56 protein-coding genes (1 of these 56 cut by a window edge) are annotated in these 55,300 nt (G+C 62.8%); 31 read left to right on the forward strand and 25 right to left on the reverse strand.

Annotated elements, in window-relative coordinates; genetic code table 11:
- Positions 1-360: methyl-accepting chemotaxis protein (locus ASE71_RS36920; RefSeq protein WP_244497369.1), on the forward strand; the 360-nt coding region annotated here is incomplete at its 5' end.
- Between the two features lie 129 nt (positions 361-489).
- Here the strand turns inward: ASE71_RS36920 and ASE71_RS15225 are convergent.
- From ASE71_RS15225 to ASE71_RS15255, 7 genes are all read right to left on the reverse strand, one after another.
- Positions 490-1,740, reverse strand: coding sequence for a class I SAM-dependent RNA methyltransferase (locus tag ASE71_RS15225; protein WP_060516331.1), 1,251 nt, complete (start codon positions 1,738-1,740; stop codon positions 490-492).
- Positions 1,737-2,507 carry a TlyA family RNA methyltransferase gene (locus ASE71_RS15230; protein WP_060516329.1) on the reverse strand — a complete coding sequence of 257 codons (771 nt, stop codon included), beginning with the start codon at positions 2,505-2,507 and terminating at the stop codon, positions 1,737-1,739. The genes ASE71_RS15225 and ASE71_RS15230 overlap by 4 nt, the downstream gene beginning before the upstream one ends.
- Before the next feature lie 138 nt (positions 2,508-2,645).
- Entirely contained in the window at positions 2,646-4,559 is a 1,914-nt protein-coding gene (dxs, locus tag ASE71_RS15235) for a 1-deoxy-D-xylulose-5-phosphate synthase (RefSeq protein ID WP_034801149.1), read from the reverse strand.
- 246 nt (positions 4,560-4,805) lie between these two features.
- A complete protein-coding gene (locus ASE71_RS15240; protein WP_060516327.1) occupies positions 4,806-5,729 on the reverse strand; it encodes a pirin family protein in 924 nt (307 codons plus the stop codon).
- Between the two features lie 165 nt (positions 5,730-5,894).
- Entirely contained in the window at positions 5,895-6,146 is a 252-nt protein-coding gene (locus tag ASE71_RS15245) for an exodeoxyribonuclease VII small subunit (protein WP_034801154.1), read from the reverse strand.
- Between the two features lie 2 nt (positions 6,147-6,148).
- Positions 6,149-7,078: a histone deacetylase family protein gene (locus ASE71_RS15250; RefSeq protein ID WP_060516323.1), complete on the reverse strand. Its 930-nt coding sequence runs from the start codon at positions 7,076-7,078 to the stop codon at positions 6,149-6,151.
- A 62-nt stretch (positions 7,079-7,140) separates the two neighbouring features.
- Positions 7,141-8,112, reverse strand: coding sequence for a zinc-dependent alcohol dehydrogenase family protein (locus ASE71_RS15255; RefSeq protein ID WP_060516561.1), 972 nt, complete (start codon positions 8,110-8,112; stop codon positions 7,141-7,143).
- Positions 8,113-8,128: 16 nt separating this feature from the next.
- On the opposite strand from ASE71_RS15255, the gene ASE71_RS15260 reads away from it, so the two are divergent.
- Positions 8,129-8,530, forward strand: a complete 402-nt coding sequence (locus tag ASE71_RS15260; protein ID WP_034801160.1) for an acyl-CoA thioesterase — start codon at positions 8,129-8,131, stop codon at positions 8,528-8,530.
- Positions 8,531-8,718: 188 nt separating this feature from the next.
- On the opposite strand, the gene ASE71_RS15265 is transcribed toward ASE71_RS15260, so the two are convergent.
- The 5 genes from ASE71_RS15265 to ASE71_RS15285 are packed head-to-tail and all read right to left on the reverse strand — an operon-like array spanning position 8,719 to position 13,258.
- Complete coding sequence (locus tag ASE71_RS15265; protein ID WP_060516560.1) at positions 8,719-9,900, reverse strand: thiolase family protein; 1,182 nt, start codon at positions 9,898-9,900, stop codon at positions 8,719-8,721.
- Positions 9,878-11,374, reverse strand: a complete 1,497-nt coding sequence (locus tag ASE71_RS15270) for a class I adenylate-forming enzyme family protein (RefSeq protein WP_060516321.1) — start codon at positions 11,372-11,374, stop codon at positions 9,878-9,880. The genes ASE71_RS15265 and ASE71_RS15270 overlap by 23 nt, the downstream gene beginning before the upstream one ends.
- A 4-nt stretch (positions 11,375-11,378) precedes the next feature.
- Positions 11,379-11,942, reverse strand: a complete 564-nt coding sequence (locus ASE71_RS15275; protein ID WP_060516319.1) for a biotin transporter BioY — start codon at positions 11,940-11,942, stop codon at positions 11,379-11,381.
- A gap of 36 nt (positions 11,943-11,978) precedes the next feature.
- Positions 11,979-12,584: an energy-coupling factor transporter transmembrane component T family protein gene (locus ASE71_RS15280; protein WP_082566263.1), complete on the reverse strand. Its 606-nt coding sequence runs from the start codon at positions 12,582-12,584 to the stop codon at positions 11,979-11,981.
- Complete coding sequence (locus ASE71_RS15285) at positions 12,578-13,258, reverse strand: energy-coupling factor ABC transporter ATP-binding protein (protein WP_034801169.1); 681 nt, start codon at positions 13,256-13,258, stop codon at positions 12,578-12,580. Before ASE71_RS15285 ends, ASE71_RS15280 begins: the two co-directional genes overlap by 7 nt.
- 132 nt (positions 13,259-13,390) lie before the next feature.
- Here ASE71_RS15285 and ASE71_RS15290 point away from each other — a divergent pair, with 132 nt between their 5' ends.
- From ASE71_RS15290 to ASE71_RS15300, 3 genes are all read left to right on the forward strand, one after another.
- Complete coding sequence (locus ASE71_RS15290) at positions 13,391-14,587, forward strand: winged helix-turn-helix domain-containing protein (RefSeq protein ID WP_060516318.1); 1,197 nt, start codon at positions 13,391-13,393, stop codon at positions 14,585-14,587.
- Positions 14,588-14,723: 136 nt separating this feature from the next.
- Positions 14,724-16,139 carry a metalloprotease TldD gene (gene tldD / locus ASE71_RS15295; protein ID WP_060516316.1) on the forward strand — a complete coding sequence of 472 codons (1,416 nt, stop codon included), beginning with the start codon at positions 14,724-14,726 and terminating at the stop codon, positions 16,137-16,139.
- Positions 16,140-16,145: 6 nt separating this feature from the next.
- The gene (locus ASE71_RS15300; RefSeq protein WP_060516314.1) at positions 16,146-16,802 is read left to right on the forward strand and encodes a hypothetical protein; all 657 of its coding nucleotides are present in this window, start codon (positions 16,146-16,148) and stop codon (positions 16,800-16,802) included.
- A gap of 25 nt (positions 16,803-16,827) precedes the next feature.
- Here ASE71_RS15300 and ASE71_RS15305 read toward each other — a convergent pair whose 3' ends face one another.
- Positions 16,828-18,105: a D-alanyl-D-alanine carboxypeptidase family protein gene (locus tag ASE71_RS15305; protein WP_082566262.1), complete on the reverse strand. Its 1,278-nt coding sequence runs from the start codon at positions 18,103-18,105 to the stop codon at positions 16,828-16,830.
- Positions 18,106-18,350: 245 nt separating this feature from the next.
- Here ASE71_RS15305 and ASE71_RS15310 point away from each other — a divergent pair, with 245 nt between their 5' ends.
- Positions 18,351-19,382 (forward strand): polysaccharide deacetylase family protein, encoded by a 1,032-nt coding sequence (locus tag ASE71_RS15310; RefSeq protein ID WP_060516553.1) that lies wholly within the window; start codon positions 18,351-18,353, stop codon positions 19,380-19,382.
- A gap of 414 nt (positions 19,383-19,796) precedes the next feature.
- On the opposite strand, the gene pdxH is transcribed toward ASE71_RS15310, so the two are convergent.
- Positions 19,797-20,486: a pyridoxamine 5'-phosphate oxidase gene (gene pdxH / locus ASE71_RS15315; RefSeq protein WP_082566261.1), complete on the reverse strand. Its 690-nt coding sequence runs from the start codon at positions 20,484-20,486 to the stop codon at positions 19,797-19,799.
- 71 nt (positions 20,487-20,557) lie between these two features.
- On the opposite strand from pdxH, the gene ASE71_RS15320 reads away from it, so the two are divergent.
- The 4 genes from ASE71_RS15320 (at position 20,558) to ASE71_RS15335 (ending at position 23,980) form a co-directional block, all read left to right on the forward strand.
- Complete coding sequence (locus ASE71_RS15320; RefSeq protein ID WP_060516312.1) at positions 20,558-21,010, forward strand: RT0821/Lpp0805 family surface protein; 453 nt, start codon at positions 20,558-20,560, stop codon at positions 21,008-21,010.
- A 219-nt stretch (positions 21,011-21,229) separates the two neighbouring features.
- Positions 21,230-22,321, forward strand: a complete 1,092-nt coding sequence (locus ASE71_RS15325) for a DnaJ C-terminal domain-containing protein (RefSeq protein WP_060516310.1) — start codon at positions 21,230-21,232, stop codon at positions 22,319-22,321.
- 208 nt (positions 22,322-22,529) lie between these two features.
- Positions 22,530-23,348 carry an enoyl-ACP reductase FabI gene (fabI, locus tag ASE71_RS15330; RefSeq protein WP_034801205.1) on the forward strand — a complete coding sequence of 273 codons (819 nt, stop codon included), beginning with the start codon at positions 22,530-22,532 and terminating at the stop codon, positions 23,346-23,348.
- A 47-nt stretch (positions 23,349-23,395) separates the two neighbouring features.
- Positions 23,396-23,980 carry a histidine phosphatase family protein gene (locus tag ASE71_RS15335; protein ID WP_060516309.1) on the forward strand — a complete coding sequence of 195 codons (585 nt, stop codon included), beginning with the start codon at positions 23,396-23,398 and terminating at the stop codon, positions 23,978-23,980.
- A 156-nt stretch (positions 23,981-24,136) separates the two neighbouring features.
- Here the strand turns inward: ASE71_RS15335 and ASE71_RS15340 are convergent, their stop codons facing one another.
- Complete coding sequence (locus ASE71_RS15340; RefSeq protein WP_034801209.1) at positions 24,137-24,397, reverse strand: DUF1344 domain-containing protein; 261 nt, start codon at positions 24,395-24,397, stop codon at positions 24,137-24,139.
- A 296-nt stretch (positions 24,398-24,693) separates the two neighbouring features.
- Here ASE71_RS15340 and ASE71_RS15345 point away from each other — a divergent pair, with 296 nt between their 5' ends.
- The 3 genes from ASE71_RS15345 (at position 24,694) to ribB (ending at position 30,225) form a co-directional block, all read left to right on the forward strand.
- Entirely contained in the window at positions 24,694-27,873 is a 3,180-nt protein-coding gene (locus tag ASE71_RS15345) for an EAL domain-containing protein (RefSeq protein ID WP_060516308.1), read from the forward strand.
- 114 nt (positions 27,874-27,987) lie between these two features.
- The gene (gene aroC, locus ASE71_RS15350; protein ID WP_060516307.1) at positions 27,988-29,085 is read left to right on the forward strand and encodes a chorismate synthase; all 1,098 of its coding nucleotides are present in this window, start codon (positions 27,988-27,990) and stop codon (positions 29,083-29,085) included.
- 39 nt (positions 29,086-29,124) lie between these two features.
- Positions 29,125-30,225: a 3,4-dihydroxy-2-butanone-4-phosphate synthase gene (ribB, locus tag ASE71_RS15355; protein ID WP_060516306.1), complete on the forward strand. Its 1,101-nt coding sequence runs from the start codon at positions 29,125-29,127 to the stop codon at positions 30,223-30,225.
- A gap of 129 nt (positions 30,226-30,354) precedes the next feature.
- Here the strand turns inward: ribB and ASE71_RS15360 are convergent, their stop codons facing one another.
- A complete protein-coding gene (locus ASE71_RS15360) occupies positions 30,355-30,885 on the reverse strand; it encodes an invasion associated locus B family protein (RefSeq protein ID WP_034801218.1) in 531 nt (176 codons plus the stop codon).
- 366 nt (positions 30,886-31,251) lie between these two features.
- Between ASE71_RS15360 and coxB the strand changes: the two genes are divergently transcribed.
- The 13 genes from coxB (at position 31,252) to rnhA (ending at position 41,208) form a co-directional block, all read left to right on the forward strand.
- Complete coding sequence (gene coxB, locus ASE71_RS15365; protein ID WP_034801222.1) at positions 31,252-32,133, forward strand: cytochrome c oxidase subunit II; 882 nt, start codon at positions 31,252-31,254, stop codon at positions 32,131-32,133.
- A gap of 20 nt (positions 32,134-32,153) precedes the next feature.
- A complete protein-coding gene (ctaD, locus tag ASE71_RS15370) occupies positions 32,154-33,842 on the forward strand; it encodes a cytochrome c oxidase subunit I (RefSeq protein ID WP_034801224.1) in 1,689 nt (562 codons plus the stop codon).
- 98 nt (positions 33,843-33,940) lie between these two features.
- Positions 33,941-34,897, forward strand: coding sequence for a heme o synthase (locus ASE71_RS15375; RefSeq protein ID WP_034801469.1), 957 nt, complete (start codon positions 33,941-33,943; stop codon positions 34,895-34,897).
- A complete protein-coding gene (locus ASE71_RS35775; RefSeq protein WP_043619862.1) occupies positions 34,897-35,037 on the forward strand; it encodes a hypothetical protein in 141 nt (46 codons plus the stop codon). The genes ASE71_RS15375 and ASE71_RS35775 overlap by 1 nt, the downstream gene beginning before the upstream one ends.
- An 11-nt stretch (positions 35,038-35,048) precedes the next feature.
- A complete protein-coding gene (locus tag ASE71_RS15385) occupies positions 35,049-35,642 on the forward strand; it encodes a cytochrome c oxidase assembly protein (RefSeq protein WP_060516305.1) in 594 nt (197 codons plus the stop codon).
- A gap of 64 nt (positions 35,643-35,706) precedes the next feature.
- Positions 35,707-36,585 (forward strand): cytochrome c oxidase subunit 3, encoded by an 879-nt coding sequence (locus ASE71_RS15390; protein WP_034801236.1) that lies wholly within the window; start codon positions 35,707-35,709, stop codon positions 36,583-36,585.
- Positions 36,586-36,684: 99 nt separating this feature from the next.
- Positions 36,685-37,173, forward strand: coding sequence for a L,D-transpeptidase family protein (locus ASE71_RS15395; RefSeq protein WP_060516304.1), 489 nt, complete (start codon positions 36,685-36,687; stop codon positions 37,171-37,173).
- Positions 37,170-37,553: a DUF983 domain-containing protein gene (locus tag ASE71_RS15400; RefSeq protein WP_034801241.1), complete on the forward strand. Its 384-nt coding sequence runs from the start codon at positions 37,170-37,172 to the stop codon at positions 37,551-37,553. Before ASE71_RS15395 ends, ASE71_RS15400 begins: the two co-directional genes overlap by 4 nt.
- Positions 37,522-38,289, forward strand: a complete 768-nt coding sequence (locus tag ASE71_RS15405; protein ID WP_060516303.1) for an SURF1 family protein — start codon at positions 37,522-37,524, stop codon at positions 38,287-38,289. Before ASE71_RS15400 ends, ASE71_RS15405 begins: the two co-directional genes overlap by 32 nt.
- Before the next feature lie 54 nt (positions 38,290-38,343).
- Positions 38,344-38,709, forward strand: coding sequence for a DUF1304 domain-containing protein (locus tag ASE71_RS15410; protein ID WP_060516302.1), 366 nt, complete (start codon positions 38,344-38,346; stop codon positions 38,707-38,709).
- A 3-nt stretch (positions 38,710-38,712) separates the two neighbouring features.
- Entirely contained in the window at positions 38,713-39,723 is a 1,011-nt protein-coding gene (gene ispH, locus ASE71_RS15415; RefSeq protein WP_034801247.1) for a 4-hydroxy-3-methylbut-2-enyl diphosphate reductase, read from the forward strand.
- Between the two features lie 40 nt (positions 39,724-39,763).
- The gene (locus ASE71_RS15420; protein WP_060516301.1) at positions 39,764-40,744 is read left to right on the forward strand and encodes a homoserine kinase; all 981 of its coding nucleotides are present in this window, start codon (positions 39,764-39,766) and stop codon (positions 40,742-40,744) included.
- A complete protein-coding gene (gene rnhA / locus ASE71_RS15425) occupies positions 40,741-41,208 on the forward strand; it encodes a ribonuclease HI (RefSeq protein WP_060516300.1) in 468 nt (155 codons plus the stop codon). Before ASE71_RS15420 ends, rnhA begins: the two co-directional genes overlap by 4 nt.
- Positions 41,209-41,259: 51 nt before the next feature.
- On the opposite strand, the gene ASE71_RS15430 is transcribed toward rnhA, so the two are convergent.
- Both ASE71_RS15430 and ASE71_RS15435 read right to left on the reverse strand, forming a co-directional pair.
- Positions 41,260-41,745: a peroxiredoxin gene (locus ASE71_RS15430; protein WP_060516299.1), complete on the reverse strand. Its 486-nt coding sequence runs from the start codon at positions 41,743-41,745 to the stop codon at positions 41,260-41,262.
- 73 nt (positions 41,746-41,818) lie between these two features.
- The gene (locus ASE71_RS15435) at positions 41,819-42,661 is read right to left on the reverse strand and encodes a protein-disulfide reductase DsbD domain-containing protein (RefSeq protein WP_060516298.1); all 843 of its coding nucleotides are present in this window, start codon (positions 42,659-42,661) and stop codon (positions 41,819-41,821) included.
- 169 nt (positions 42,662-42,830) lie between these two features.
- Here ASE71_RS15435 and ASE71_RS15440 point away from each other — a divergent pair, with 169 nt between their 5' ends.
- Entirely contained in the window at positions 42,831-43,436 is a 606-nt protein-coding gene (locus tag ASE71_RS15440; RefSeq protein ID WP_034801471.1) for a YqgE/AlgH family protein, read from the forward strand.
- 115 nt (positions 43,437-43,551) lie between these two features.
- On the opposite strand, the gene ASE71_RS15445 is transcribed toward ASE71_RS15440, so the two are convergent.
- From ASE71_RS15445 to thrC, 4 genes are all read right to left on the reverse strand, one after another.
- Complete coding sequence (locus ASE71_RS15445) at positions 43,552-46,461, reverse strand: EAL domain-containing protein (RefSeq protein WP_082566260.1); 2,910 nt, start codon at positions 46,459-46,461, stop codon at positions 43,552-43,554.
- The gene (locus ASE71_RS15450; RefSeq protein ID WP_034801272.1) at positions 46,461-47,072 is read right to left on the reverse strand and encodes a GNAT family N-acetyltransferase; all 612 of its coding nucleotides are present in this window, start codon (positions 47,070-47,072) and stop codon (positions 46,461-46,463) included. Before ASE71_RS15450 ends, ASE71_RS15445 begins: the two co-directional genes overlap by 1 nt.
- A 305-nt stretch (positions 47,073-47,377) precedes the next feature.
- Entirely contained in the window at positions 47,378-48,679 is a 1,302-nt protein-coding gene (locus ASE71_RS15455) for a M16 family metallopeptidase (protein WP_060516297.1), read from the reverse strand.
- Between the two features lie 16 nt (positions 48,680-48,695).
- On the reverse strand, positions 48,696-50,096 hold the full coding sequence (thrC, locus tag ASE71_RS15460) for a threonine synthase (protein WP_060516296.1): 1,401 nt from the start codon (positions 50,094-50,096) through the stop codon (positions 48,696-48,698).
- A 281-nt stretch (positions 50,097-50,377) separates the two neighbouring features.
- Here thrC and ASE71_RS15465 point away from each other — a divergent pair, with 281 nt between their 5' ends.
- On the forward strand, positions 50,378-50,929 hold the full coding sequence (locus ASE71_RS15465) for a hypothetical protein (RefSeq protein ID WP_034801474.1): 552 nt from the start codon (positions 50,378-50,380) through the stop codon (positions 50,927-50,929).
- A 67-nt stretch (positions 50,930-50,996) separates the two neighbouring features.
- Here the strand turns inward: ASE71_RS15465 and ASE71_RS15470 are convergent, their stop codons facing one another.
- Both ASE71_RS15470 and ASE71_RS15475 read right to left on the reverse strand, forming a co-directional pair.
- Positions 50,997-52,103, reverse strand: coding sequence for an ABC transporter substrate-binding protein (locus ASE71_RS15470; RefSeq protein ID WP_034801278.1), 1,107 nt, complete (start codon positions 52,101-52,103; stop codon positions 50,997-50,999).
- A gap of 228 nt (positions 52,104-52,331) precedes the next feature.
- The gene (locus tag ASE71_RS15475) at positions 52,332-53,027 is read right to left on the reverse strand and encodes an HAD family hydrolase (protein ID WP_060516295.1); all 696 of its coding nucleotides are present in this window, start codon (positions 53,025-53,027) and stop codon (positions 52,332-52,334) included.
- Positions 53,028-53,206: 179 nt separating this feature from the next.
- On the opposite strand from ASE71_RS15475, the gene ASE71_RS15480 reads away from it, so the two are divergent.
- Positions 53,207-53,875 (forward strand): GntR family transcriptional regulator, encoded by a 669-nt coding sequence (locus ASE71_RS15480; RefSeq protein WP_034801282.1) that lies wholly within the window; start codon positions 53,207-53,209, stop codon positions 53,873-53,875.
- 20 nt (positions 53,876-53,895) lie between these two features.
- Here ASE71_RS15480 and ASE71_RS15485 read toward each other — a convergent pair whose 3' ends face one another.
- Positions 53,896-54,576, reverse strand: a complete 681-nt coding sequence (locus ASE71_RS15485) for an ArsR/SmtB family transcription factor (protein ID WP_060516294.1) — start codon at positions 54,574-54,576, stop codon at positions 53,896-53,898.
- Positions 54,577-54,671: 95 nt separating this feature from the next.
- Here ASE71_RS15485 and ASE71_RS15490 point away from each other — a divergent pair, with 95 nt between their 5' ends.
- Both ASE71_RS15490 and ASE71_RS15495 read left to right on the forward strand, forming a co-directional pair.
- Positions 54,672-54,992 (forward strand): NIPSNAP family protein, encoded by a 321-nt coding sequence (locus ASE71_RS15490; RefSeq protein ID WP_060516551.1) that lies wholly within the window; start codon positions 54,672-54,674, stop codon positions 54,990-54,992.
- Between the two features lie 3 nt (positions 54,993-54,995).
- Positions 54,996-55,300, forward strand: the 5' portion of a protein-coding gene (locus ASE71_RS15495; protein WP_034801289.1) for an antibiotic biosynthesis monooxygenase family protein. It continues 46 nt past the right edge of the window; the window shows 305 of its 351 coding nt (coding positions 1-305); it begins with the start codon at positions 54,996-54,998; its stop codon lies off the right edge, out of view.

Consider the following 55,300-nt stretch of genomic DNA (forward strand, 5'->3'; position numbering starts at 1 on the left):
ATCAAGGCGCTGATCACGACCTCGGGAAACCAGGTTCGCAACGGTGTCACGCTGGTCGGCGATACCGGCAAGGCACTGGAGACGATCGTTGCCGAAGTGCAGGAGATCAACAGACACGTAAGCGCGATCGTGACCGCGACGCGCGAGCAGTCCACTGGTCTCCAGGAGATCAACACGGCCGTCAATACCATGGATCAGGGCACGCAACAGAACGCGGCCATGGTCGAGGAACAGACGGCGGCAAGCCATGGCCTGGCGTCGGAGGCAGCCTCGCTCAATGCGCTGCTTGCCCAGTTCAACCTCGGAGAAGGGCAGGGCTCTTACACAGGTGGGGGTGGACACCGCCGCCGCGCGGCGTGACGACGGATCGCCGTCCGCGGCTCATGCTAAGACGATTGCAAAAACAAGAGGATAGCACGCAAGCGTGAATCAGTCTGGCAGACGACTTCAAGTCGAACGATAACGAAGGCCCGGGAAGCCGGGCCTTTCTCATTTCTCCAGCGTGACCACCGCCTCGACATGGGCCGACCAGAGGAACTGGTCGATCGGCGTCACCGAGGTGATGCGGTACCCGGCGGCAACGAGGATCGAGAGGTCGCGCGCAAGCGTCACTGGATTGCAGGAGACGGCGACGACCTTCTTGACGCCGGAGCGGGCGATCTCGTGACACTGCACGTCCGCGCCGGCGCGTGGCGGATCGAAGACAACCGCGTCGAAGACCTTCAGTTCCTGCGCCATGAGCGGGCGGCGGAAGAGATCACGCTTCTCGACGGTGACGGGCTTGAGCCCCTGCGTGTTGCGAGCCGCCAGATCGAGCGCCTTCAGTGCCTTGTCTTCGCCTTCGACCGCATGCACCCGCGCCTTGCGGGCGATGCGCAGCGCAAACGTGCCGCAGCCGGCAAAGAGGTCGGCGACGCGCTTGGACTTGCCGAGATGGTCGAGCACCAGCTTCGCCATTGCCTCTTCGGCCTGCGCCGTCGCCTGGGTGAAGCTGCCGGGCGGTGGCGAAACGGAAACACCGCCGAAATCGATGACAGGCTTCACCGGCTCGACAATAATCTCGCCATTGAGGCTGACGCGGGCGATGCCGCGCTCGCCGAGCACGGCTTCGACCGTGCGGCGGCGCTCGCGGTCGCCGAGCTTCTTGATGCCATCGACCGAGAGGTCGAGGCCGGAGAGCGTTTCGAGCACGGTGATGCGGAACGGCTCGGCATTGACGGCCATGGCCGCGCCGACTTTGGCAATGGTGGCGAGCTTCGAGACGATACCCGGGCTCGCGATCGGACATTCCGAGATCGCGACGATATGGTGGCTTTCCGCCTGGTTGAAGCCGAGAAGCAGATCCTTCTCGGTCTTGCGGGCGGTGAAGACCGCGCGGCGGCGCTGGCCGGGCTCGGCGGTGATGAGCGGCGCCACCTCGGGTGTGAGCCCTTTCGATTTCAGGGCGGCGATCACCAGATCGCGCTTGAAGCCGTGGTAGAGCGTGTCGGAGGCATGTTGCATCGTGCAGCCGCCGCACGTGCCGTTGATGCCGTCCGGCCCGAAGTGCCGACAGTGCGGTTCGACGCGCTCGGGTGAGGCTTCTCTCACCGACATCAGCGTGCCGTGCGATTTGTTGACGGCGAGCGCGACGCTTTCGCCGGGCAGGGTGAAGGGTGCATAGATCGGCCCGTCGGGACCTTCGGCAATGCCGTCGCCCTGAGCGCCCAGCCGCTTGATGGTGACGGCTTCAGTGGTCATGGCTTCTTGCCTGCCAGCAGGTATTCGACATTGCCGTCGCCGCCGGCAATGGGGGAGGGGATAAGGCCGAGGCTTTGCCAGCCCATGTCCTCGACAAGCCAGCGCTCGAGTTCGGCGGCGACATCAGGTGCGCTGTCGGGATCCTTGAGCAGGCCCGCCTTGCTGATGGCGTCGCGGCCCGCCTCGAACTGAGGCTTCACCAGCAGGATGCAGTGCGAACCGGGAATCGCCATGTCGAGTGCCGGCGGCAGCGCGAGCTTGAGCGAGATGAACGAGACGTCCGAGACGACGAAGGTGACTTCGCGGTCGTCGATGTCCTCCTCGGTCATCGCGCGTGCATTGAGGCCCTCAATGCTGGTGACGCGTTCGTCACCTTCGATGCGCGGATGGATCTGGCCATGGCCGACATCGATCGCGACCACATGCTCGGCTCCACGCTTCAACAGCACTTCGGTGAAGCCACCGGTCGAGGCGCCGATATCGAGACAGCTTTCGCCTGCAGGGTCGAGCCCGAAATGATCGAGTGCCGCGACCAGCTTCAGCGCGGCGCGCGAGACATAGTCCTGCGCCGGGTCATCGATGGTGATCGTCACGCTCTCGGCAAACATGGACGCTGCCTTGGTGACCGTGCGGCCGTCGACCTTGACGGTCCCGCGCTGGATTGCGTCACGGGCACGCGCGCGGCTTGCGACCAGCCCCGAGTTCAGCAGCAGCTGATCGAGGCGGACCCGGTTCTTGTGTTCTTCGTTCTGGCGATCTTCTGACATGTGTTTCTCATGGCGACTTGCCGCCGCAATGGCAAGCCCCCTGTGCTCGCAGCCATCGAGCCCTTCCTGCAATTCCGTCCGGAAAAGCAAAAACCCCGGGGACGAGCCGGGGTTTTTGCTTGAAGTCGCACGGAAGCCTCAGCCGGCAGCGCCGATGCCGATATCCTGCTTTTGGCCGAGTGCCTTGAAGACGGTCGAGACGATGCCGGCGCGGTCGAGGCCCGCGGCGGCATACATCGCCTCGGGCTTGGCCTGTTCCATCCAGACGTCGGGCATGACCATCGGGCGAACCTTGAGGCCGCCGTCGAGCAGGCCGTCCTCGGCGAGGAACTGCAGCACGTGGCTGGCAAAGCCGCCGACGGCACCTTCCTCGATGGTGATCAGCACCTCGTGGTTGCGGGCAAGCTCGCGGATGAGGTCATGGTCCAGCGGCTTGGCAAAGCGCGCATCCGCGACCGTGGTCGAAAGGCCGGCGGCGTCGAGGTCTTCGGCGGCCAGCAGACAGTCGGCAAGGCGCGTGCCGAAGGAAAGCAGCGCCACCTTGGAGCCCTCCTTCACGATACGGCCCTTGCCGATCTCGAGGATCTGGCCCCGCTCCGGCATCTCGACGCCAACGCCTTCGCCGCGCGGATAACGGAACGAGATCGGGCCGGCGTCATAGGCAGCAGCCGTGCGCACCATGTGCTTCAGTTCCGCCTCGTCGGCAGCCGCCATCACCACGAAGCCGGGAAGGGTGGCGAGATAGGTCGTGTCGAACGAGCCCGCATGCGTCGGACCGTCGGCGCCGACGAAACCGGCACGGTCGATCGGGAAGCGCACCGGTAGACCCTGGATCGCCACGTCGTGGACCACCTGGTCGTAGCCGCGCTGCAGGAAGGTCGAATAGAGCGCTGCGAACGGCTTGTAGCCTTCGGCGGCAAGGCCGGCGGCAAAGGTTACGGCGTGCTGCTCGGCAATGCCGACATCGAAGCAGCGCGACGGATGGACCTTGGCGAACTTGTCGAGCCCGGTGCCGGACGGCATGGCAGCGGTGACGGCGACGATCTTGTCGTCGAAGCCGGCTTCCTGCGTCAGCGCATCGGCGAAAACAGAGGTATAGGCGGGCGCGTTCGGCTTCGCCTTCGCCTGGGCGCCGGTGATGACGTCGAACTTGTTGACGCCGTGGTACTTATCGGCGGCAGCTTCCGCCGGCGGATAGCCCTTGCCCTTCTGCGTCACCACATGGATCAGCACCGGACCCTTGGCGTTGTCGCGCACGTTGCGCAGCACCGGCAGCAGATGGTCGAAGGAATGCCCGTCGATCGGGCCGATATGGTAGAAGCCCATCTCTTCGAAGAGCGTACCGCCGGTTACGTAGCCGCGGGCATGCTCGACCGCGCGGGTGATCGCGCGATCGACGGTCTTGCCGAGATACGCGGTCAGCTTCTTGCCGACTTCGCGGATGCCCATATAGGTGCGGCCGGAGGCAAGGCGCGCCAGATAGGCGCTCATCGCGCCGGTCGGCGGCGCGATCGACATGTCGTTGTCGTTGAGGATGACGATCAACCGCGCGTCGAGCGCGCCGGCATTGTTCAGCGCCTCATAGGCCATGCCGGCCGAAAGCGCACCGTCGCCGATGACGGCGATGACATTGCGGTTCTTGCCGTCGAGATCGGCTGCGACCGCCATGCCGAGGCCGGCGGAAATCGAGGTCGAGGAGTGCGCGGCGCCGAAGGGGTCGTATTCGCTCTCGGCGCGGCGGGTAAAGCCCGAGAGGCCGCCTTCCTGACGGAGCGTGCGGATACGATCGCGGCGGCCGGTGAGGATCTTGTGCGGATAGCACTGGTGGCCGACGTCGAAGATCAGCCGGTCATGCGGCGTGTTGAACACCTTGTGGATGGCGATCGTCAGCTCGACGACGCCGAGGCCCGCGCCAAGATGCCCGCCGGTGCGCGACACTGCGTCGATCATTTCTGCCCGGACTTCTCCGGCAAGCTGCGGCAGATCCTTGTCGTCGACCTTCTTCAGATCGTCGGGATAGGTCACCTTGTCGAGCAAGGGAGTAGCCGGCATCGGATTGGTTGGCAGTTGTGTCACGCTGCATGCCTCATGCGCGCCCCAAAGGTCGGGCGCGCGATAGTTGGTGGGTACCGTCGAAGCGGCTCTTTAGACGCAATCGTTGCTGAATGCAAAATTAGGCGTTCCTGCGTCGTCAACCAAGAGACTAGCGCATGATTCTGTGAATCGAAATCGATTCAAGCGCCATGAGGCAATGTTGCGCGGTTTTCCGCATCCATCCTGTGCCACTTTAGGTCGCGGTCAGCCCTCGGGCAGCGGAACGAATTCCTCTTCGTCTCCGGGCACGATGTCGAAGCGTCCGCTGCGCCACTCTTCCTTGGCTTTCTCGATGCGCTCCTTCGAAGACGAAACGAAATTCCACCAGATGTGGCGGGACGACCCGAGCGCAGCACCCCCGAAAAGCATCACGTGACAACCCTGCGGTCCGGCCGTGACCGTGATCTCGTCGCCGGCGCGGAAGACGAGCAGTTGGTTGTCTGCAAAATGATCACCGGCAATGATCGCCTCGCCGGAGAGGATATAGAGCGCGCGCTCTTCCCATTGCGCCGCGAAGGGGGCGCTCTTGCCGGGTGCAATGTTGAGATCGACATAGATCGTGTCGGTGAAGACCGAGACCGGCGACTTCGCGCCCTCGAAGTTGCCGATCACCACCCGCGCCTTGATGCCGTCGTCGCTCATATGCGGCAGCATGCGCTCTTCGGTATGGCTGAAGATCGGGTCGATTTCTTCCTTGTGATCGGGCAGCGCCAGCCAGGTCTGCAGGCCCGAGATCGAACGGTCGTGGCCGCGCTGGTTCTCGGGCGAGCGCTCTGAATGCACGATGCCGCGGCCGGCCGTCATCAGGTTCACGTCGCCGGGACGGATGACCATCTCGGTGCCGAGGCTGTCGCGGTGCTTGATCTCGCCATCGAAGAGATAGGTGACGGTCGAAAGACCGATATGCGGGTGCGGACGCACGTCGATCGCCTCGCCGGCGCGCAGCAGCGCCGGACCCATGCGATCGAAGAAGATGAAGGGGCCGACCAGGCGGCGCTTGGCTGTCGGCAAAGCGCGACGAACCTGCAGCCCGCCGATGTCGCTGGTGCGCGGAACGATCAGATGTTCGATGGCGTCGCAGGCGGGCTTGTCGCCGGCGAGCGGGTCGGGGCCTGGAAAGAAAGACATGGCGCGTGCTCCCGTTTTTGCTGTCGCTTCAAGTCCTAACGCCTATGACATCAGGCGGGTAGGGGCGAAGCAAGGACGCAGTGTTTCCGCGCGACGATCAATCCGATCTTGGCAATTCCGGGAAAAGCGTGAAGCGATTTTCCGCCCGGAATTGCGATGAAACGATCAGTCGGCGTCGAGCGGCTCCACGCCCTGCGGTCTGCCGGCGCGGTCGAGGCGGATCTTTTCGATGCGGTCCTCGGCGGCCTTCAACAGCGCCTCGCAATGCTTCTTCAGCGCTTCGCCGCGCTCGTAGATCTCGATCGACTTGTCGAGGGCGACATCGCCGCGCTCCAGCGCCGAAACGATCCGCTCCAGTTCCTCGACGGCCTGCTCGAAGGAGAGGGCGGAAACGTCCGGTTGCGTAGTGGTGTTCATGCTTACCCTCTCATCAGTCTCAAGATGTGCAGGCCGGCCGATTCGGCCAGGCCCTGAAGGTCATAGCCGCCTTCGAGCAGGCTGACCATGCGGTTGCCGGCGCTGCGATCGGCGATCTCGTGCAGACGCCCGGTCGCCCAGTCGAAATCCTCGGCGACGAGATTGATCTGCGCCAGCGGATCGCGGTGATGCGCGTCGAAGCCGGCGGAGATCAGGATGAAGTCCGGCCGGAAATTGGTGAGTGCTGAAAGCACGCGGCTGCGGAACGCCTCGCGGAAATGTTCACTGCCCATGTTCGGCGACAGCGGCGCGTTGACGACATTGCCCTTGATGCCCGTCTCGTCCTTGGCGCCGGTGCCGGGATAGAGCGGCATCTGGTGCGTCGAGCAGAAGAGCACCGAGGGGTCGTCCCAGAAGATGTCCTGCGTGCCGTTGCCGTGGTGCACGTCCCAGTCGACGATCGCGACCCGCTCTGCGCCGTGGACCTTCTGGGCATAGCGGGCGGCGATCGCCACCGTGTTGAAAAGACAGAACCCCATCGCCTTGTTCTTCTCGGCGTGGTGTCCTGGCGGCCGCGCCGCGACGAAGGCGTTGTCGGTCTCGCCGGTAAAGACGGCGTCCACCGCTGCGGTCGCTCCGCCGATCCCGGTTAGCGCCGCGTCGAGGCTCAAGGGGCTGGCATAGGTGTCGGCCTCGAAATGGTTGAGGCCTTCCTCCGGAATGGCGCGCCTGACGGCAGCGAGATGCTCTTCCGGATGTGCGAGCAGGACGAGATCCTCACTCGCCTTCTTCGCCTCGATCCGCTTGAGATCGGAGAAGTTCGGATGTTCGAGCGCAAGGTTCAGCGCCTTCAGCCGGTCCGGCCGCTCAGGATGCCCTTCCGGAACCTCGTGTTCCAGAAAGACCGGATTTTCATAGAGGAACGTGGTCATGCCCGGAACCTAGTGCGCCCACCCTGCAAGGTCCATGGCGAGCCGGTCGAAAGGCGCAATTTTCAACAGCGCGGATCGATGAGCAGCTTGCCGTCGCGGCTCGGATCCGCCTGATGCGCGAGCGCCGCGTCGAGCCTGCTTAGCGGATAGATTTCGGCGATGCGGCTGGAAAAGAGACCCGATCGCAAACCTTCGAAACTCTTGGCAAAGGCCGCTTCGATCACGGGTCGCCCGGCCGAATGCACCCAGGTCCGCAGCCACAGGAAGGTGAAGCGGATGTCCGGCCGCGCCTGTATCGCCGCCTGCGGCACCGGAACGCCGCTGAGCGCCCCATACTGGATGAAGGCGCCGCCCGGTTCGAGCGTGCGCAGAATAAGATCGCCGGCAAACGGACCGCCAACGGCGTCGATGATTGCGTCGAAGCGAAGCTGCGGCACGCGCCCCTCGTCGCCAAACACGATGGGGCCGGGGACCTCAGTTGCCAGCCGGTCGGCGCTGCGCGCGCTGCGGACGATCCCGGTGGCATCCGCACCTTCGCCGGCCAGCAGCTTCATCAGCATGCCGCCGATCGCCGACCCTGCCGCGGTGACGCCGATACGGCGGCCACCGAGCGGGCCGAAATGTTGGCGCAGCGCCTCGACCAGTTGCAGCGCCGTCAGCGGATTGACGTAGCAGGTGGCAGCATCGGTCTCGCCGATATCGTCGGGCAGGGCGAAACACCATTCGGCCGGCCGGATCAGATATTCCTGCCAGAGACCGCTGGCACCGATAGGCACCACGCGATCGCCGGGTTTCAGCGACGTCACGCCAGGGCCGACGCTCGTCACCGTGCCGAAGCCTTCGAAGCCCGGCACGAAGGGCAGCGTGGTGCGGGCGCTATAGGCGCCAGTCACCGGGATGAGATCGGACGGGTTGATGGCGGCAAGCGACAGCGCCACCTCGACTTCGCCCGCCGCAGGCGCCACGCGCCCGGCGTCGACCATCGCAATCACTTGCCGGGGATCACCGAACTGGCTAACGAGGGTGGAGCGCATCGTCAGGGAGCCTCGCATGGACGGCAGGGAGCTGGAGAACGTCACGGAAATCCGTATTCCGTTTCGCGATATAGACATGCACGGCCACATGCACAATGCCGCCTATTATGCCCACGCCGAGGCCGCGCTTTCCAGCCTCTGGCGTCACCGTCCGCATGTGGTGAACGAGCCGAGCTATCTCGTGCGCCGCTCGGCCTGCGTCTATCACCGTGGTCTGCGCTACGACGAACCGGCCCGTCTTACCGTCAACGTGGCGAAGGTCGGCGGCAGCTCGATCAGTTTTGTCGTCAAGGTCGAAGCACGCGGCCAACTTGCTGCCGAAGTCGAGGTCGTCTGGGTCGCGGTCGATCCGCAGCGACACACGCCGCTGCCGCTGCCGACGGCGACGCGCGAATGGCTGGCGGCCTATTCGGTTTAGCCAAAGCAATTCCAGGAAAAGCGCGAAGCCGTCACAATAGACGACGCTCCAGCTTTCATGGTGTTTTTGGCCCGTCCAGGCAAAAGGCGCCACACCCTCTGTCCGGCGGAGCAGAGGGGGTATCTATCTCGTTACCAGACCAGTGTCGCGTACTATGCGAAGCGGTTTTCCGTCCGGAATTGCGCCGCCTAAACCGCGCGAAACAGGGTAACGATGCCCATGCCGCCGCCGACGCCCATCATCGCCAGTCCTTCCGTGCCTTTCGGCGATGCCAGCATCTGCGAGAAAAGCCGGACGGTGAGGATCGCCCCCGAGGCGCCATAGGGATGGCCGAGTGCGATGGCGCCGCCGTCGAGATTGACCCTTTCCGCGGCGATATCGAGTTGGTCGAGGCTGCCGAGCACCTGCGAGGCGAAGGCCTCGTTGAATTCGATGAAATCGACCTTTGCCGGATCGAGCGCGGATTGCCGTGCCTTCAGCTTCTGCATTGCCGGAACCGGGCCAAGCCCGAGCAGATTGGGATCGACGCCCGCGGTCGCCGCATCGACGAATTCGAGTGCGGAGGAAACGCCAAGTCGTTGGGCCTCGGCAAGGCTCGTCACCAGCACCACCGCCGCGCCGTCGTTGATCGGGCAGGCATTGCCGGCCGTTACCGTCCCGCCCTCGACGAAGACCGGCTTCAGCCGTTGCAGCGTCTCCAGCGAAGCATTGGCACGAGGGCACTCATCGCGCGACACAGAGCCTGCCGCCGTTTCGACCGGCACGATTTCGCGGGCGAAGCGGCCGGCAACGGCAGCCTCGACCGCGCGACGGTGGCTTTGAAGCGCAAAGGCGTCCTGACGCTCACGGGAGATCTTGCAGGCGGTCGCGACGTTTTCGGCGGCGACGCCCATATCCGGATCACCGATCTCGTCCGGTGCCATGCGGGCGCGCTTGACCGGCGCGAGTTCGCCGCCGCGCTCCAGCGGCGGTCTCAGGCGGATATGCGCACGGCTGGCGCTCTCGGTGCCGCCGGCCAGATAGAAACGGCCGGCGCCCGCCTGGATCATCCGTGCGGCAAGGGTGATCGCCTCCAGCCCGGAACCGCATTGGCGGTCGACGGTGACACCCGGCGTCGAGACCGGCAGGCCGGCTTCGAGGGCGGCGAGCCGGGCGAGATTGCCGGCGCTGTTGGCGGCGTTTCCGAGAAGAACGTCGTCGATCTCGCTCGCCTTTACACCGGTATCGCGGAGAATACGGGCGATCAGCGGTGCCGCCAGCTGCGACGGTTCGATATCGCGAAGCGTGCCGTTGACGCGGCCGATCGGTGTGCGGAGAGCGGCGATAATGACAGGTATGCGTGCCGGGTCAGTCGATGAGTTCGAGAGCATCGTTTCCATCCGCGATCCATTGTCTGAGCGTGCCCGCCGCCACCTTGCCCGACTGCGTCATCGGCATATTCAGGCAGAGCCAGATGCGGCGCGGATGCTTATAGCGCGGCAGGTGGGCGGCGAGATGACGCTCAAGCGCTTCTCGATCAAACATACCGCCTTCCGGCTCGATGACGGCGGCGAGTTCGCTGCCGAGATCCGGGTGGTCGAGCCCGAGGACGAGAGCGGCGTGCACACCGGGATCTGCGGTCAGCGCGGCTTCCACTTCCTGCGGGTAGATGTTGTTGCCGCCCGAAAGCACCATGCCGCCGGACCGGCCGAGGAGGTGCAGGGTGCCGCACTCATCGAGGAAGCCGAGATCGCCGACCGTCGCCAGCGACCCGAGACGACGGAAGCCGGCACTATCGGTGGTGCCGACATACCCGTCGGATATGAGGGCGCTGTCGACGAAGATCGTGCCCGTCTCACGGGTTGGCATTTCGCCCCCCCTGTCGTCGCGAATGCTGAGCGTAACACCCGGGAAGGCACGGCCGACGGCGGTGGCCGAAGCGGTGTCGCCGTTGGTAGCAACACTGATGAAGCCCAGTTCCGAGGCGCCGTAATATTCGATGATATCGGCTTTCGGAAACGCGAGTGCCGCGCTGTCGCGATCGTTTTCGGTCAGCTTGGCGCCGGCGACGGTGATCTGGGTGACGGATGTTTGCGGCCGGCCGGCGGCTGCAGCGCAGAGCCGCCGCAGCATCGTCGGCACCAGCGCCAGTCGCTTGACCTCTTTCGCCTCGACGATGGACATCGCCCGGGAAGCCTCGAAATGTGCGGCCCCGATGAATTCGGCGCCGGCGACAAGGGTTTCGGCAAGCGCATAAAGTGTCAGCCCGTGCGCGAGCGGACCGGGCGCAAAGGTGCGGGTGGCGCGGTCGATGCCGAAGAAGGCTTCGCCTGTGGCCAAGCTCCTGCGCCACGAACCGCGATCGCGGATGATCGCTTTCGGCGTTCCTGTTGTGCCCGAGGTGAAGACGATCAGGAATGGTTCCGTGTCGTCGCCGATTGCGAGCGGCTTTCGCTCGCTGCCGTCGGTCTCGCGAAAGGTTCGCGTTTTGCCGCTTGCGGGCGCATGGAGCGAAAGGTTGGCGCCATCGGCCCTAACAATGAGATCGGGCGACAAGCGATCGTGCATCGTCTGGCGCGTCGCCTCCGGCAGATGCGGATCGATCAGCGCGACGCAGTTGCCGCCGCTGGTGGCGGCAAAGAAGGAAGCGGCGAAGAGCGGATGATTGCCCGTCTCCAGTGCGATCAGGCGAGAGCGGTCGCCGAGCACGCTGCGGCGTTCGGCAACCAAATCTCCGAAACGTTCGGCAAGTGCGCCGGCGATGCGAGCGAGGTCACCAAAAGTGAAAACCCGGCCCTCGATTTGGAAGGCCGGGGCATGCGGATGGTCTTGCGCGTGGCGATGGATCGCGGCGGCAAACGGCATGGGCTCAGGCGCGGGCCGGCAACAGCGGATAGCCGGCGTAGACCGCGCGTGCGGCAAGCGTCGCGATCGCAGCCTTCAGCAGGTCGCCCGGAATGAAGGCGAGCGAGCCGGCTGCAACGGTCATGAGCGGGGTGCCGGTGACGGCAGAAACCCAGGGCATGCCGATCGCATAGAGCAGGACGATGCCGCCGAGGACGGAGGCGAGGAAGAAGCCGATGAATTGGCGCGTTTCGGCCTGGCCTTCGCGCACGGTGCGCTCGGCGATCAGGCCGGTGACGAAGGTGGCAACGACCCAGCCGATGATGAAGCCGCCCGACGGGCCGGCAAAGACCGCAAGACCGCCGCGGCCGCCCGAAAGCACCGGCAGGCCGATGGCGACCAGCAGCAGGAACAGCAGGAAGGCGAGCGCGCCGCGCCTGGCGCCGAGAATGCAGCCGGCGAGCATGACGCCCATGGATTGCGCAGTGATCGGGACCGGAATGAAGCCGAGCGTGATCGGCGGAATGAAGCCGAGTACGACGACGATCGCGGCGAAGAGGGCGATGAGCACGAGATCTCTGGTATTCATGTAGTTCCGCTTCCCTGTTTTTTAGAATTCGCGAATTTATTGACGGCGAAATCCGCGCGCGTCAATCGCGGCAGCAATCGTGTCGGCATCTTTCAGCGTCAGGATGATCAGCGGCCCTATGATCGTCAACGGCCGGACGGGCAGTCCGCGGGCGCGATGGGCTTCGCGGATTGCCTGATAGCGCGCAAAGATATCCGGGACGAAGCGCAGTACGAGCCCGAGCGCCAGGCTGACATCGGCCGCCTTCAGCCAGCCCAGCCGTTCCAGCGGGCTCAAGAGGATGGTGATCTCGTCCATGAAGGCGCTGATCGTCGTCGTCGCCGTGACGGCGGCTGCAAACAGAACCAGCGCCATCAGCCGCAAGGTTAACGCGGCGACCTCGGCAATGGACAGGTAAAAGAGATTGACGGCCGCCAGAAAGAAGATCGTCAGGAAGACGAAGCCGACGCGCTTCAGCGCCTCCTTGGGCGTAAGGCCGGCGCAGAGATAAAGAGCGGCGGCCACGATGAAGGCGATCGCCTGAACCGCGAGCGAAGCGCTCAAAAAAAGGCCGATGCTCGACGCCACGAGTGCCATCAGCTTGACCCTGACCGGCAGCCGGTGGAGCAAGCTGTTGCCCTCGATGTGCAGGCTCGTCAGCATCCGGCGATCTCGTGATAGCGGCGGATCGCGTCTTGCGGGTTGCCGTCGAAGGCAAGACGGCCCTCATGGAAGAGCAATAGCCGTTCGACATTCTCGACGAGCCCGAGATCATGGGTGATCACCACCGTATCCTCCGGCAGGTCGTCGATCGCAACAGCGACACGGCGGCGGTTCTTCAGGTCAAGCTGGTTCGTCGGCTCGTCGAGGATCAGGATTTTCGGATCGGTAACGACGACGCTCGCCATGGCGACGAGCTGCGTTTCTCCGCCCGAAAGCTCATGCACGCGTCGCCTTGCCAGGTGTTCGATGCCGAAGCGCGAAAGTGCTGCCTGCATGCGGCGGTCGACTTCTTCGCGCGAAAGCCCGCGGTTTTTCAGCCCGAAGGCGATGTCCTCGGCGACGATCGGCATGATCAGCTGGTTGTGCGGGTTCTGGAAGATGAAGCCGGCCTCGGAAAGCACGGCGCGGTCGTCTTTGATCGTATCGAGCCCGTTGACCGTAACGCCGCCGGAGGAAGGCTTCACCAGACCGTTGATCAGTCGGGCGAAGGTTGTCTTGCCGGAACCGTTGAGGCCGATGATGCCGATGCGTTTTTCGTTGAGCGTGAGCGTCAAGGGGTGCAAAGCCACCCGCTCGCCGAAGCGGACCGCGCAATCGGTAAAGCGGATGTCCATTCCGTTCCTCGCTGTCTCCGGCCCGCGCCGTTTTCGGGTTGCTCTATAGGCCAAGTGCGACAACAAGGGCAATGCAGTCCGCGGACCGATGCGGCATTTGAATTATGGGAATAAAAGCCTATTGTTATCGTCATGACGATTCGCCTTTCCAACAGCGACGCCCGTCGCATCTTCCTCGCCAAGCAGGGCCTTTCAGGCGCGCCCAACCGCGCGCTCGGCAAGGAAGGCCTCTTGAAGCTCATCCACGACATCGGCTTCGTGCAGGTAGACAGCATCGCCACGGTGGAGCGCGCCCATCACCAGATCCTGTTTTCCCGCAACCAGACCTATCGTCGAGAGCATCTGACGGCGCTGCTGGAGGACGATCGCGACCTCTTCGAGCATTGGACCCACGATGCCTCGATCATTCCAAGCAGCTTCTTCCGCTATTGGAAGCACCGCTTCAAATGGGAAGGTGAGACGATCGTCGAGCGGTGGAAGGCGTGGCGTGGCGAAGGCTTTGAAAAAGGCTGCGACGACACTTATCAGCGTATTGCCGAAGGCGGCCCGGTGCTCGCCCGAGACTTGAAGGAAGCCGAACACCAGTCTGGCGGCTGGTGGAACTGGCATCCGTCGAAGACGGCGCTGGAAGTGCTGTGGCGCACGGGCAAGCTGGCGATCGCGCGGCGCGAGAATTTCCAGAAGGTCTACGATCTCACGGAAAGAGTGATCCCGCCGCACCACAACGAGGATGACGTCAGCCATCCGGAGTTCATCGACTGGGCTTGCCGCAGTGCGCTGGAGCGTCTCGGCTTTGCCACCCATGGCGAGATTGCCGCCTTCTGGGATCTGGTGTCGCCCGAGGAGGCCAAGACCTGGGTGGCCGAGCATCGCGACGAACTCGTGGAAGTGCAGATCGAAGCGATCGATGGTGGACGCCCGCGTGTCGCCTACGCCTTCGCTGGATTCCCGGACGCACTTGGCGATATCCCTGAGCCGCCGGGCCGGGTGCGGGTGCTGAGCCCCTTCGATCCGCTGCTGCGCGACCGCAATCGTACCGAGCGCCTGTTCGGGTTCTATTATCGCATCGAGATCTTCGTGCCCGAGGCCAAGCGCGAATATGGCTATTACGTCTTCCCGCTGATCGAGGGCGACCGGTTGATCGGCCGCATCGACATGAAGGCGGACCGCAAGCGCGGCAGCCTCGGTGTCCGCAAGCTCTGGCTCGAAAAGGGCGTCCGCGTCTCGGCAGGGCGCCTGGAACGCATCGATGCCGAGCTCGATCGGGTTGCCCGCTTCGCCGGCGTCGAGCGGGTGGAACGGCTCGACGGCTGGAATACGTCGCTGTAGCGACTTGAGCCGCTGCATGCTTGCGTCGATCGGTGCGGATCGAGGAAACATGCGGCCCGTGATATTTTCCTTGGCTTGAACCCGCTGCGTTCCTAAATGGAGGCGATAGAAATTCCTGACGCGGGAGCGTGCCACTATGAACACCGATCTGATGAGCCTCTTCGATGCCGACGAGGCAACGGTCCGCAAGGTTCTCTCGGAAACGCTCGCCGGTGCCGACGACGGCGAACTGTTCCTCGAACATGCGCAGGCCGAGGTGCTCTCCTTCGACAACGGCCGGCTCAAGGGCGGCAGCTTCAATACCGACCAGGGTTTTGGCTTGCGCGCCGTTGCCGGCGAAGCGGTCGGCTACGCCCATTCCGGCGAACTTTCGCTTTCGGCGCTCCGCCGTGCTTCCGATGCCGTGGCGCAGGTGACGCGCGGTTATGCCGGTTCCTATGCAGCAGCCCCGCAGCGTACCAACAAGAAACTCTACGGCGACGAAAACCCGATCGGCGAGCCGAGCTTCGAGGCGAAGGTCGCGCTGCTCCAGGAAATCGACGCCTATCTGCGCGCCAGGGATCCGAAGGTCCGTCAGGTGACGGCGACCATCGCCGCTAGCTGGCAGGTCGTCGATATCCTTCGCGCCGATGGTCACCGCGTCCATGACGTCCGGCCGATGACCCGCATCAACATCTCCGTCGTCACCGGCGAAGGAGATCGCCAGGAAAGCGGCTCCTTCGGCACCGGCGGGCGTCGCGGCTTCGGCGATTTCGTCACCGCGGAAAACTGGAAGCAGGGCGCCGACGAGGCGCTGCGCCAGGCACTCGTCAATCTCGAAGCGATCGATGCGCCCGCCGGCACCATGGACGTGGTGCTTGCCTCCGGCTGGCCGGGCGTCATGCTGCACGAAGCCGTCGGCCATGGCCTGGAAGGGGACTTCAACCGCAAGAAGACCTCGGCTTTTGCCGGCCTGCTGGGCCAGCAGGTGGCTGCCAAGGGCGTCACCGTCGTCGACGACGGCACCATCGAGGCGCGCCGCGGCTCGATCTCGATTGACGACGAAGGCACGCCGTCGGGCTACAACGTGCTGATCGAGGACGGCAAGCTCGTCGGCTACATGCAGGACCGGCAGAACGCCCGGCTGATGGGAATGCAGCCGACCGGCAACGGCCGTCGCCAGGGCTATGCCCATGTGCCGATGCCGCGCATGACCAATACCTACATGCTCTCCGGCGACAAAACGCCGGAGGAAATCATCGCCTCGGTCAAGAAGGGCATCTATGCCGTCTCCTTCGGCGGCGGCCAGGTGGACATCACCTCCGGCAAGTTCGTCTTCGGCTGCACCGAGGCCTACCTGATCGAAAACGGCAAGATCGGCGCACCGGTGAAGGGCGCGATGCTGATCGGCAACGGTCCGGACGCGATGAAGCGTGTCACCATGGTCGGCAACGACACCAAGCTCGACACCGGCATCGGCAATTGCGGCAAGGCCGGCCAATGGGTACCGGTCGGCGTCGGCCAGCCGCATCTGCGCATGGATCAGATCACCGTCGGCGGCACGCAGGCGTAAGGTCCGATGGCGGTCTTCAAGCTGTCCTTTCTGTCGCCGAAGACCGCCACACCGACGCACGAACTGAGGTTTGATCGCGACGCCACCGAGATCGCGCGGGCGTTGGACCTGCAAAACGGCGTCTTCCTGGATCATGCCTGCTACCGTCTGGATCAAGACGACCTGACGCTGCTGGCGTCGGCCGTCGGGCTTGCCTTGCCAGAAACAGGCGAGGAAGCTGAGCTTCGGCGGCTGCATGCGCTCGATACCGTGCCCTATCTGGTGCACACCGGCTATGAGCTTCCGCTGATGCTGGAAGGGCGCAAGCCCTTCGCCTTCTTCAGCGACGATGCCGCGTCGCCCTGGCTTGCCGAAACCAAAGAGTTGTTCGCGCCGCACGTTGCCGACGGAACTTTGCTTGCGGACGTGTTCGAGTTCTCGCGGATGTGCCCGACAACGACCGGTGGCGAGAAGGAGCAAAGGGTTCTCTACCTCACCTATGCGTTGCCGGGAGAAGAGTGGCGTTTCGAGCGCTTCAGGCAACGCTGCCACCAGCTCTTTTGCAATTGGCGCCCATGGACGGCAGAAGACGAGCGCGAGGAGGGGCTGCTGCTTGGCTATAGCCACGAGCAGTGCGACTGGTGGCTCGCCAACCGCTTCCGTAGAGCCGTCGTGCAAGAGTGACGAAGGCTCTGAGGCCGGCGGCCAATCAGCCGCGCGACGGCAGCATCATGCAGTCATAGGAGCGCTCTTTGAGGGCATCGCAGGCTGCTGCTGCCGCGTCGCGGCTCGAAAAGCCGACGAAGCGGGCGCGGTAGATCGCTTTGGCACCCTTACCGACGGCTTCCGTGTAGGGCGTGGCGCCCGCGAGCGGCGCACCGGCTTCCGAGCGCGCCTGCGCCAGCAGCATGCGCGCAGCCTCGGCTGATGGTGCCGCCGAAATCTGGATCTGCCAGCCGCCTGACGCAGCCGGAACTGCAGCCGTCGTTTCGATCTCGGCAAGCTCCGTCGGCCGTTCCGCGGGGATGGCGGACGTCGATGTCGCTGTAATCACGGCAGCAACCGAATCCCGCTTGGCCCGCTGCGGTGCGGTGTAGGGCATCGGAACCTCGGATGTCGCGACCGCGGCTACTTCGACGGGGGCTTCAATCGTCTTGCCGCCGCGCTTGGATGCCACCAGCTGCCGTCCGCCCTTGGCTGCCTTGCCGACATGGCGATCGAGAAGGGCCGCCATCTTGGCGTCGCGGCTGCGCGCCGTCTTGCCGCCGAGAACGACGCCGACCACCCGGCGATTGCCGTCCTTGACGGCGCTGACGAGGTTGAAGCCGGAGGCATTGGTGTAGCCGGTCTTGATGCCGTCCATGCCATCGTAGCGGTACATCAGGTTGTTGTGCCCCCGCACCTTGCGGCCGCGGAAATTGAAGCTTTCGGTCGCAAACAGCCGGTACTCCCTGGGGAAGTCGCGCATCAGCGCCACGGCGAGCGTCGACATTTCACGCGCCGTCGTCACCTGCTTGCTGGCAGGCAGGCCGGAGGCATTGATGAAGATGGTCTTGCTCATGCCGAGCTGACGCGCCTTGGCGGTCATCATGCGGGCGAAATTCGCCTCGGAGCCGCCGAGCTTCTCGGCCATCGCTGCCGCGGCATCGTTGCCCGAGCGCACGATCATGCCGAGGACCGCCTCGCGCACGGTGATCGTCATGCCGGATTTGAGGCCGAGCCGCATCGGCGGCTTGGCGGCCGCCGCCTTCGAAACCTTGATCTTGCTGTCCCAGGAAAGCTTGCCACTCTTCAGCGCCTCGAAGGCCATGTAGACCGTCATCATCTTGGTCAGGGAGGCAGGATGATTGAGGACATCGGCGTTTTCAGACGAGAGGACCTTGCCGGTGCGTGCATCGAGCACCAGCGAGGCGCTTCCGGCGACGGCTGTCGCCGTCCCGAGCGCCAGTGCGAAGGTCGCCAGCAGGAGGCAGCGCAAAGTTTTCATATCGATCCCCGTCGAGTAGCGCCCTCGGCAAGGCGCAAAGCTGTTTCGTTTTGTGACAAGATCCGTGTCTTTGCTGCAACTTTAGGGCGGAATGTGGCGAGCCGACCTTGTTTTCGAGGTTGTGGTAAATGGCCGATGAACGCTCTCCCCGTTCAACAAGGTTTAACGCCCTCGCCGTTAACTTTCCAGGCTGTTAGTCCGCGCCGGAGTCTCGCGGGCCAGATTTGGGGGCGACCATCAAGGGCATGATCAGGACGATTGTTCGCCGCGCCGCAATTGCCGGTGGGCTGGAAGTCGCGGGGGGGCTGAGCCGCGCCGGGCTGATTGCCAGCGCGCGCGGGCAGGGGGCGATCTTTACCCTGCATCATGTCCGGCCGAAATCTGCCCGTGCCTTCGATCCCAATGCGCACCTGGAAATCACGCCGGAATTCCTCGATGTCGCGTTGAGGACGCTGAAGCGCGACGGCTATCGCTTCACCCCGCTCGAACACTTGCCGGAGGCGCTGGCCGCCAAAGGTGGGCCGGTCGCCTGTTTTACCCTTGATGACGGCTACCGGAACAATCTCGAGCACGCGTTGCCGGTCTTCCAGCGCCACCAGGCGCCATTCACGGTGTTCGTTACCGGCGGGTTCGTCGATCGCACACATACGCTTTGGTGGGAGACGCTTGCCGATATGCTCGCAACGAGCGAGAAGCTGCGCTTTGACTTCGGCCGTGGCGTAGAAACATTGCAGGCGTCGACCACGGCCGAAAGGCAGGCCGTCTTCAATCGCATTGCGGCGTTCATTCACGGCCATGATGAGGCAAAGGCGATCGCTTCCTTGAACGCTGCAGCCCTCGATGGCGGCATCGATCCGCAGGCGATAACCGAACGCCTCACACTGGACGAGGCCGGTTTGCGGCGCCTGATCGAAAGCCCTATCGCGAGCCTCGGCGCCCACACGATCAGCCACCGCGCGGTCGCGCGCCTGACGGATGCTGAGGCGCGGCGGGAGATCGAGGGATCGCTGCGGCGCGTCGAGGCGATCACCGGTCGGCCGCCCCAGACTTTCGCCTATCCCTATGGCGACGCGCCGGCGGTATCCGCACGCGACCATCGCATCGTCGCCGATTTGGGTTTCACCCTGGCCGTCACCACCCAACCCGGCACGCTCATCGCTCGCGCGAAAGCCAGCCTTTATGCGCTACCGCGCATTTCTCTGAACGGCCATTTCCAGCGCGCCCGCTACGTTTCGGCTCTGGCCTCCGGCATACCGTTCCGCCTGGCGGCCGGCTAGAAAAGGCGACTTGGGCAGCCGAGTGCTTCGACGTCAATTGAAGGCAAAAGCCATGAGAATGCTGTCCTGGTAAACACCGTCGTGTTTCCAGTCGCGAACACGCGGCCTTCGATCTGGAAGTCAAACTGCGCGTAAAACGCCCGGGCGCGATGCAGGACTGTCATGTATGCGGCATCCGTCGAAGGGTGGTGCGCTTAGCCGTGAAAGCCAGCGGCCTTCCTGGGCGACGTCATCGAGGCAGCGGTGACAACCGGCTATATCGTCGAGCGTCGCGTCACGAACATCGATCGTCATCAATAGGCGTTCAACGGAAATGCCCGGCTCGGGCCGGGCAAAAGACAAAATCCGCTCGGCCACCTGCATAGCCGAGCGTCGTGATTGCATTTGGCGCCTCTCTTGCGACGGACGCGCGGCTTATGGGTACATACGCACCTTTTCCCAGCCGCCTTCGGGTGCCTCGCGGCGAAACTCCATCCGGTCATGAAGCCGGAAGGGGCGGTCGTGCCAGAATTCGATCGACGTCGGGCAGATGCGGAAGCCTGACCAATAGCTTGGGCGCGGGATTTCGCCGAGCGCGTGGCGGGCCGTGTATTCGGCAACGGCCTTTTCCAGCGCGAAGCGGCCTTCGAGTGGCCGCGACTGCTTCGAGGCCCAGGCGCCGATGCGGCTGCCGCGCGGCCGGCTCTTGAAATACTCGTCGGCCTCCTCGTCGGTGACGATCTCGACCGGGCCGCGCACGCGCACCTGCCGACGCAGCGATTTCCAGTGGAAGCACATCGCCGCCTTGCGGGCGCCGAGGATCTCCTCACCCTTCTGGCTTTCGAAATTCGTGTAGAAAACGAAGCCGCGCTCGTCGAAACCCTTGAGCAGCACCATGCGGACATTCGGCAGTCCGTCGGCATCGACGGTTGCGAGCGCCACCGCATTCGGGTCGTTGATCTCGCTACCTTCCGCGTCCTTCAGCCATGTGCCAAACAGGGAAAAGGGTTCATTTGATTCGGTGAAGTCACCGCTTGTTAACTCATTCGCCGCCATATTGCGTTCCAATGCCGTGATGTCTGGCGCGGAAATACTTCGGGATGAGCCCGACCGGTGTTTCCGCATCGAAAATGTCGGAGCCTGTATGTTGACCTTGTCGAGAAACGTGCGGCTCCAGCGAGTCTGACAGGATTGCCGTGCAAGACATAGCAAAGTGGATCGACGCCAAGAAGGGGTATTCCTTCGCCTTGCTGCGTAGCGCGGCAATTTGCCTGCCGGTCCTGGCGCTGTCCGGCTGCATGGGGGCTGGCCTCGACTTTTTCGGCAGCGGAGTCGACCGCACGGTTTCGACGGGCACAGTTCCCGTTGCCAAGACCTCCGATGGCCTTTCCGATGCGGTGATGGTTCGCAACGCCGTGACATCGGCCGAGCTCAACAGCGGCGCCATCAATCCTATTCCCTGGGCCAATGCGACCTCCGGCAGTGCCGGTGTCATCAGCAGCATCCAGGAAGACCGCGCCAGCGGCATGCTCTGCCGCCGATTCACCACGACGCGTCATTCCTACGAAGGCATCGCCAAGTTCGACGGCAGCACTTGCCAGGGCGGCGACGGCGCCTGGTATCTGACGAGCTTCGGCCCGCGCGCCTGAGCGAGCGTTCGACGCAAGCCGTTGAAATCGGTGATTAACCACGTTTTGGCAAATGCGCGCATGACGGCCGGCGTTGCCGTCTCAACGGCCACATGAGGCCGCGTGGCTAACCACTATTTAGCAACTTCTCCGGATCATCGGCGTTCAGTGGACGGGCGACAATGGCGCCTGCAATCGGGGCAAAGGCGGGCATCAGGGAGAGGCCGCCGATCAGAGAAGATGGTAGAAACCATGCGTGATCCCTACGTGATCCTCGGGGTCCGGCGCAATGCCGGGCAGGATGAAATCAAGGCCGCCTGGCGTTCGCTGGCAAAGGCCGTGCATCCGGACCATAACCAGGACGATCCCAACGCCGCGGAGCGTTTTGCCGAGGCCGGCAAGGCCTATGAGCTGCTGCGCGACCCGAAGCTCAGAAGCCGCTACGACTACGCGCGCCGCGAAGCCGAGCTTCGTCGCATGGAGGCGATGAAGGCAAAGATGCGGCCTCAGGAAGAGGCGCCGGTCGACGCCGAGACCGCCGAGGACGCCATTTCACAGATTTTCGGCGCGGAGACCCGCAGCAAGTCGGCCCGCCCATCGCCGAAGCCGACGCCGAAACCATCGCCCAAGCCGGCTGCGGCAGCAAAGGAGCCGGAGCGCCCGGCCCAGGCTTCCGAAAGCAAGCCGGAACCAGCCCCCGAGCCGCAGCAGGAAAGCGCTCTCAAGACAGAGACTCCGCTGATGCAGCGTGCAGCCGCACCGGCCGCCGAGCTTGTGGCGGCGATCGTCCGGCGGATCCGGGGTCGCGCGGCAAAGACGGCCGAGAAGGTCCCGGATCTTCCTGTCGATCTCGCCGTCAGTATTGACGACCTGATCAACCGCCAGCGCCTCTCCGTCGAGCTTCCCGACGGCGAAAGCCTGAAGGTGCAGATCCCTCCGGGTGCCGTCGACGGTCAGAGCATTCGTCTGGCGGAGCAGGGCTATCGGGTGACGGGCATGACCCGTGGCGACGTCGTCGTCACGCTCAGGGTCGACCAGGGCGGGACGTTCCGCGCCCGCGGCCTCGATCTCATGACCACCTTGCCGATCGATCTGCAGGGCGCCGTGCTCGGCTGCGAACAGGTGCTCGAAACCCCGGTCGGGCAGGTTACGGTGGTCGTGCCGGCCTGGTCCGGCTCCGACAAGGTCATCCGCCTTGCGGGCAGGGGGATGCCCGGTGCTTATGGTACGCATGGCGATCTTCTGGTCGAATTGCGGCTGGTCCTGCCCGAGGCGCCCGACGACAAGATCACCGATCTGATGAAGTCGCAGCGCGACGGCCTCTATCTGTGACAGGCCATTTGTGACAGTTCGCTGACACACTGAACCAATATTACGGGGACTAACAGTTCCTGATCTCAGCCGTGCTTGAACCACCCTTGCGGCTATGCCATAGGCAATTCTCGACATTTTGCCGCACCCGTTCTCGTGGGGCGTCTGTGACATTTTTGATCTTTGGCACCGGCGACGGCCGATGCTGGAATAGTATTGGGGACTTACCATGGCTCAGGCATCCGGTCTGATGAAGGGCAAGCGCGGCGTCATCATGGGCGTTGCAAACAACCGTTCCATCGCATGGGGCATTGCCAAGGCCATCCACGCGCAGGGTGGTGAAGTTGCGTTGACCTATCAGGGCGACGCTCTGAAAAAGCGCGTCGAGCCGCTGCTCGCGGAAATCGACGGCTTCATGGCCGGCCATTGCGACGTCAGCGACGAAGCCACCATCGACGCGGTCTTCGACGCGCTTGAGAAGAAGTGGGGCAAGATCGATTTCGTGGTGCATGCGATCGGCTTCTCCGACAAGGACGAACTGACCGGCCGCTACGTCGATACCTCGGCCGACAACTTCGCAAAGACGATGCAGATCTCGGTCTACTCCTTCACTTCGGTTGCCCGTCGCGCTGAAAAGCTGATGACGGACGGCGGATCGATGCTGACGCTGACCTATTACGGCGCCGAAAAGGTCATGCCGAACTACAACGTCATGGGTGTCGCCAAGGCTGCTCTGGAAGCAAGCGTCAAGTACCTCGCCGTCGACCTCGGCCCCAAGAACATCCGCGTCAACGCGATTTCCGCAGGCCCGATCAAAACGCTGGCCGCCTCCGGCATCGGTGACTTCCGCTATATCCTCAAGTGGAACGAGTACAACGCGCCGCTGCGCCGCACCGTCACCATCGAGGAAGTCGGCGACGTCGGCCTCTACATGCTTTCGGACCTGTCGCGCTCGGTTACCGGTGAAGTGCACCACGCCGACAGCGGCTACCATGTCGTCGGCATGAAGGCTGTGGACGCGCCCGATATCTCCGTGATCAAGGACTGACCGAACCGCCAAGGCGGATTCGGCAGCCTGCTGCCCGGAGACATGTTGTGCTGATCTATGTGATCCGTCACGGACAGACAGACTGGAACGCCGAAAGCCGGCTCCAGGGGCAAAAGGATATCCCTCTCAATGACTTCGGTCGCCAGCAGGCGACCGGCAACGGCGTGGCGCTTGGAGGCATCCTCGGCGCAGACGCCCGGCACTTCGACTTCGTCGCCAGTCCGCTCGGCCGCACGCGCGAGACCATGGAGCGTGTCCGGCAGGCCATGGGGCTCGATCCGGCCGCCTACCGCACCGACGAGCGGCTCAAGGAAGTTTCCTTCGGCGATTGGGAAGGGCACACGCTGCCAGAACTCAAGCGCTCGGCGCCACAGAGGATCGCCGAGCGGCGCGCGGTGAAATGGGACTTCATTCCGCCCGGTGAGGATGCCGAGAGTTACGAAATTCTGTCCTGGCGCATAGCCGCCTGGCTCAGGGACGTGACGAAGCCAACGGTCTGCATCAGCCACGGCGGCGTCATTCGCGTGCTCTTCAAGCTTTTCGGGGAAATGGAAGCCGAGGAGGCCGCGACCGCGGCGATCCCGCAGGACCGCCTTCTGCGCATCTCCGGCAATGCCATCGGCTGGGTCTGATAGCCTGAAGCGTAGGGCGTAGATTGGCGCAGCGACGCGCAAAGCGCTTCACATGGATGCCCGCGCGAGGGGCATCCGATAAAAGGTCATTTTCCAGAAATGTGAAAATCCGGTTCGCGCGAACCGCGCAGCGGCCTGTAGGAAAGGCCGCGCTTTCTATTGAACGATTTCGAGATCGTTGATGACCCGCTTGCCGTCCACTTCCGTGTAGAAGACGAGAACCTTTACGCCGGCCTTCAGGCCCTCGAAATTGAATTCCTCGGGCGCCTGATAGTTCTTGCCGTCGTCAAGCGACAGGCTCAGCCTTTCGGTATCAACACCCGTAATGGTAGCTTCAACGTCGGCGCTTTCGGCAAGGGCGGACAAGGGGGAGAGCAGCCCTGCGGTGGCCATGAGTGCGGCAATAACAAAACGCATTCTTCTTGCCCTCTTCAACGTTTCTGCGAACATCCTTGTCACTCCCCTTTGATCCCCGATTGTGGCAAAAATTGCCTTGCGGCGTGGCTTTTGGCCGGACGCCCCCGCTTTTTTGATGGTCTATCCGAACTCTGGAGACTGGACGGCGGTACCGTATTTTTCAAGCGGGCAGGGGCCGAACTCCGGGTATCGGCGGGGTGGTTTCCCCATGAATTATAGGGTTTGCCAAGGAATTGTGACGAAAGCCAATCTTAAGACTCGCTCGCTACCTTTGGTTGGGGATCGAGGGGAAGAGATTGAAGATCATTGATGTTCTGCGCCAGCGCATTCGGGCCGCCGCCAGATTTGCGAAACCCTCGCTCATTCCGGCGGCGATCGCGGGCCTCGTCGTGTTTACGGGCGGGCATGTCTATGAGCGGCAAAACCGTGAAAACTTCCAGAACGACCTCAGGATCGACGTCGAGAACGAACTGAACCTCATTGCCAACCGCCTGCAATCGGAGGTTAACACCAGCATTGCCGCGCTGAACGGTTTTGCCAACAGCATCGGCGTGCATCCGGCCATGACAACAGACGATTTCACCGTCATGGCGACGAAGCTCCTCCTGCAGAATCCGCAAATGGTGCGCGCCTCGGCAGCGCCCGGTGGCGTCGTGCGGATCGCCTTTCCGCGCGAGAGCCAGCAATGGTTCGTCGGCAGCGACTTCAAGCGATTCGGCGCGACAAGACATGCCATCGAGCGCGCGTCCTCGACGGTCAGGCCGGTGATGATCGGCCCGATCCGGTTGCCAAGCGGTCGCAATGGTTTCGAGCTGTTCCTGCCAGTCTTTTCCAAGATCCAGGGACGCATGGAGCGTTGGGGCTACGTCGAGGCCATACTCGACGAGAAGGCGCTGTACCGCGCCGCGCGCCTGCTCGAGTCGGGCGGCGAGGCGCCGGAACTGGCGCGGGACCACCGCCATGTCGACGTTCACCTGGCGATCCGCGATATTTCCGAGCCGGACCGCATACAGGATGCGTTCTATGGCGACGACGCTCTTTTTCGCGCTGCGCCGGTCAACCGCCGGTTGGAGCTAGCAGGCGGCGTGTGGGAGCTAGCGGCCATGCCCGTCGGTGGATGGCAGCAGCTTCCCGAAAACAGCATCTTCATCCAATTGGCGATCGCTGTCGCCGTCACGGTGGTGGTTATCCCGATCCTCCTGGCTGGCGGCCTCGTCAACGAGCGACAGCGCAACATCGCCAAGCTGAAGGCGCGGGAAGGGGAGGTGATGACGCTGTCTCACCGCCTGAACCTCGCGCTCGACGCGTCGAAGATCGGTATCTGGGAAATCGACGTCGAGAGCCAGCAGCGTTCCTGGGACGACCGGATGTTCCACCTGCATGGACTGGAGGTGCATCTGGACGAGCCCACGTACGACGAGTGGCGCGCGACCGTGCATCCCGACGACATAGGTATTGCCGCCAATGCGCTGTTCCGTAGCCTCGATGACGGCCTCGAGTACCGATCGCAGTATCGTGTCATTCTGCACGACGGTACGGTGCGCCACATCCGCAATGTCGGGTCCAGCCACCGCGGCGCCGATGGCCGCGCCAAGGTCACCGGCATCAGCTGGGATGTCAGCGACGATGTGCTGAAGAACGAGCGGCTGAGTGCGGCCAAGGCACAGGTCGACCAGCAGAACCTTGAGCTCGAGCAGGCGCTGAAGGGTCTCTACGAGCGTGAACAGGATCTAGAGCTCCTGTCACGACGTCTCGACCTCGCTCTTGATTCCTATCGCTGCGGCATGTGGGAGGCCGATCTCGACAACAACGTCGCCTATTGGGACGAGCGCATGCATCAGCTCTACGGGCTGGTCTATACCGACGGCGCCACCAACGAGCAGACATGGCTTCAAGCGCTGCACCCCGATGACCGGCAGCCGGCGCTCAACGCGGTCAATCGCGCCATCGAAGCGGACGAAACCTATGTGCATCAGGTGCGGGTGATATTGTCGGCCGGAACGGTTCGCCACATCCGCTCGGTCGGCAAGCTGCACGTCGCCCCGGACGGTGCACGGAAATTCGTCGGCATGGCACTCGATGTTACCGACGACGTTCTGATGACGGAACAGTTGCGCGCGGCTAAGGCCATGGCGGACGCAAAGAACGCCGAGCTGGAGCAGGCCCGGGTTCGCATCGAGCACAACGCACTGCATGACCCGCTGACAGGGCTCGGCAACCGCCGCATGCTCGACAAGGCGCTGGAGCGACTGACCCTGGACGCCGGCAGCGACCGTGAGGACATCGCCATCCTTCATATCGATCTCGACCGGTTCAAGCAGATCAACGACACCCTGGGTCACGCAGCCGGCGACGCCATGCTGATCCATGCCTCGGAGATCCTGCGGGCGAACACATCGTCGGGCGACATCATTGCCCGCATCGGTGGCGACGAGTTCGTTGTCGCCGTTACCGGTGAACAGGGCGAGGCGACGCTTGCTGCCCGTTGCGACCGGATCATTGCCGCGATGCGGCAGCCGGTCGACTACAACGGATTTCCCTGCCGCTTTGGTGTCAGCATCGGCGTGGCCGTCGGGCATGGCGCCGACATCGACGCGCGCAAGCTGCTCGTCAACGCCGATATCGCGCTCTATCGCGCCAAGGAGGCGGGCCGGAACCGCTACCAGTTCTTCACCGAGGTGCTGCAGGCGGAAGTGGTGACCGCCAAGCGCATTGCCGACGAGATTTTGGAAGGCATCGAGCGCGACGAATTCGAACCCTGGTATCAACCGCAGTTCGATGCGACGACGCTCGCGCTTTGCGGCGTCGAGGCACTGGTGCGCTGGAGGCATCCGCGCGAGGGCATATTGACGCCGGATCGTTTTCTCGGCATCGCCGACGAACTCAACGTGACGGCGATGCTCGACCGTCTCGTTCTGGAGAAATCTCTCACCGATCAGATGCGATGGGCAGCGGCCGGCATTCGGGTTCCCAAGATCTCGGTCAATGTTTCGGCCAAGCGGCTGCAGGACGACGACCTGCTGTCCTCGCTTGAAGGCTTGAGCATCACGCCCGGACAGATCTGTTTCGAACTGGTGGAGTCGATCTTCCTCGACGAAAGCGACGATATCGTCGCCGCCAACATCGAGGGCATCAAGAAGCTCGGGATCGATATCGAACTCGACGATTTCGGCACCGGCCATACCTCGATCGTCAGCCTTTTGAAGATCAAGCCGAAGCGGTTGAAGATCGACCGCCAGCTCGTCGTTCCGGTTTTGAGCGCCCGCAGGGAGCAGGCGTTGGTGCGCTCGATTATCGAGATTGCCCGCTCGCTCAATATCGAGACCGTGGCCGAGGGCGTGGAAACCATGGCGCATGCCGAAATGCTCGGCATTCTGGGCTGTGATGTGCTGCAGGGCTACGCATTTGCCCGGCCGTTGAGCGCGGAGAAGTTTCTCGCCTTTGCAACCGAACGCGGCTTGCGTCTGGCGTCGTGATGAAGGAGGTCGCGTCAGGTCGCAAAAGCCTTTCCCCATCTCCGGCTTTCCACTAAGAGAAGGCATCCGCGTACAAAACGTACGGCCGTTGCTTGCTTAGGGTCGGTTGCCTTCATGTCGCATAACACTTTCGGTCATCTCTTCCGCGTTACCACCTGGGGCGAAAGCCACGGGCCGGCGCTCGGCTGCGTCATCGACGGCTGCCCGCCCGGCATCCGTTTCACGCTCGCCGAACTCCAGGTATGGCTCGACAAGCGCAAACCCGGCCAGTCGCGCTTCGTGACACAGCGCCGCGAGGACGATCTGGTCAAGGTTCTCTCCGGCGTCATGTTCGACGAGGACGGCGAGACGATGATCTCGACCGGAACGCCGATCTCGATGTTGATCGAAAACACCGACCAGCGCTCGAAGGACTATTCCGAGATCGCCAAGCGCTATCGCCCGGGCCACGCCGATTACACCTACGATCTGAAATACGGCATCCGCGATTATCGCGGTGGCGGCCGTTCCTCGGCGCGCGAGACCGCGGCGCGCGTCGCTGCCGGTGGTGTTGCCCGCAAGGTCGTGCCGGGTCTCGTCGTGCGCGGCGCGCTCGTGCAGATCGGCAAGCACAAGATCAACCGCGCCAACTGGGATTGGAACGAGGTCGACAACAACCCCTTCTTCGCACCGGATCCGGAGATCGTGCCGGTCTGGGAGGAATATCTCGATAGCATCCGCAAGTCCGGATCCTCGATCGGTGCCGTCGTCGAAGTGGTTGCCGAGGGCGTGCCCGCCGGCATCGGTGCGCCGATCTATGCCAAGCTCGACCAGGACATTGCCTCGAACCTGATGTCGATCAACGCGGTCAAGGGCGTGGAGATCGGCAACGGTTTCGGTGCGGCCGAAATCACCGGTGAGGAAAACGCCGACGAGATGCGCATCGGCGCCGATGGCAAGCCTGTCTTCCTGTCGAACCATGCTGGCGGTATTCTTGGTGGCATCGCCACCGGCGAGCCGGTGATCGCGCGTTTCGCCATCAAGCCGACCTCGTCGATCCTCACCGAGCGACGCTCGGTCGACAGCGACGGCAACGAGGTCGATGTGCGTACCAAGGGTCGCCACGATCCGTGCGTCGGCATCCGCGCCGTGCCGATCGGCGAGGCGATGCTTGCCTGCACGATCGCCGATCACTACCTGCGTGACCGCGGCCAGACCGGCCGCCTCAAGTAATTCGGCTTCAACCGGCCCAGACAATTCGGGAAGAACACCATGTCCTATGATCAGAAGCGTGTCGTCGATGCCATTCGCGCCTTTGAGGCCGGCGAAATCGTCGTCGTCACCGATGACGACGGCCGCGAGAACGAGGGCGACCTGATCGTCGCGGCGGTGCATTGCACGCCGGAAAAGATGGCCTTCATCGTGCGCCACACTTCGGGCATCGTCTGCACGCCGATGCCGCGCGAGGAGGCCAAGCGCCTGAACCTCAACGCCATGGTGGCGGAAAACGATTCCGCGCACACCACCGCCTTCACAGTCTCGGTCGACTTCAAGCACGGCACGACGACGGGCATTTCCGCCGACGACCGCACGCTGACGGTACGCAACCTCGCCAATCCCAATGTCGGGCCGACGGACTTCGTTCGCCCCGGCCACATTTTCCCGCTGGTCGCGCGCGAAGGCGGCGTTCTCATGCGCTCCGGCCATACGGAAGCTGCCGTCGACCTCTGCAGGCTCGCCAGCCTGCCGCCGATCGGCGTCATCTGCGAACTCGTCAATGACGACGGAACGGTCATGCGTGGGCCGCAGGTGGCGAGCTTCGCCGACACCCATGGCCTGAAGCAGGTTTCGGTCGCCGATCTCATCGCCTATCGCCAGCGCAAGGAAACGCTGATCGAGCATGGCGGCTCCTTCGATATCGAGACGCCCTATGGTGCGGCCAAGGGACATTCCTATTCTCTGCCCTGGGATCCGATGCAGCATCTCGCCGTCGTCTTTGGCGACATCCGTGATGGCGTCGATATCCCGGTTCGCCTGCATCTCGAAAATGTCGGCGCCGACGTCTTCGGCAGGGACTGCCAGATCGACCGCATCATGAAGCGCATTGCCGACGAGGGCAGGGGGGTCATCGTCTATCTGCGCGAAGGCTCGGTCGGCGTCGGCGTGTCGCAGACGGCGCGCAAGGGCAAGCACGAGCGCGAAGCGCACGACGAGGCGCAGGCGCGCGAAAACGAGTGGCTGGAAATCGGCCTCGGCGCGCAGATCCTGAAGGATCTCGGCATCAGCTCCATCAGGCTGCTCGCCTCGCGCGAACGCCACTATGTCGGCCTCGAAGGCTTCGGCATCAAGATCGTCGGGACCGACATCATCTAAAGACGCGTCGCTCTCGCATGCATCAGGCCCGGATCATCGATCCGGGCCTCGTTTTTTATGCTCGGCGGCGGCCAACAAAAAGCCGCGCTCGAAGCGCGGCTTTTTGTTTGTCCTTGAATTTGTCGCCGTTCAGGGCAGCGCGTCGTAGCCTTCGCCGAAGCCCTTGAGGTCGACAGGGATGCCGATGCCTTCTTCGGGCGACTGGAAGACGATGAAGGTCGCCGTCGCACCGGAACGGAAGGTCTTCAAGAGTTCGTCCTCAAGCACCACTTCTGCGTAGCAGCCGTCGGAGAAGCAACGCACGAAATAGGCGCGGCCGATATCCTTGCCGTCGACGTTCAGGCCGAGGCCGTTCGGCAGAAGCACGCCGAGCGGAGCGAGTACGCGCAGGATCTTGGCCTTGCGATCCGCAGTCTTCAAAACGACCACCGACAGGCCAACTTCGGGCCGGTCTTCGGCGATGACGTTTTGCATCAGCGCGCACTGGTCAGCGGAGGCGCCCGGCGGCTGATCGCAGACGATCGACCATGCGCCATGGTTGGACTTGACCGTGCCGGGTGTTCCGGCGGGCTGCTGGGCCAGGCTTTGAGCCGGGAGAGCGAGAACGGCAAGGCCGAAGGCGGCGAAGGCCGACAGTCGGGAAAAGAGGGGCAGGCCCATGTAAACCTCAAAACGTCGAATCATCAGGGCTATTCTTGAAGCGCGCAGGAATAAATGAAAAGCCCTGCGGGGCACATTCCAGCGCCATATGGCGGAAATTGGGCGGGTTGGGCGCCCTATCCGGCGCGCCGCCGTCAAAGCGCTGTGCAATCGGATCGCCAAGCGCGCAGAAGAGCTCCTATAGGTGGTTTCGCCACGGGTTTCGAGGGGTGCCTGTGTGAAAAGCTGCGTTTGTGCAAAAATGCCGCATGGGGTTGATTGGTCAGATGTTGCGGCATCGGACAAACTGTGGTTTGAAGCGCAGCAGTATCGCAGGGATTCTGCGTTCCGGTTTGATCCTGATCAAGCGCATTGGGGAGACACATTGTGAAAAACAAGGCTTATGCAGTTCTGGCAGCGCTTGCCTGTCTGCTTTTTGCTTCGAGCGCCTTTGCTGACAAGCCTGTCGAATGGCAGACGAATTTTCAGACGGCCGCTACGGGCATCATGGAAGAAATCACGTGGTTTGAACATTATACCCTGTGGTTCATCATTCCGATTACTCTCTTCGTTCTCCTCCTTTTGATCATCGTTGTGATCAAGTTCCGCGAAAGCGCGAACCCGGTTCCGTCCAAGACCAGCCACAACACCGCGATCGAAGTCGTCTGGACCGTCGGTCCGGTCGTCATCCTTCTCTTCCTCGCCATTCCGTCCTTCCAGCTCCTGACCGCGCAGCTGACGCCGCCGGCCAATCCGGACCTGACGCTCAAGGCGACCGGCAACCAGTGGTACTGGTCCTACGAGTATGAAGTCGGCGAAAGCCCGCTCACCTTCGACAGCATCATGATGAAGGAAGAAGATCGCGCGACGCTCGGCAAGGAAGACAAGAAAGAATATCCGCGCCTGCTCGCCGTCGACAACGAAGTCGTCGTGCCGGTCGGCAAGACGGTTCGTGTTCTCGTCACCGCTGCTGACGTGATCCACGCTTTTGCAATGCCTGCCTTTGGCGTGAAGATCGACGCCGTTCCCGGTCGCCTGAACGAAACCTGGTTCAAGGCCGAGCGCGAAGGTCTCTACTACGGCCAGTGTTCCGAGCTCTGCGGTAAGGACCACGCTTACATGCCGATCGCCATCCGCGTGGTTTCGCAGGAAAAATACGACACCTGGCTCGCAGCCGCCGCAACGAATGTTGGCGATGCGAACAAGGCGCTCATGGCGTCCATCGACTCGGCCAAGACCGTCGACGTCGCCGCTAACGCCGCACAGTAATCGGAAGGGGAGCTCGACCCATGGCTGGAACAGCCGTTCATCACGACCAACGCCATGATCACTCCGATCATGGCCACGCAGACCATGCGCATAAGCCTTTGAGCTTCTTCCAGCGCTGGTTCCTGTCGACCAACCACAAGGACATCGGCACGCTCTACCTGATCTTCGCGATTTTCGCGGGCATCATCGGCGGCACGCTGTCCATCTTCATGCGCGCCGAGCTCCAGGAGCCAGGCATCCAGATCTTCCACGGCCTGGCGCAGATGGTTTACGGCTTCGAGGGCGATGCTGCCATCGACGGCGGCAAGCACATGTTCAACGTGTTCACGACCGCGCACGCGCTCATCATGATCTTCTTCATGGTCATGCCGGCGCTGATCGGTGGCTTCGCCAACTGGATGGTTCCGATCATGATCGGTGCGCCGGACATGGCGTTCCCGCGCATGAACAACATCTCCTTCTGGCTGATCATTCCTGCCTTCCTGCTCGTGCTGCTTTCGATGTTCGTCGAAGGCCCGGCCGGTGCCTACGGCGCAGGGGGAGGGTGGACGATCTATCCGCCATTCTCGACATCGGGCATGCCAGGACCGGCGATGGACTTCGTCATCCTCGGCCTGCACATTGCCGGCGCGTCCTCGATCCTCGGTGCGATCAACTTCATCACCACGATCCTGAACATGCGCGCTCCGGGCATGACGCTGCACAAGATGCCGCTCTTTGCCTGGTCGGTTCTGATCACCGCCTTCCTGCTTCTGCTCTCGCTGCCGGTTCTGGCAGGCGGCATCACCATGCTGCTCACCGACCGCAACTTCGGCACGGCCTTCTTCGCGCCTGAAGGCGGCGGCGACCCGATCCTGTTCCAGCACCTGTTCTGGTTCTTCGGTCACCCGGAAGTTTACATCCTGATCCTGCCGGGCTTCGGCATCGTCAGCCACATCGTTTCCACTTTCTCGCGCAAGCCGATCTTCGGCTACCTCGGCATGGCCTACGCCATGGTCGCGATCGGCGCCGTCGGCTTCATCGTGTGGGCACACCACATGTACACCGTCGGCATGTCGCTCGACACGCAGCGCTACTTCGTCTTCGCGACGATGGTCATCGCTGTTCCGACGGGCGTTAAGATCTTCTCGTGGATCGCGACGATGTGGGGTGGTTCGATCCGCTTCACGACCCCGATGGTCTGGGCGATCGGCTTCATCTTCCTGTTCACCGTCGGTGGCGTCACGGGCGTTCAGCTCGCCAACGCCGGCCTCGACCGCTCGCTGCACGACACCTACTACGTGGTCGCTCACTTCCACTACGTTCTGTCGCTCGGCGCTGTCTTCGCAATCTTCGCTGCCTGGTACTACTGGTTCCCGAAGATGACCGGCTACATGTACTCCGAGTTCGTCGGCAAGCTGCACTTCTGGGTCATGTTCATCGGCGTGAACCTGATCTTCTTCCCGCAGCACTTCCTCGGCCTCGCAGGCATGCCGCGCCGTTACATCGACTATCCGGATGCCTATGCCGGCTGGAACATGGTTTCGTCCTACGGCTCCTACATCGCAGCCGTCGGCGTCCTGATCTTCCTCTTCGGCGTCTTCGAAGCCTTCGCCAAGAAGCGCGTCGCTGGCGACAACCCGTGGGGCGAGGGCGCGAACACTCTGGAATGGCAGCTGTCTTCGCCGCCGCCGTTCCACCAGTGGGAACAGCTCCCGCGCATCAAGTGACGGGCAACGAACAGAAGCCGCCGGTTCCGGCGGCTTCACCCCGCCGGGCAACCGGCGACACACGGCCCTTGCGGCCGGGACTTTTGCAGGGACAGGACATGACGGTCATCGACAATCACGAAGCAGTCGGCATGGAAGGCGTACCGCGCCTGTCCGAAGCCTCTGCGCGCGATTACTTCGAGCTTTTGAAGCCGCGTGTCATGTCCCTGGTCGTCTTCACGGCATTCGCCGGGCTGGTGCTGGCACCAGGACACATCAATCCTTTCATCGGTTTTATTGCCATCCTCTGCATCGCTGTCGGCGCTGGCGCCTCGGGCGCGCTGAACATGTGGTATGACGCCGACATCGACGCGGTCATGACCCGTACCGCCAAGCGCCCGATCCCGGCAGGCAAGATCCTGCCGCAGGAAGCGCTGGCATTCGGCCTGACGCTGTCTGCTTTTTCCGTGATCATCCTCGGGCTCGCCGTCAATTGGCTCGCAGCCGGGTTGCTCGCCTTCACCATCTTCTTCTACGTGGTCATCTACACGATGTGGCTGAAGCGCTCGACGCCGCAGAACATCGTCATCGGCGGTGCTGCCGGCGCTTTCCCACCGATGATCGGCTGGGCCTGCGTGACCGGCGCCGTGTCGGTGGAGAGCATCGTGCTTTTCCTGATCACCTTCCTGTGGACCCCGGCGCACTTCTGGGCGCTCGCCCTCTTCAAGATGGGCGACTACGGCGCTGTCGGCGTACCGATGATGCCGAATGTCTGCGGCCAGGCGACCACCAAGAAGCAAATCGTCATCTACGCCGTTCTGACAGCACTTATCGGCATCTGTCCCACCTTGCTCGGTTTTGCGAGCATTGGTTACGGCGCAGTCGCAGCGGCCCTCGGCCTTGGCTTCGTGTGGTACTCGATCGGCGTGTTGCGCATGCCGGAATCAGATGAGCGCATGCTGCCGGCCAAGAAGCTCTTTGCCTTCTCGATCATGTATCTGTTCGTGATCTTCTCCGCCCTGATGGCGGATCACCTGATCGTCAATATCTGGCTGAATGCCGGGAGTATTGCCTGATGGAAACCGTCAAGCTCACTGATGCCCAGAAGAAATCGCGCCGCGGCCGCAACATCGCGCTCGGCTTCGTGCTCTTCGGCCTCGTCGTCCTCTTCTACATCGTCACGCTGATCAAGTTCGGCAACGGCATGGTCAACTGAGGCGAAATGGCATGACGAAATCACCGCAGACCACAAGCTCGCAGCGCTCCAACCGCGTCGTCGTCGGCACTTGCCTCGCTTTCGTTGGCGGCATGGTGGGCATGGCCTATGCGGCTGTACCGCTTTACGACATGTTCTGCCGCGTCACCGGCTATAACGGCACGACGCAGCGCGTCGAGCAGGCGTCCGACGTCATCCTCGACGAGAAGGTCAAGGTCACCTTTGACGCGAACACTTCGGGGGGCCTGCCCTGGGAGTTCAAGCCGGTCCAGCGCGACATCGACATCCGCATCGGTGAAACGGTGCAGGTGATGTACAAGGCAAAGAACCTGTCGTCGAAGCCGACGACGGGCCAGGCGACCTTCAACGTCACGCCGATGCAGGCGGGCGCCTATTTCAACAAGGTCCAGTGCTTCTGCTTCACCGAGACGACCCTGCAGCCGGGAGAGGAGATGGAGATGCCGGTGGTATTCTTCGTCGATCCGGACATGGTCAAGGCGGTGGAGACCAAGGACATCAAGACGCTGACCCTTTCCTACACCTTCTATCCGCGCGAACCGTCGAAACCGGTCGCGCAGGTGAAGACGGAAGAGAACAAACTTTGACTGGAGGTCCTTTTCGGCTATGCCGGAAGGGCGACAAGAGAGAGACATATCGGGGATTACTGACATGGCCGGTGCGCATCAGAAGAATCACGACTACCACATCATCGACCCGAGCCCCTGGCCGCTGCTTGCTTCCATCGGCGCCTTTGTCATGGCGTTCGGCGGCATCTGCTACATGCGTTACCTGTCGGGTAGCTCGCTGAAGATCTTCGGCCTCGAGCTTGCCAACGTCTGGATCCTGCTCGCAGGCCTCATCATCGTGCTCTACACCATGTACGGCTGGTGGTCGGACACGGTGAAGGAAGCGCACGAGGGCCACCACACCCGCGTCGTTTCGCTGCATCTGCGCTACGGCATGCTCATGTTCATCGCTTCTGAAGTGATGTTCTTCGCGGCCTGGTTCTGGGCCTTCTTCGATGCGAGCCTGTTCCCGGGCGAAGCCATCCAGGCAACCCGCGCTACCTTCACCGGTGGCGTCTGGCCGCCGAAGGGCATCGAAGTGCTCGATCCGTGGCACCTGCCGCTCTACAACACCGTCATCCTGCTTTTGTCGGGCACGACGGTGACCTGGGCGCATCACGCGCTGCTGCACAATGACCGCAAGGGCCTGATCAACGGCCTGACGCTGACGGTCGTGCTCGGCGTGCTGTTCTCCTTCGTCCAGGCGTACGAATACGCCCACGCTCCCTTCGCCTTCAAGGACTCGATCTACGGCGCGACCTTCTTCATGGCGACCGGTTTCCACGGCTTCCACGTTCTGGTCGGCACGATCTTCCTGCTCGTCTGCCTGTTCCGCGCACTGCGTGGTGACTTCACACCGAAGCAGCACTTCGGCTTCGAAGCGGCCGCCTGGTACTGGCACTTCGTTGACGTCGTCTGGCTGTTCCTGTTCTTCTCCATCTACATCTGGGGAAGCTGGGGCGCGCCGATCGCGCACGGCTGATAGCGCGAGCATCTAAGTCAAGGAACAAGGCGGTTGCAGTCATGCAGCCGCCTTGTTCTTTTGGTGGTGTGCCGCCGATCGGCTTGATGGGAGACGGAAATGAGGTTGGCCTTGGTGGCTGCGACGCTAGTGGTATCCGGCGGTTTTCCCGCTGCGGCGGCCGATAGCGCGGACAGGGTTGTCGTGCACAAGGAGCGGCGGCTGTTGCAGCTCTTCCAAGGTGACCAGGTGATCCGTGAATACACGGTTGCGCTCGGCGGCAACCCCATCGGTCACAAGCGTCAGGAGGGAGACCAGAGGACGCCGGAAGGGCTCTATTCTCTCGACTGGCGCAATCCCGGCAGCGGTTTTTACAAGTCCATCCACGTCTCTTATCCGGCGCCGGCCGATGTCTCTGCCGCTGCCGCGAACGGTGTCGATCCGGGCGGCATGATCATGATCCATGGCCAGCCCAATTATTTCGGCTGGCTGGCCTTTTTGACGCAGCGCTTCGATTGGACGAATGGCTGCATTGCCGTTACCAATGCCGAAATGGAAGAAATCTGGGCCATGGTTCCCAACAACACGCCAATCGAGATCAAGCCGTGAGTGAAGACAAGGCACATTTCCCGCCGGTTGACCCGGTGATGACCGGGATCAAGGGGCTTTGCCCGCGCTGCGGCCAGGGCAAGCTTTTCGACGGGTTTCTGAAGGTCAAGCCTGCCTGCGCAAGCTGTGATCTCGACTACAAGTTCGCCGATGCCGGCGACGGTCCGGTGGTCTTCGTGATCCTGATCGTCGGCTTCATTGTCGTCGGCGCGGCGCTCTGGGCGGAGGTCAACTTCAACCCGCCGCTCTGGCTGCATTTCATCTTGTGGATCCCGCTTGCGGTGATTTTCAGCCTCGGCCTGACGCGGATGCTGAAGGGTATCCTGATCAACCTGCAATATCGCAACAATGCGCGTCCCGGCGAGATCGACCGTGGCTGAGATCGCGACCAGCAAAAAGCGTGGCCTGATCGGCCGCATCGGCACGTTGCTGCTGCTCGTCGCGACATTTGCCATTCTTGTCTCTCTCGGTACCTGGCAGATGCAGCGGCTACACTGGAAGGAAAGCTTGCTTTCGGCCATGGCCGAGCGCAGGTCTGCGCCGCCGGCGACGCTTGCCGAGATCGAGAAGATCCTCGCTGATGGTGGCGACATCGACTACCGCACGGTTTCGGTGACCGGTGGGTTCGACCACACCAAGGAGCGGCATTTCTTCGCGACGTTCAATGGCCGCACCGGCTATTACGTCTTCACGCCGCTACGGCTGGACGACGACCGTTTTCTTTTCGTCAATCGCGGTTTCGTGCCTTTCGAGCAGAAGGATGCGTCGACCCGGCTTGCCGGCGAGCTTCCCGCCTTCGTCGGCGTTCATGGTCTTGCAAGGCCGAAGCTTGACGGAAAGCCGTCGTCGCTCGTTCCCGACAACGACCTCGCCAAGAACATCTTCTACTGGAAGGATCTCGACACGATGGCGTCTTCCGTCGGCCTTCCCGCCGACAAGGTCGTGCCCCTGTTCGTCGATGCCGATGCGACGCCCAATCCGGGCGGTCTGCCGATTGGCGGTGTCACCCAGTTCGACCTGCCCAACAACCACCTGCAATATGCGCTGACCTGGTATGGGCTGGCAGCGGCTCTGGTGTTGGTCAGCGGCATCTATGCAACGCGCCGCGGGCGATAGTCTCGCGTTTGCCGTCATGCTAACCGTGTGGGACGAACGGCGGTGGGAGCAATTATGACGATCATTGCAAACATATTGATTGCTTTGACCGGCTTGCTGCATATCGGTTTTCTGGTGCTGGAAATGTTCCTGTGGACCGGGCCGAAGGGAAGGGCCGTGTTCCGCATGACGGCCGAGCAGGCCGAGACAACACGGGTGCTCGCGGCCAACCAGGGGCTCTACAACGGCTTTCTTGCCGCCGGTCTGATCTGGTCGTTGATCCAGGCGGAAGCCGCCTTTGCCTTTCAGCTGAAGGTGTTCTTCCTTGTGTGCGTGGTCGTTGCCGCTATATATGGCGCGTGGTCGGTCAAGCCGCGCATCCTCCTCATCCAGGGCGGCCCGGCAATCGCAGCGCTCGTTTTCCTACTAATGGCATCCTGATCCATGGCATCATCAGCGGCAGAAAAATCCCCGATCACCATCCGCCTTTGCGGCCCGCGCGGCTTTTGCGCCGGCGTCGACCGCGCGATCCAGATCGTCGTCCTGGCGCTGAAGGAATTCGGCGCACCGGTCTATGTCCGCCATGAGATCGTCCACAATCGCTACGTCGTCGAAGGCCTCGAAGCCAAGGGCGCAATCTTCGTTGAAGAGCTCGACGAGATCCCGCCGGAGCACCGCAAGCAACCGGTCGTCTTTTCGGCGCACGGCGTGCCGAAATCGGTGCCCGCCGACGCGGATGCCCGCAACCTTTTCTATCTCGACGCCACCTGTCCGCTGGTCTCCAAAGTCCACAAGCAGGCGATGCGCCACAACCGCCTCGGCCGCCATGTGGTCCTGATCGGCCATGCCGGCCATCCGGAAGTGATCGGCACTATGGGCCAATTGCCTGAAGGCACGGTATCGCTGGTCGAGACCGTCGAGGACGCCGACGTCTATCAGCCGCCGGACCCGGACAATCTTGGTTTCGTCACCCAGACGACACTGTCGGTCGACGACACCGCCGGCGTCATCAAGCGGCTGCACGAGCGCTTCCCGAACCTGACGGCGCCCGCCGCCGATTCGATTTGCTACGCCACCACCAATCGCCAGGAGGCGGTGAAGCAGGCAGCACCCGGTTGCGACCTGTTCCTGGTCGTCGGCGCGCCCAACTCGTCCAATTCCAAGCGGCTTGTCGAGGTGGCCCTTCGGGCCGGTGCGAAAAAATCCGTGCTGGTCCAGCGGGCGTCGGAAATCGACTGGGACGAAATCGGCGATATCTCTACGGTCGGCCTGTCGGCCGGCGCGTCTGCGCCGGAAGTAATCGTCAACGAGATCATCGAGGCGTTTCGCGAACGCTACGACGCTTCGGTGGAGCTTGCGGATACGGTCGAGGAGAACGAGAACTTCCTCGTCAACCGCGAGATCCGCCACGTGCCGCTGACGGCTGCCGACATGGCCTTCGTCAACGGCGAATAAGCCGCATTCCCTGCCCGCATTTTCTTGAGAGTGGACACCCTTGGCCGTTTACACCGATATTACGGAAGACGATCTCGCCCGTTTTCTCACCGCTTACGACGTCGGCCAGCTGACCTCCTACAAGGGGATCGCCGAGGGTGTCGAGAACTCCAATTTCCTGCTGCACACGACCAAAGGCTCCTACATCCTCACGCTCTACGAAAAGCGCGTGAATGCCGGCGACCTGCCGTTCTTCCTGGGCCTCATGCATCATCTGGCCGAGCGTGGGTTGTCCTGCCCGCTGCCATTGCCGCGCGCCGACGGCGAGTTGCTCGGTGAGCTCTCCGGCCGCCCTGCCGCCGTCATCTCCTTCCTCGAGGGCATGTGGCTGAGAAAGCCTGAAGCCAAGCACTGCCACGAAGTGGGCAAGGCGCTGGCGGCCATGCACGTCGCCGGCGAAGGCTTTGCGCTGAAGCGCACCAATGCGCTCTCCGTCGGCGGCTGGCGGCCGCTCTGGGTCAATTCCGAAGTGCGCGCCGATGAGGTTCAGGCAGGTCTCAAGGACGAGATATCGGCGGAGCTCGAACATCTGGAGCGCCATTGGCCGAAATCGCTGCCGGAAGGCGTCATCCACGCCGATCTCTTTCCGGACAACGTCTTCTTCCTCGGCGACCAGCTCTCCGGGCTGATCGACTTCTACTTCGCCTGCAACGACTATCTCGCCTATGACGTCGCCGTCTGCCTCAATTCCTGGTGCTTCGAGAAGAACGGCTCCTACAACATCACCAAGGGCATGGCGATGCTTTCGGGCTACGAGAGCGTGCGCAAGCTGACGCCCGCCGAGGTCGACGCCCTGCCGCTGCTTTGCCGCGGCTCGGCGCTGCGCTTCTTCCTGACGCGCCTCTACGACTGGCTGATGACGCCCGCGGGCGCGTTGGTGGTCAAGAAAGATCCGCTCGAATATCTGACGAAGATCCGGTTCCACCGGGCGATTACGTCCAGCGCCGAATATGGCCTGCGCCGGGACGGGGGTCAGGCATGAAACATGTCGATATCTTCACCGACGGTGCCTGCTCGGGCAATCCGGGTCCGGGCGGCTGGGGCGCTGTGCTGCGCTATGGCGAGTTGGAAAAGGAGCTGTCCGGCGGCGAGGCCGAGACCACCAACAACCGCATGGAGCTGCTGGCGGCAATCTCGGCGCTCGACGCCCTGAAAAGCGCCTGCGAGGTCGATCTCTACACCGACAGCAAATATGTGATGGACGGTATCTCCAAGTGGATCCACGGCTGGAAGAAGAACGGCTGGAAGACTGCGGACAAGAAGCCGGTGAAAAACGGCGAGCTCTGGCAGCGGCTGGACGAAGCCAATCGCCGCCACAAGGTGACATGGCACTGGGTCAAGGGCCATGCCGGTCATCCGGAAAACGAACGTGCCGACGAGCTCGCCCGCAAGGGCATGGAACCCTACAAGAAGGGGCGTCGTTCGGACTCACTTCTCGTGAAATGAAAAAAAAACGGGCCGCTGAGGCCCGTTTTTCATTTGCACTCGCTTCTGCGCTCAGAGCTGCTCGAGCATGGCCGCGGCGCCCGAAACGGTCGCCTGGCCAGGGCTTTCTTCGAGATTGAGCGACTTCACCACGCCGTCCTCGACGAGCATCGAATAGCGCTTGGAGCGCACACCGAGCGTGCCGGCCGACAGGTCGATGTCCATACCGAGCGCCTTGGTGAAGGCGGCGTTCCAGTCCGAGAGGAAGTGAATCTTGCCCATGCCGCCCGACGTGGTCGCCCAGGCACCCATCACATGCAGGTCGTTGACCGAGACCACGGCGATGTCGTCGACACCGCGGGCAAGGATCGCGTCGCGGTTTTCGAGATAGCCGGGCAGGTGGTTGAGCGAGCAGGTGGGCGTGAACGCGCCGGGAACGGCAAAGAGCACGACGCGCTTGCCGGAAAAGAGCTGATCGGTGGTGACCTCGACGGGACCGTCGGCGGTCTTTTCCTTGAAGGTTGCGGCTGGCAGCTTGTCTCCGACGGCAATGGTCACGGCACTCTCCTTGCGTTGCTTGCGTCTCGCTTCTCCGCACTCGTCGGAGAACTCGGCGGACTATAGATGCGCCCTAATCAAAGGCAAGGGTCGTCTCCATGCTGCGGCCCTGGGCGCGCACAGTCAAAACGATCGGCTTGCCTTTGAGTTCCCTGTCCTTGCCCGTGAGCCTCACCGGAACGGCTGCGTTTAACGCCCTGTCGCCTGCAGGCTGGATCTCGGGCTTGCCGAACGAAATGCCCGAAGGTCCGGCGAGAAAGAGTTCCGGATCCTTGTCGTCGGTGGGCAGGCGAACCGACAGATGCATCAGCGCCTTGTCGGCATCGTAGCGGCTCGCCGTCACCGAGAAATCAGCCGACGGCGCCTCCGGCAACGCGGCAACGGCATCGTCGATCCGCGCGCCGTCGAGCGGATTGTCGAAGCCGCCTTGCTTGATGGCGAGCGTTAGCTCGCCCTGAACCGGTATGCAGATGTCCTCGCAGATGCCGAGGAACACGGAGGCGCGAATGGTAACGTCGCCGCTGCCGTGGACGCGCTTCAAGGTCAGCGGAAAGGCGACCGGCCTGTCATAGCCGATGTAGCGCACGACGCCGTCGTCGAACGTCTTGGGCACCGGGAACCCGATCTTTTCCAGCTCCACATCGCCTGCCGGGTCGAGCGTCACCTGCGGGGGAATGCCGCTTGCGCCCGGCTCGCGCCAATAGGTCTTCCAGCCAGGGTTGAGCTTGACCTCCAGCGTCGCCGGGATCGTGCCATCCTCTTTGGGCTGGGCGGCGACCAGACGGATCATGCCGCCGGGGGAGGTGACCCACTCGCTGGTGGCCGCGTTGGCGCCGAAGGGGAGAAAAAAACAGCCGGCAAGGCTTGCCGCGCCGATGAACTGGGCCATTTTCTGGTGGGTGAAGCACTGGATCATACGGCAAGCAATATCGCTTTTGCCAAAACCGCTCCAGACGCTGCGACGGACGCAACGATCATAATTGCTTGATCGGACACGGCGAAGTGAACGCCGTGCGTGCAATAATTATGGGCCGCGACGCTGAGGCGCTTTTCATTTCGCGGCGAATTGATAGGCTGTTCGCATGATGGCTACTCCGATGGCGCAAAAGAGACGCGAGCGAGGCTTTCTTGACGGTCAGTTCCTGATCGCCATGCCCGGGATGTTTGACGCCAATTTCGCTCGCACGGTCATCTTCATCTGCGCCCATTCGGACGATGGCGCCATGGGCTTCATTCTCAACCGGCCGCAGCAACTGACCTTCCCCGACGTGCTGCTTCACCTCGATCTTCTCGATGAGGACGAGGCGATCCGACTCCCGCAGGTAACACGGGATTTTCAGATTCAGGCGGGCGGTCCGGTCGAGACCGGGCGTGGCTTCGTGCTGCATTCCGACGATTATCTGAGCGATTCCAGCATTCCCGTCAGCGACGATATCTGCCTGACGGCGACGCTCGACATCGTCCGCGCCATTTCGCGCGGGGAGGGGCCTGTGCGCGCGACAATGATGCTCGGCTACGCCGGGTGGGGACCGGGCCAGCTCGAATCGGAAATCACCCAGAATGGCTGGCTCACATGCCCGGCGCGCGATGAACTGATCTTCGACAAGGCGCTCGACGACAAATACGATCGGGCGCTGGCGCTGATGGGTGTTTCGGCCGCGATGCTCTCCATGGATGCCGGTCACGCTTGATTGGCGGCTGACCGACCTTTCCCAGATCCTTGATGCAGAAATGAAAAGCCCGTCGGATTGTAACCGACGGGCCTGGAGACGTTGGTCTGCGCGCTGAGCGGCGTCGCCTTGGCGATTACGCCCGCTTCATCAGTGGAAAGCGTTCCTTCAGCAGGCGCTGGATCGATTCCGAACCGATCGGCGGACCGAAGAGGAAGCTCTGCCCATAGTCGCAGCCCATCTGCGACAGCTGGATTGCGTCGTCCTCGGATTCGATGCCCTCGGCCACCACCTGCATGTCGAGCTCGCGCGCCATCGTGATGACGGAGCGCAAGAGGATGCCGCGCTTGTCGCTTGGGTCGCGCACCAGCGCCTTGTCGATCTTGATCGTGTCGAAGGGGAAGCGGGTGAGGTAGGAGAGCGACGAGTGGCCTGTGCCGAAGTCGTCGAGTGCCAGCTTGAGACCGGCTTCCTTCAGCTTTTCGAGTACGAGACGGGCCTGCTCCGGATTTTCCATTACCAGCGATTCCGTCAGCTCCATCTTCACCTTGCCCGGGTCGCAACGGTTCTTGGTGAGAATGGCACGGACGTCGTCATAAAGCTCATTGTTGAGAAGCTGCGCGCTCGAAAGGTTGATCGAGACGAAGATCGGCAGATCGCCGGTCTGCAGCTGCCATTCCGTCAGGTCGCTGGTCGCCCGGTCGAAGGCGAACATGCCGAGCTGGTTGATGAGGTCGGAATTCTCGGCGATCGGGATGAACTCGGTCGGCGAGATGTTGCCACGCTTGGGGTGATCCCAGCGCATCAGGGCCTCGAAGCCGGCGATCTCGGCATCGTTCAATCGCACGATCGGCTGGTAGACGAGAGAAAGTTCCTTGCGCTCGATTGCCTTCTTGAGATCGGCTTCAAGCTGCATGCGGTCCGAGCCGGAGGTGCGGAAGGCCGGGCGGAAAGGCTCGACGCGGTTGCCACCTTCCTTCTTGGCCCGAAACATCGCGAGCTCTGCGTCGTCGAGAAGGCCGGTCGCACTCTGTTCCTGGTCGAGCCAGGAGACGAGCCCGATCGATGCGGTCAGGTTGATTTCGCGGTTGCCGTAGTTGAGGGGCACCATGATCGCCTTGCTCACCGCATCGGCGAAATCGGCGACTTTGGCCGGATCGCGCTCGGACATCAGGATCAGGCCGAACTGGTCGCCACCGAGGCGGGCCAGCGTATCCTGCGGGCGCAGCAACCGGCGCAGGCGCCGCGTCAGCGCGATGAGGATGTTATCGCCGGCGGCAATGCCCAAGAGATCGTTGACCTGCTTGTAGCGGTCGATGTCGATCGCAAGCACCGTCGGGCGGACCGAGTTGCTGCCGTCGGCCATCAAGAGCATCGCCTGCAGCCGGTCGAGGAAGACCTGACGGTTCGGAAGCCCGGTCAGATTGTCGAGCAGGGCGTTGTGCAGCAGCCGTTCGACCGAGTTGCGCTGTTCGGTAATGTCGATGATCGTGCCGACGCAGCGGATGATTTCGCCGTTGGCACCAAGCACCGGCCGGGCACGGATCGAGAGCCAGTGATAGTGGCCGTCCTCGGCGCGTACGCGGAATTCATGGTTCAGTTTGCCGCGGCGGCGTTCCAGCAACACGTCGAGCGTGGCGCGGAAGCGGTCGCGATCGTCAGGGTGAAGCCGCGGAAGCCAGTTGCGCAAGGGGCCGTGCATGCTGCCGAGCGACAGGCCGAGCTGCGTTGAGATATCGGGCATCGTCACCACCCGGTCGCGCGCGACGTCCCAGTCCCAGACGGTGTCGCCGGAGCCGGTGAGCGCCAGCGACTGGCGCTCGAGATCGGAGAACAGGCCCTGCTGGTAGCCGCTGCCGGCGACCGCGTGCTGCATGACGGTAAAGCCGATCAACAGTACGATCAGCACGAGACCACCGCCGAGCGCCGGCTGCACGATGTCGTTGGCGAGCTGGCCGGTGACCGTCAGCCAGGCGCCGAAGAGCCAGACGAGGATCAGCAGCCAGGCGGGAACGAGAAGGATCGCGCGGTCGTAGCGGTTGAAGCCGAGATAGGCGATCAGGACGATGCCGACCGTGCCGGTCAGCGCGAAGGAGAGGCGGGCGATGCCGGATGCGATCGCCGGGTCGTAGACGGCGACGCCGAAGAGCAGGCCGAGGCCGAGGATCCAGGCGAGCGTCGCATAGCCGAGATGCTGGTGCCAGCGGTTGAGATTGAGGTAGGTGAACAGGAAGATCACGAGGCCGGCCGCAAGGAAGACCTCTGTGCCCGCGCGCCATATTCGCTCGTCCCCGGCCGTCACGCTAATGAGCTTCGACAAGAAGCCGAAGTCGACGCAGATATAGGCGAGAACGGCCCAGGCAAGGGCGGCCGTTGCCGGCAGCATCGAGGTTCCCTTGACGACGAAAAGGATGGTCAGGAACACCGCAAGCAGGCCGGCAATGCCGAGCACGATGCCGCGATAGAGCGTGAAGGCGTTGACCGTATCCTTGTAGGAGTCCGGCTCCCAGAGATAGATCTGCGGCAGTTCCGGTGTTGCCAGCTCGGCGACGAAGGTGATGATGACGCCCGGCGCCAGCGTGATGCGGAAAACGTCCGCCTCGTCGCTCGGTTCGCGGCTGAGCGCGGAGCCTTCGCTCGGCGTGATCGAAAGAATGCGCTTGGAGCCGAGGTCCGGCCAGAAGAGCTTGGAATTCACCAGTCGGAAATGCGGTGCGACGATCACGCGGTCGAGCGGTTCGGCCGAAACGTTGGCGAGCGCGAACACAGCCCAGTCGCCCTGATGGTCCGCACTGTTGGAGCGCACTTCGATGCGGCGCACGATGCCGTCGGTTCCGGGTGCTGTCGAAACCTGAAAGGCTTCGTTGCGGCCGCTGTAGATTTCGGTCGTTGCCGTCAGGTCGAGCGCCGTGTCTTCGCGCGAAATCTTGACCGGCTCCAAAGCCTGGGCCGCGCCGCCGAGCGCACAGAAAATCGTCGTGAGCGTTATCAGAAACGCTGCCAGATTGGAGGCTGACCAGGCGAAGGGCGAGCGGGCTAGAGGCATCAAAGGGGCATATTCCTGTTCGGTAGGGCATCGTCGGACAGGAGAGAAAAGAGCAGATGGTCTCGCCACTGGCCGTTGATTCTCAAGTACTGTCTTAAATAGCCTTCACGCTCAAAACCGGCCTTTTCAAGGAGCCGGATGCTTCTTGAGTTGTCCGGAATACAGGCTGCTTCAATACGGTGCAACTCAAGGGTCGAAAAGATGTAGGGGATCGCGAGCCTGAGGGCCGCAAACATGTGGCCTTTGCCCGCGTGGCGCGCGCCCATCCAGTAGCCGATCATGCAGTTTTGCCCGGCGCCGCGGCGAATGTGGCCGATCGTCAGTCCGCCGAGCAGGACCTCGCCTGGCTTGTGGAAAAGGAAGAGCGGCACCGCCTGGCCGGAGGCATATTCCTGCTCGTTGCGGACGACCCGGCCGCGGAAGGCGCTTTCGGTCATTTCGTCGGTGCGCCAGGTCGGCTCCCACGGCTCCAGGAAGGCGCGGCTGTCGCTTCTGAGCTGATACCACTGGCGATAATCGGAATAGCGGGGGAGGCGGAGCAGGTAATTCTGGTCGGCGATTTCGACCGTCTCCGGCTGCCGCGACAGGAACCGAAAAACCGATCGTGTCATAGCTGCCTCCGAGGCCGTTCCGTTTACGCGCGAGGACCTTGTACCATCCGCCCGACGGCACGTCTTTGCGCCGTCACAAATCGAAACGTTGCACAACTTTGCGCGCAAATCGAATCCGATTTTGCGAAAAGTCGCAAAGACTTCACCATTCGGACATGCGGTCATCATCCGTGGCGCGCCGGCTGGCCGAACGCAGTTTCCAGGCGACGCTTGAAAGCGCCTTCCGCGCGAAATTGCGCAATGTTTGGGAGGCCGGGATCGCTTCATCGTTTTGATGAAATGGACCCGGCCGTTCAGCCTTCGGCTTAGCTTGCGACGGCGTGCGGGACGGCGGCCTTGCCGGTCAGTGACGACAGGATGTCGCCCATCGGGGCAAGTTGTTCCAGCGGGCCGATCGCCGAAAGCGTCGGCGTGGTGTCGAAGAACAGCCGACCGGCAAGGTCGGTCAGGCGTTCGATGGTGATGCCGGAGAGGCGCTCCATCAGTTCTTCATTCGGGATCGGGCGACCGTAGAGCATCATCTGACGGGCGATCTGGCCGGCACGGGCCGCCGGGCTTTCCTGACCCATCAAAAGCTGTGCGCGGATCTGGGCACGGGCGCGCTCGATTTCCTGCTGCTCGATGTTCATCGAGGATTTGCGCAGTTCATCGACGATGACCGGCATCAGCTCCGGCAGGTTCTCGCCGCCGGTCGCAGCATGCACGCCGAAGATGCCGGTGTCGGAGAAACCCCAGTGGAAGGCATAGACCGAATAACAGAGGCCACGATGCTCGCGCACTTCCTGGAAGAGGCGCGAGGACATGCCGCCGCCGAGAATGTTGGCGAGGATCTGCGAGCAATAGAAGTCGCGCGCGTGGTAGGCCTTGCCTTCAAAGCCGAGCAGCACCTGCGCGTCCATCAGGTCGCGGGTTTCGCGGCTCTCGCCGCCGGTGTAGAGGGCAGTTTCGAGCACGGGCGTTGCGATCGGTGTGCGCGGCAATGACGAGAAGCGTTCTTCGACCTGGCGAACAAAGGATTCGTGTTCGACGGCGCCGGCGGCGACCACGAACATGCGGTCGGTCGTGTAGTTGCGGCCGAGATAGTGCCGGATCTGGTCGGCGGAGAACGACATGACCGTGTCCGGCGTGCCGAGGATCGGCCGGCCGACGGTCTGATTGCGATAGGCGGTCTCGGCGAAGCGGTCGAAGACGACATCGTCGGGTGTGTCGTCGGCAGCGCCGATCTCCTGCAGGATCACGTGCTTCTCGCGGCGCAGTTCTTCCTCGTCGAAGCTGGACTCGGTCAGAATGTCGGCGAGAATATCGACAGCAAGCGGCACGTGGTCCTTGAGAACCCTGGCATAATAGGAGGTCGTTTCGGTGGAGGTCGCAGCATTGACCTCTCCACCGACGTTTTCGATCTCTTCGGCAATCTGGCGGGCGGTGCGCCGCGCGGTGCCCTTGAAAGCCATGTGCTCCAGCAGATGGGCAATGCCATGTTCGCCGAGAGTTTCATTGCGCGAACCGGACTTGATCCACACGCCGAGCGCCACACTTTCGAGATGCGGCATCTGCTCGGTCACCACCGTCAACCCGGAAGGGAGCCGGGTGCACTCAACTTTCATCATACGTTTCTTCTCGTTCTTACCCCCGGAGACGGGTACGCTCGCCGATAAAGGTTTCGACGGTTTTCAGGTCCGGATCCAGGATATCGAAACGCTCCTCCCTGTTCATGAGGTCAGCAAGCCACGTCGGAAGCGCCGGGTCAATACCACTTGCCGATTTTACCGCGTCCGGGAATTTCGCCGGATGGGCGGTGGCAAGCGTCACCATGGGGGCGGATGCCTTCTCGTGTTTGGCGGCGACGAAGACGCCGACGGCGCTATGCGGATCGAGCAGATAGCCCGTGTCTGCAAGCGTCTTTGCGATCGTCTTGGCGACTTCTTTCTCCGAGGCGCGACCGGCGCGGAACTCCTTGCGGATCGCCTTCAGCGCCTTTTCGCGGATGGTGAAGGAACCGGACTGCTTCAGCCCGTCCATCGCCGAGCGGATTTCGCCCGGGTCGCGATCGTTCGCCTCGAACAGAAGCCGTTCGAAGTTCGACGAGATCTGGATGTCCATCGACGGTGCGGTGGTCGCCTTGACGTCGCGCATCTCGTAGCGGCCGGTCTTCAGCGTGCGGGCGAGAATGTCGTTTTCGTTGGTGGCGATGATCAGCTTGTCGATCGGCAGGCCCATGCGCTTGGCGACGTAGCCGGCGAAGATATCGCCGAAGTTGCCGGTGGGGACCGTGAAAGAGATCTTGCGGTCTGGGCCGCCGAGCGCGACCGCCGTCGTGAAGTAATAGACGATCTGGGCCATGATGCGCGCCCAGTTGATCGAGTTGACACCCGAAAGCTTGACACGGTCGCGGAAGGCGGCGTCGTTGAACATCGCTTTGACGAGGTTCTGGCAGTCGTCGAAGTTGCCGTTGACTGCAATCGCATGGACGTTCGATGCGCTCGAGGTCGTCATCTGCCGCTGCTGCACCGGCGAGACTTTGCCGTGCGGGAAAAGAATGAAGATGTCGGTGCGCTCACGACCGGCAAAGGCGTCGATGGCGGCGCCCCCGGTGTCGCCCGAAGTCGCGCCGACGATGGTGGCGCGCTCGCCGCGTTCGGAAAGCACATAGTCCATCAGCCGGGCGAGCAGTTGCATCGCCACGTCCTTGAAGGCGAGCGTCGAGCCATGGAAGAGCTCCATGACGAAGGCGTTCGGTCCGGTCTGCACCAGCGGCGCCACCGCCGGGTGGCGGAAGGTGGCATAGGCCTCGTCGATCATTTCGTGGAACTTGGCCGCCGGGATCTCGCCATTGATGAAGGGTTCGAGCACGGTAAAGGCAATGTCCTGGTAGGATTTGCCGCGCAGGCCGCGAATTTCCTTCTTGGAAAACTTCGGCCATTCCTTGGGGAGATAGAGACCGCCATCGCGCGCAAGACCGGCAAGCAGCGCGTCGCAGAAGCCGAGAGGAGCGGCTTCGCCGCGCGTCGAGATATACTTCACCATCGTTGTCCTTCGTCCCACCTCAAGGATTGCGGCGACCTTGGGAAACGTCGTCGCGACACGCTCGTCTTATTGCGTCAGTCCTTGACAAAGTCTGCATCTATTCTTGTCACCGACCCAATTTCCGGTCGCAAAACTAGCTTCGGAAAATTCGGAAGGGACGGACTGACCCAATCGATTTTTCGGTTTGTCGCTGCTATAGACGATGCCCGAAGGCCATGAAAGGTCTTCCGGCCGAGATTTCGGTCAAGGAGTTTCAACCGGTCCAGCAGAGGTTGTTCAACGTGTTTGGCAAAGTTTCCCGGCCTGTTCTCGCAATATCTTTTCTCGCAGTCCTAGCCGGCTGCAATAAGACGCAATCCGGTGGGGCGATCGACGCAGGCGGCAGTGCCGCTGCTCCGACGCCGGCCGTCGTTCAGGCCGCATGCCCGCAGGTCGTCATTCGTGACGGCACAAATGTGCATGCCAGCTACGCAAAGGGGGCCAAGAACGACCCGACGAAGCTCGTCTATCAGGCCTCCCTGGCAGACACCACGCGGCAATGCGTGCAGAGCGAGAGCGCGTTGACGATAACCGTCGTGGTCCAGGGCCGCGTCGTCAGCGGTCCTGCCGGTGGTCCCGGCAAGGTCACCATGCCGATCCGCGTGGCTGCAACCGACGAAGACAAGACGCTCTATTCCGAACTGACGCAGCATGCGGTGGAAATCCCTGCAACCGGTTCGGCCCAGTTCGTCTTCACCAAGGCCGACGTCACGCTGCCGGCCGGCGCCGGATCCAATGTCACCGTCTATGTGGGCTTCGACGAAGGCCCGCCGGCCAAGGGCAAGAAGAAGTAGGCAGCGGCCTATGCCGCAAAAAAACGCCGGGGCTTGCCCCGGCGTTTTCATTTCCGTCGTGTGCGGCTTATTCAGCCGGAACGCTCTTGCCGCCTTCCCACTTATAGAGCGAGAAAGCCTGCGAGGTCAGGTCGCCGGCTTCGCTGTAGGTCAGCTTGCCGAGAACCGTGTCGATGGCTTCGCCCGACTTGATCGCAGTTGCAACCGCGGTCGCGTCTTCGGCGGAGCCTGCCTTCTCGATGCCGGCCTTCAGCACCTGGACGGCAGCATAGGCGTTGAGCGTGAAGGCTTCGGCCGGGATGTTCTTCGCCTTCAGCGCTTCGACAGCCGGAGCCGAGGCGGGGTTGCTGGTCGCGTCGCTGGCATTGGTGTAGACCGTGCCGGTCGCAGCTTCGCCGCCGATTGCCCAGAACTCGGTGTTGGACAGGCCGTCGCCGCCGAAGATCTGCGCCTTCACGCCCTGGTCGTGCATCTGGCGTGCCAGCAGGCCACCTTCCGGATGGTAGCCGCCGAAGTAGACGACATCGACGTTTTCCGACTTCAGGCGGGTAACGATCGCGCTGAAGTCCTTGTCGCCCGGGTTCAGGCCTTCATAAACGACTTCGGTAATGCCGCCGGCATTGATCGCCTTCTTGAAGCCGTCAGCAAGGCCCTTGCCGTAAGGCGCCTTGTCGTGGAGGACGGCGATCTTCTTGTCCTTGAGGTTCTTGACCACATAGGCAGCGGCGACTTCGGCCTGCTGGTCGTCGCGGCCGCAGGTGCGCAGCACGTTCCAGAGGCCGCGGGTGGTGAGGTCAGGCGTGGTTGCCGTCGGCGTCACCATCAGGATGCCGTTTTCGGCAAGGATGTCCGAAGCCGCCATCGAGGTGCCCGACAGAACCGGGCCGACGACGTAGCGGATGCCTTCACCAGCAGCCTGGTTGGCAACCGAAACGGCCTGCTTCGGATCGCCGGCGTCGTCGAGCATCTTCAGCACGATCTTCTCGCCATTGATGCCGCCAGCCTTGTTGATCTCGTCTGCAGCCGTTTCCGCGCCGTTCTTCACCTGCTCGCCATAGGCCGCGACCGGGCCGGTGAGCGGCGTGATCACGCCAATGGTGATGTCGGCGAAGGCGAGCGGGCCAAAGGCGACGCTGGCCGCCAGGGTCAGGCCGGTCAACATTGAAAGACGCATTGTGTTTCCTCCTAAAAATACCCCGATGGGGCTTGCTTGGTACGGCCCTCGTGCGCGGCTCCTCGAAAACCGGGAAGATTTTCTAGGGGACGTGACGCCACTGCAATGTGTCATCATGTCCCTCGGCGTCTAATTGGACGTCTGCCGTGTTGGCCGAAGGCTTCTTTCCCGCTCCGGCCGAAAGCCGGAGCGAAAGGGGCATGGCGGTGTGCGACCGCCTGCGGCCAATCAGGCCGTCATCGACTCCGACCATGCGGAAAGGGCCGCGATCACGCCCGGCAACGCCGTCATGCGCGAAATCACCGTTTCCGCACCCGCTTCGGTCAGCTGGTCGGCATGCGAGGGATGGGTGTGCGAACCGCCGGTGAAGCCGACGACGCGCATGCCAGCGGCACGTGCACCGTGAATGCCGTGCACGGAGTCCTCGATCACCAGCACCCGCGACGGGTCAACGCCCATCTGCTTGGCGCCGTGCAGGAAGATATCCGGCTTCGGCTTGACGCGGTCGGCGCCGAGGTCGCGCGCGGAATAGATGTGTCGGCCGAAATGGTCCTTGATGCCGACCTTGCCGAGCATCATGGCAAGCCGCGCCGAGGTCGAGTTGGAGCAGATGCAGTGCGGCAGCGTCAGTTGCGCCAGCATCGGCTTGACGCCGTCGATGATGTTGAGGTCGCGGGCAAGGCGCTCGTCGAGGATGAGGTCGACCTTGCTGATGAGCTGGGCCGAAAGCGGGATGCTTGCTTCCTTCTCGATTTGCAGCAGCGTGTTGTGCCAGGTCATGCCGGCAAAACGCTCCGCCATTTCCTCGACGCTGATCGGGTAACCCGCTTCTGTCAGCAGTGCTGCTTCGACTTCCGACGCGATGATTTCGGAATCGACGAGAACGCCGTCGCAATCAAAAATGATGAGATCGATACCGGTCATATGGAACAGTTCCCTGGGAGGAGAGGCGCCGCAGGCGGGGGAGGAATGTTCGCGCGGCGCGGGGCTTTCGTACGGCAGAGCTTTTATACGATGGTAGGCCAAAGCTCAACCATTGGAAATTATCGAAACCGCCCGTGCGCTTGCTCGACAGCATTGTTTCGCGGCTCTATCAGTAGGGGATGGAAAAGCAGCAGGACGACACGCTCGCAAGTCGCATCAGCAAGGCCCTGGCCGAGCGGATCATCTCCGGTATGCTGATGCCCGGGGAGCGCTTGCGGCAGGACCATATCGCCGAGGAATTCGGCGCGAGCCACGTTCCCGTTCGCGAAGCCTTTCGACGGCTGGAGGCCCAGGGCCTTGCCGTCAGCGAACCGCGCCGCGGCGTTCGCGTCGCCTCCTTCGACCTGAAGGAGGTGAGGGAGGTCGCCGAAATGCGCGCGGTGCTGGAGGTTCTGGCGCTTCGCCATGCCATCCCGCATCTGACGCCGGCGATCCTCGATCGGGCCGAGATGGCCACGGCCGCCGCCGATACTTCGCGCGACGTGCGCTCCTGGGAGGCGGCAAACCGCGCCTTCCATCGGCTGATCCTCGAACCCTGCGGCATGCCGCGGCTGCTGGCGGCGATCGATGATCTGCATGCAGCGAGCGCCCGCTTCCTGTTTTCCGCCTGGCGCACGAGCTGGGAGGCACGCACCGACCACGATCACCGCGCGATCCTCGCCGCCTTGCGCGAAGGCCGAGGCGACGAGGCGGCAAAGATCCTCGAACGCCATGTGGGCTGGATCGGCAAGACGCCGGTCAGGACCGCCGCGGGCGAAACCCGCGAGGCCTTTTCCATCGTCGGCTAGAGTGGTTTTGCTGGCAGCAGCTACTGCGGAAACAGCTCGGAGAAAGCCTTCTCGCCATTGGCGGTGAAGCGGATGGCGCGGCTGTTCGCCTCGCGCTTCGCCCAGCCCTTGTCGATGAATAGCGTCAGCAGCGCTTCGCCAAGCGAACCGGCCAGATGCGAGCGGCGCTCGCTCCAGTCGAGGCAGGTGCGGCAGATCGGGCGGCGGGATTTTTTCAGCGCCGCATAGTCGATGCCGAGCGCCTCGATCCGGTTCTGCCCGTCGGGCGTCAGCGCCAGGTCGTCGCCGGTGACTTCGATCTGCTTTTCGGCAATCAGGCTGTCATACATGCGCACGCCATAGTCGCCGGCCAAGTGATTGTAGCAGACGCGCGCTTTTCTCAGCGCCGGATCCTTCGGCCCGGGGCGGTGCCGGTTCATGCCGCGGCTGGCGGCAAAGCCCATCAGGTTCTCGAGCATCAGCCCGACTTCGTCTTCTGCCAGCTGAAAATATCGGTGACGGCCTTGCTTGCGCTGGCTGAGCAGACCGCCGGCCTCGAGCTTGGCCAGGTGGGAACTGGCGGTCTGCAGCGTGATGCCAGCATGGGTGGCAAGCTCGGTTGCGGTCAGCGCACTACCCCCCATCAGCGCCGTCAGCATGTTGGCGCGGGCGGGATCGCCGATCAGCGATCCGATGAGAGCGATGTCTGGGCCTTCCTTCATACTTCGATCGTAATCGAAGCATTCTCGCACTTCAAGCGGGCATAGTCACTTCATCGAAGACCGGGCGAAAGGCCCCAAAAGACCTGGAGATGATGATGATCACCTGTTTCATCCGCTACGAAATCGATCCCTTCAAGAAGGACGAGTTCGCCACCTATTCGCGCAACTGGGGCGAGGTCATCCCGCGTTGCGGCGCCGATCTCATCGGCTATTTCGGTCCGCATGAGGGATCTGCGACGACGGCTTACGGCGTTTACAACATCGAGAGCCTCGCGGCCTACGAGGCCTATCGCGCCCGGCTTGCCGCCGATCCGCTCGGCCGGGAAAATTATGCCTTCTCCCGCCGCGAGCGGTTTATCCTGAAGGAGGATCGTATTTTCCTGAAGAACGTCTCGATGCCCATCGGAGGAAAGTGAAACATGATTGCCGTCATCTTCGAAGTCCTACCGGCCGAGGGCCGGCGTGACGCCTATCTCGGCATTGCCGCCGACCTGCGTCCGCTGCTCGACGACATCGATGGCTTCATCTCGATCGAGCGGTTCCAGAGTCTGGCCAATCCCGACAAGGTGTTGTCCCTGTCTTTCTGGCGCGACGAGGAGGCGGTGAAGGCCTGGCGGAACGGCGCCGAACATCGTGCCGCCCAGGATGCGGGGCGCCACGGCGTCTTTGCCGATTACCGCCTGCGCATCGCCTCCGTGATCCGCGACTACGGGCTGAACGAGCG

The sequence above is a fragment of the Ensifer sp. Root954 genome, from assembly GCF_001429005.1.
Classification (GTDB): Bacteria; Pseudomonadota; Alphaproteobacteria; order Rhizobiales; family Rhizobiaceae; genus Ensifer; species Ensifer adhaerens.

What these genes read in the sequence shown, in the direction of transcription:
- ASE71_RS15410 (WP_060516302.1), top strand. Translation starts at nt 38,344, where the DNA reads ATGACGATCATTGCAAACATATTGATTGCTTTGACCGGCTTGCTGCAT.
- ASE71_RS15285 (WP_034801169.1), bottom strand. Translation starts at nt 13,258, where the DNA reads ATGGACATCCGCTTTACCGATTGCGCGGTCCGCTTCGGCGAGCGGGTG.
- ASE71_RS15480 (WP_034801282.1), top strand. Translation starts at nt 53,207, where the DNA reads ATGGAAAAGCAGCAGGACGACACGCTCGCAAGTCGCATCAGCAAGGCC.
- aroC (WP_060516307.1), top strand. Translation starts at nt 27,988, where the DNA reads ATGTCGCATAACACTTTCGGTCATCTCTTCCGCGTTACCACCTGGGGC.
- ASE71_RS15395 (WP_060516304.1), top strand. Translation starts at nt 36,685, where the DNA reads ATGAGGTTGGCCTTGGTGGCTGCGACGCTAGTGGTATCCGGCGGTTTT.
- ASE71_RS15225 (WP_060516331.1), bottom strand. Translation starts at nt 1,740, where the DNA reads ATGACCACTGAAGCCGTCACCATCAAGCGGCTGGGCGCTCAGGGCGAC.
- tldD (WP_060516316.1), top strand. Translation starts at nt 14,724, where the DNA reads ATGAACACCGATCTGATGAGCCTCTTCGATGCCGACGAGGCAACGGTC.
- ASE71_RS15250 (WP_060516323.1), bottom strand. Translation starts at nt 7,078, where the DNA reads ATGACCACGTTCCTCTATGAAAATCCGGTCTTTCTGGAACACGAGGTT.
- ASE71_RS15375 (WP_034801469.1), top strand. Translation starts at nt 33,941, where the DNA reads ATGACGGTCATCGACAATCACGAAGCAGTCGGCATGGAAGGCGTACCG.
- ASE71_RS15360 (WP_034801218.1), bottom strand. Translation starts at nt 30,885, where the DNA reads ATGGGCCTGCCCCTCTTTTCCCGACTGTCGGCCTTCGCCGCCTTCGGC.
- ASE71_RS15325 (WP_060516310.1), top strand. Translation starts at nt 21,230, where the DNA reads ATGGTAGAAACCATGCGTGATCCCTACGTGATCCTCGGGGTCCGGCGC.
- ASE71_RS35775 (WP_043619862.1), top strand. Translation starts at nt 34,897, where the DNA reads ATGGAAACCGTCAAGCTCACTGATGCCCAGAAGAAATCGCGCCGCGGC.
- ispH (WP_034801247.1), top strand. Translation starts at nt 38,713, where the DNA reads ATGGCATCATCAGCGGCAGAAAAATCCCCGATCACCATCCGCCTTTGC.
- pdxH (WP_082566261.1), bottom strand. Translation starts at nt 20,486, where the DNA reads ATGCGGAAACACCGGTCGGGCTCATCCCGAAGTATTTCCGCGCCAGAC.
- ASE71_RS15310 (WP_060516553.1), top strand. Translation starts at nt 18,351, where the DNA reads ATGATCAGGACGATTGTTCGCCGCGCCGCAATTGCCGGTGGGCTGGAA.
- thrC (WP_060516296.1), bottom strand. Translation starts at nt 50,096, where the DNA reads ATGGTGAAGTATATCTCGACGCGCGGCGAAGCCGCTCCTCTCGGCTTC.
- rnhA (WP_060516300.1), top strand. Translation starts at nt 40,741, where the DNA reads ATGAAACATGTCGATATCTTCACCGACGGTGCCTGCTCGGGCAATCCG.
- ASE71_RS15445 (WP_082566260.1), bottom strand. Translation starts at nt 46,461, where the DNA reads ATGCCTCTAGCCCGCTCGCCCTTCGCCTGGTCAGCCTCCAATCTGGCA.
- ASE71_RS15280 (WP_082566263.1), bottom strand. Translation starts at nt 12,584, where the DNA reads ATGCTGACGAGCCTGCACATCGAGGGCAACAGCTTGCTCCACCGGCTG.
- ASE71_RS15390 (WP_034801236.1), top strand. Translation starts at nt 35,707, where the DNA reads ATGGCCGGTGCGCATCAGAAGAATCACGACTACCACATCATCGACCCG.
- ASE71_RS15270 (WP_060516321.1), bottom strand. Translation starts at nt 11,374, where the DNA reads ATGCCGTTTGCCGCCGCGATCCATCGCCACGCGCAAGACCATCCGCAT.
- ASE71_RS15490 (WP_060516551.1), top strand. Translation starts at nt 54,672, where the DNA reads ATGATCACCTGTTTCATCCGCTACGAAATCGATCCCTTCAAGAAGGAC.
- ASE71_RS15230 (WP_060516329.1), bottom strand. Translation starts at nt 2,507, where the DNA reads ATGTCAGAAGATCGCCAGAACGAAGAACACAAGAACCGGGTCCGCCTC.
- ASE71_RS15255 (WP_060516561.1), bottom strand. Translation starts at nt 8,112, where the DNA reads ATGCGCTCCACCCTCGTTAGCCAGTTCGGTGATCCCCGGCAAGTGATT.
- ASE71_RS15290 (WP_060516318.1), top strand. Translation starts at nt 13,391, where the DNA reads ATGACGATTCGCCTTTCCAACAGCGACGCCCGTCGCATCTTCCTCGCC.
- ribB (WP_060516306.1), top strand. Translation starts at nt 29,125, where the DNA reads ATGTCCTATGATCAGAAGCGTGTCGTCGATGCCATTCGCGCCTTTGAG.
- ASE71_RS15260 (WP_034801160.1), top strand. Translation starts at nt 8,129, where the DNA reads ATGGACGGCAGGGAGCTGGAGAACGTCACGGAAATCCGTATTCCGTTT.
- ASE71_RS15300 (WP_060516314.1), top strand. Translation starts at nt 16,146, where the DNA reads ATGGCGGTCTTCAAGCTGTCCTTTCTGTCGCCGAAGACCGCCACACCG.
- ctaD (WP_034801224.1), top strand. Translation starts at nt 32,154, where the DNA reads ATGGCTGGAACAGCCGTTCATCACGACCAACGCCATGATCACTCCGAT.
- ASE71_RS15455 (WP_060516297.1), bottom strand. Translation starts at nt 48,679, where the DNA reads ATGATGAAAGTTGAGTGCACCCGGCTCCCTTCCGGGTTGACGGTGGTG.
- ASE71_RS15475 (WP_060516295.1), bottom strand. Translation starts at nt 53,027, where the DNA reads ATGACCGGTATCGATCTCATCATTTTTGATTGCGACGGCGTTCTCGTC.
- ASE71_RS15240 (WP_060516327.1), bottom strand. Translation starts at nt 5,729, where the DNA reads ATGTCTTTCTTTCCAGGCCCCGACCCGCTCGCCGGCGACAAGCCCGCC.
- ASE71_RS15245 (WP_034801154.1), bottom strand. Translation starts at nt 6,146, where the DNA reads ATGAACACCACTACGCAACCGGACGTTTCCGCCCTCTCCTTCGAGCAG.
- ASE71_RS15385 (WP_060516305.1), top strand. Translation starts at nt 35,049, where the DNA reads ATGACGAAATCACCGCAGACCACAAGCTCGCAGCGCTCCAACCGCGTC.
- ASE71_RS15440 (WP_034801471.1), top strand. Translation starts at nt 42,831, where the DNA reads ATGGCTACTCCGATGGCGCAAAAGAGACGCGAGCGAGGCTTTCTTGAC.
- ASE71_RS15275 (WP_060516319.1), bottom strand. Translation starts at nt 11,942, where the DNA reads ATGAATACCAGAGATCTCGTGCTCATCGCCCTCTTCGCCGCGATCGTC.
- dxs (WP_034801149.1), bottom strand. Translation starts at nt 4,559, where the DNA reads ATGCCGGCTACTCCCTTGCTCGACAAGGTGACCTATCCCGACGATCTG.
- ASE71_RS15450 (WP_034801272.1), bottom strand. Translation starts at nt 47,072, where the DNA reads ATGACACGATCGGTTTTTCGGTTCCTGTCGCGGCAGCCGGAGACGGTC.
- fabI (WP_034801205.1), top strand. Translation starts at nt 22,530, where the DNA reads ATGGCTCAGGCATCCGGTCTGATGAAGGGCAAGCGCGGCGTCATCATG.
- ASE71_RS15485 (WP_060516294.1), bottom strand. Translation starts at nt 54,576, where the DNA reads ATGAAGGAAGGCCCAGACATCGCTCTCATCGGATCGCTGATCGGCGAT.
- ASE71_RS15435 (WP_060516298.1), bottom strand. Translation starts at nt 42,661, where the DNA reads ATGATCCAGTGCTTCACCCACCAGAAAATGGCCCAGTTCATCGGCGCG.
- ASE71_RS15405 (WP_060516303.1), top strand. Translation starts at nt 37,522, where the DNA reads ATGCGCGTCCCGGCGAGATCGACCGTGGCTGAGATCGCGACCAGCAAA.
- ASE71_RS15470 (WP_034801278.1), bottom strand. Translation starts at nt 52,103, where the DNA reads ATGCGTCTTTCAATGTTGACCGGCCTGACCCTGGCGGCCAGCGTCGCC.
- ASE71_RS15265 (WP_060516560.1), bottom strand. Translation starts at nt 9,900, where the DNA reads ATGCTCTCGAACTCATCGACTGACCCGGCACGCATACCTGTCATTATC.
- ASE71_RS15340 (WP_034801209.1), bottom strand. Translation starts at nt 24,397, where the DNA reads ATGCGTTTTGTTATTGCCGCACTCATGGCCACCGCAGGGCTGCTCTCC.
- ASE71_RS15305 (WP_082566262.1), bottom strand. Translation starts at nt 18,105, where the DNA reads ATGAAAACTTTGCGCTGCCTCCTGCTGGCGACCTTCGCACTGGCGCTC.